Here is a 54,294-nt window from a genome sequence, read left to right on the forward strand (position 1 = left end):
CCGAGACTGCCTTGGTCGATCCGCACACCGCCGCGCCGGCCGTCGAGGGTGTGGCGCGGTCGGCGCTGCCGGCGCCCCGGCCGGCCGACGGCCCCGGCCAGGTGACCGGCACCCGTACCCCGGCCCCGGACGATGCGCCGGCCCCCGCAGCCGACGGTGGCCGGGGGACGCCGAACTACTTCTTCTCGGACGACGACGAACCGGTCGCGGGCGACCACCTCACCCCCGTCGAGGCGCCGGAGTCACCACGCCCGCGCTTCCCGATCTTCGAGGATGTCGCGGACCGGCCGAACGACCCCCTGCCGGCGTGGCCAGGCCCGCCCCCACCGGGTCGACCGGCGACAACCGCGCGGAACGAACCGGCCGTACCCGCGCCGAGCCAACCGCGTTCCCCGTTCGGCAACAACGGATCGGCCGGCGGCGTCACGAGCGACCCGACGGGCATCTCGGACCGGAACGGCGCACCGACGGCGGAGGCTCGGATCGAGCCGGCACCGCATCCCCGGCACCGTTCCCTGCCCGACCTGGGCCGGGAAGCCCGCTGGGACGCCTTCGCCAACGCCCGGCGCGTGACACCGGTCATCCCGAACGGCCCGCTTGCGGGCGGCCAGCACGCCGCCGCCGGCGAGCCGGTCGTGGCCGGCTCCACGGCGAAGGCGGAGCCGGGCGGCGGGAAGCCCAAGGTCCGGCGTGGCCTGTTCCGGCGTAACCGGGCCAGGGACGGCGGGCTGGACGACACCGGCCGGTCCGACCACGAGTCGGAGCAGCTGGCGACGCAGGACGAGGAGTACGTCGACTGGGTCGCCGGGCTCGCCTCGGACGCCGACGGGGAAGGGCCCCGTACGCCGCGCACCGGTCGCCACCACCGCGACTGATCCGTCGGCCGGGCCGACCAGCTGGCCGGCCCGGCCCGGTGCGGCTCAGGCCAGCGGCAGGTAGACCCGGGCACCGGCGGACCGGAACTCGTCGGACTTCTCCGCCATGCCGCGCGCCGCGTAGTCCTTCAGGTCCTGAGTGATCTTCATGGAGCAGAACTTCGGCCCGCACATCGAGCAGAAGTGCGCGGTCTTCGCCGGCTCGGCCGGGAGCGTGGCGTCGTGGTACGACCGCGCGGTCTCCGGGTCGAGCGCGAGGTTGAACTGGTCCTCCCAGCGGAACTCGAACCGGGCCTTGGACAGCGCGTCGTCCCAGGCCTGCGCCCCGGGGTGCCCCTTGGCCAGGTCCGCCGCGTGCGCCGCGATCTTGTACGCGATGACACCCGCCTTGACGTCGTCCCGGTCCGGCAGCCCGAGGTGTTCCTTCGGCGTGACGTAGCAGAGCATCGCGGTGCCGAACATACCGATCATCGCGGCGCCGATCGCCGAGGTGATGTGGTCGTACGCGGGCGCGATGTCCGTGGTCAGCGGCCCGAGCGTGTAAAAGGGCGCCTCGTGGCACCACTCCTGCTGGCGGTCCACGTTCTCCTTGATCTTGTGCATCGGCACGTGCCCGGGGCCCTCGATCATCACCTGGACGTCGTACTCCCAGGCGATCCTCGTCAGCTCGCCGAGGGTACGCAGCTCGGCGAACTGCGCCTCGTCGTTGGCGTCCGCGATCGACCCGGGGCGCAACCCGTCGCCGAGCGAGAACGTCACGTCGTACTTCGCCATCAGGGCGCACAGCTCGCGGAAGTGGGTGTAGAGGAAGTTCTCCTGGTGGTGCGCCAGGCACCAGGCCGCCATGATCGAGCCGCCCCGGGAGACGATGCCGGTCACCCGGTCCACCGCGAGGGGCACGTACGGCAGCCGCACCCCGGCGTGCACGGTCATGTAGTCGACGCCCTGCTCGGCCTGCTCGACGACCGTCTCCCGGAACACCTCCCAGCTCAGCTTCACCGGGTCGCCGCCAACCTTCTCCAGCGCCTGGTAGATCGGCACGGTGCCGATCGGCACCGGCGAGTTCCGCACGATCGCCTCGCGGGTCTCGTGGATCCGTTTCCCCGTCGACAGGTCCATCACGGTGTCCGCACCCCAGCGGGTCGCCCAGGTCAGCTTCTCCACCTCCTCGGCGACGGAGGAGCTGACCGCCGAGGTGCCGATGTTGGCGTTGACCTTCACCAGGAACGCCCGGCCGATGATCGCCGGCTCGCACTCCGGGTGGTTGACGTTGAGCGGCAGCACCGCCCGCCCGGCGGCGATCTCGTCCCGGACGAACTCCGGCGGCACGCCCTCCCGGATCGCCACGAACTCCATCTCCGGCGTGACCCGTCCGGCCCGCGCGTAGGCGAGTTGGGTCGGGCGCTTCCCGTCCGCGCCGGCAAGCGGGGTGCCCGCGCCCCGCACGGGGGCGACATCACCCCGGTCGGCGATCCACGGTCCGCGCAGCGGCGGCAGCCCCACCGCCGGGTCGGAGCCGGGGCCGGAGGTGTCGTAGAGCCGTACCGGCGGGTTGTCTCCGGTCAGCGCCACCTCGGCGAACGGCACCCGGATGTCCGGCCGCGACCCCTCGACGTAGACCTTGCGTCGTGTTTGCATGACAGCCTCCTGTCGCCTCACGCGGACCATCCGAAGTGGTCCAGCGGGCCGGGTCCCGCGCCCAGCTCCCAGTCCCGCGCGCCGGCCAGCGCGCGGGTGACGTACTCCTTGGCGGCGGTGACCGCGACCGGTGCCGGATCGCCGGCCGCCAGCCGGACGGCGATCGCCGCCGAGAACGAACAGCCGGTGCCGTGGTTGTGCCGGGTCGGCACCCGGGGCGCGCGCAGCAGCGTGGTCGCCCCACCGCCGACCAGCACGTCCACCGACTCACCCGTTGCGTCCGCATCGCCGCCGGTCACCACCACGTGCGCCGGGCCGGCGGCCGCCAGGGCCTCAGCCGCCGCGACCGTCTCCTCCACCGTGGCCACCGGGCGTCCGGTGAGGGCCGCGGCCTCCGCGCGGTTCGGCGTCGCCACCTCGGCGTACGGCAGCAGCCGCCGCACCGCCTCCACCCCGCCGAGCCGGTACCCACTGGTGGCGACCAGCACCGGGTCGACGACGAGCCGGGGCAGTCGCCCCGCCTCCGCCGCCGCGGCGATCACGTCGGCGACCGCCGGGGTGCCGAGCATGCCGGTCTTAACCGCGCGTACGGCGAAGTCGCCGAGCACGCTGTCGAGCTGCTCGCGGACGGTCCGCGGGGGCAGCGGCAGGACGGCGTCGACGCCCCGGGTGTTCTGCGCGGTGATCGCGGTGAGCACGCTGGTCCCGTACGCGCCGAGGGCGGCGAAGACCTTGAGGTCGGCCTGGATGCCCGCCCCGCCGCCGGAGTCCGATCCGGCGATGGTGAGGACGGTTCGCGGCGTCACCTCCCCTCCCCGGTGGTTTCGGTTGCGGGCTCTTCGAAGGCGCTGCCCAGCGTGGCGGCGACCTCGCCGGGGTCGTCGGCGCGCATGATGGCACCGAGCACCGCCACACCGACGGCACCGGCCCGTACGCACGCCTGCACCTGTGCCACGGTCTCGATGCCGCCGAGGGCGAGGGCCGGCGCCGGGCTGAGCCGGATCAGGTCGGCCAGCCCGCCCGGGTGCAGGGGTGGGCCGTAACCGGGCTTGGTCCTCGTGGGGAAGACGGGTGACAGGGTGGCGTAGTCCTCTGTGGTGAGCCGGGCCAGCTCGGCAGCGTTGTGGCAGGAGCGGCCGACCAGCCCGACGCGCGGCGGCGGGTACGGGCCGGCGGCGGGCAGGTGGACGGCGTCGCCGTCGAGCGGGTCCGGCCCGGCGACGACCAGGGTGCCGCCCGCCTCGGCCAGGATCGCCCGCAGGTCGGCGGCGAGCGCGGCCCGCTCGGCGCGCGGCAGGTCCTTCTCCCGCAACACCACCCACCGCGCTCCGCCACCCACAGCGGCCGCGATCACCTCGGGCAGCGGATTCCGCGCCACCCACCGATCCGTCAGCACCACCACTCCGGACGGCGCGGCGCCCGACCAGATCCTGGAGGAATCCGGCCCCGCCAGGGGCCATCTCCCCCCAAGGTCCACGGCAGGAACCGCGGTCACAGGTCGGGCCTGCCCTCGTGCGGAGTGGAGGGGAGGGCGTGGAGGCGGCGGGGGATGCGGCCCGCCCGGTACGCGAGTCGCCCAGCCTGCACCGCGTGGCGCATGGCGGTGGCCATCGCCTCCGGGTCGGCAGCCCGGGTGACCGCGCTGGCCAGCAGTACCGCGTCGCAACCCAACTCCATGGCGAGCGCGGCGTCCGAAGCGGTGCCGATGCCGGCGTCGAGGATCACCGGCACGTCCACGGCCTGCCGGATCAACCGGATGTGGTGCGGGTTGCTCACCCCCAGGCCGGAGCCGATCGGGGCGCCGGCCGGCATCACCGCCGCGCAGCCCACGTCGGCCAGCCGCCGGGCCAGGACCGGATCGTCCGAGGTGTACGGCAGCACGGTGAACCCGTCGGCCACCAACTCCTCGGCGGCGCGCAGCAGCTCCACCCCGTCGGGCAGCAGCGTGCGCTCGTCACCGATCACCTCCAGCTTCACCCACTCGGTGTCGAACGCCTCGCGGGCCAGGTGGGCCACCTTCACCGCCTCGGACGCGGTGTGGCAGCCGGCCGTGTTCGGCAGCACCCGTACGCCGCACCGGTCGAGCAGGTCGAGCAGGCCACCGGCGCTGCCCGGCGCGGTGTCCACCCGGCGCAGCGCAAGCGTGACCAGCTCGGTGCCGGAGGCGCGGATCGCCTGCTCCAGCACGTGCAGGTTGGCGGCGCCGCCGGTGCCGAGGATGAGCCGGGAGCCGAACGCGGTCCCGCCGATCTCGAAGGTCACGCCGCTCACCCACCCTGCGCGGCGCTGAGCACCTCGACCCGGTCACCGTCGCGCAGCCTGGTCGCCGCCCAGCCGCCGCGCGGCACGACCTCGCCGTTGACCGCGACCGCGAGGCCGCGCCGCTGGTCGGTGACCTCCCGGACCAGGTCGGCCACGGTCGCTCCGCCGGGCACGGTCCGCCCGGCGCCGTTGACGATCAGTTCCATCTGCGCTCCTCCTCGATGCCGGATGCGGTCTGTTCCCGGGCCGGGGCGGGCGACGCGCCGGCGCCGACGAACCGGTCCGGGCTGAACGGGGCGAGCAGCGGGTCCGGCTCACCGGTGACGATCAGTTCGGTGACCAGGTCGGCGGTGACCGGGGTGAGCACGATGCCGTGCCGGTGATGGCCGGTGGCGGCGAGCACGCCCGGCCGGCCGGGCAGCGGCCCGATGACCGGCGCGTTGTCCGGCGTACCGGGGCGCAGCCCGGCGGACGCCTCCACCAGGTCGTACTCGGCCAGCTCGGGGACCAGGTCGACGGCGGCGCGCAGCAGCCGGAGCACCGCGCCGGCGGTCACCTCGGTGTCGGCGCGCTCCTCGACGGTCGCCCCGACCACCACCTCGCCGCTGTCCCGGGGCACCAGGTAGACCGACTCGCCGTCGGCGTACCCCCGGATCACGTGCCGGAAGCCCGGCGTGCCGCGATCGGGCGCGCGGAGCCGGAGCACCTGGCCCTTCACCGGCCGGACCGGCAGCCCGGTGAGCGCCGCCGCGCCGCAGCCGGCGGCGACGACGGTGACCCGGGCGGCCACGTCGGAGAGCCGGGCGACCGGGGCGGGGCGCAGCGTGACGCCGGCCCGCTCGGCCGCCGTCCGCAGCGCGGGCAGCAGCCGGCGCGGGTCGACCTGGTGGTCGCCGGGGGCGACCGCGCCGCCGCGCACCCGGGTGGCCAGCGCCGGCTCGTGCTCCCGCAGCGCCGACGGGCGCAGCGGCGTGATCGGCAACCCCAACCCCTGCTGGTACGCCCAGAGCCGGCGCGCCTCGGCCAGGTCGTCGGCGGTCAGCCCGACCACCAGCGTGCCGTCGGTGCGGTACCCGACGTCGGTGCCGGCGGCCTCGGACAGCTCGGCGGCGAAGGCCGGCCAGCGGGCGGCGGACTCGGCGAGCAGTCCGGTCAGCTCCCGCTCCCCGAAGTACGCCTCGGCCACCGGCGCGAGCATCCCGGCCGCCACGTGGGACGCCCCGGAGCCCGGTGCCGGGTCGTGGACGACCACCCGCAGCCCGCGCTGCGCGCACCGCCACGCGATCGCCAGCCCGACCGGTCCCGCCCCCACAACCCCGACATCCGGAAGGAAGGGCCCCCTGTTAACGCCTCCGGTATAGGAGGGGTCCCCTCCTAACACGTCAGCGCCCCGAGCAGCTCGGCGGTGGCCCGGGCCGGGTCGGCGGCCTGGGAGAGCGCCCCGACCACCGCCACCCCGTACGCCCCGGCGGCCCGCAGCGCCGGCACGCGCGCGGCGGTCACCCCGCCGATCGCGATCACCGGCACGTCCACCGCCTCGACGACGGCGCGTACCCCGTCGGGGCCGATCGGGTCGGGCAGCCCGGCCTTGGTGGCGGTGGCGTGGCAGGGTCCCACGCCCAGGTAACTGGCCCCGGCGGCGACCGCCTCGGCGGCGCTTCGCGGCTCCCGGGCGGTGACACCGAGCACGGCGGCGGAGCCGAGCACCCGGCGGGCCGCCGGCACCGGCAGGTCCTCGGCGCCCACGTGGCCACCGGCCGCGGCCACCGCGAGCGCCACGTGCAGCCGGTCGTTGACCAGGCAGGCCGCCCCGTACGGCCGGCACAGCGCGACCACCTGGCCGGCCAGCTCGTACGCCTCGCGGTCGGTGGCGTCGTCGGCGACCCGGACCTGGACGACCAGTTCGGCGCGGGCGACCGGCAGGGCGGCACGCAGCACGGCGAGCGGGTCGCATCCCGGCCGGGTGTCGGTGATCAGATGCAGTCGTCCCAGGGACGGCACGGCAACACTCCTCCCTGCGCCGGCATTACCCGGATCAGGTTCGACGGTCGGGGGCTGCAGCCCCCCTCTCAGCCCGGTACACCGGGCTCCCGTGGGTCACTTGCGGCCTACCGTACGACGCCCGCGGCGGATCCGCAAAGGACGGGTGACACATTTCCCAGCCACCGTCACCTGTGGTCGCCCGGCTCGGCCGTTCACCGGACGCAGCGTGGCCCTGGCTGTGGGGAGCCGATCGGCGGGGGCTACGCCGCGCGGTGGACACGCCCCCGGCACGGGCGGCAGCACGGACAGCACACTGCCCCGGCACCGCTGGGCGCCGGGGCAGTGGGTGTCGACGGGGTCAGAGGAGGGCGTCGAGGGCGTCGAGGTCCTCGTCGGTGGGCTGCCAGGCGCCCGCCTCGGCGTTGGCGCGTACCTGGTCGGGCGTGGTGGCACCGGCGATCACCGAGGTCACCGCCGGCCGGGCGGCGAGCCCGCCGATGGCCACCTGGAGCATGGTGAGCCCCCGCTCGGCCGCGTACGCCTCGATCTTCTCGATGGTGTCCCAGTCCGCGGCGGCGAACCGCTCCGCGTACCGGCCGCCGCCGGAGAGCCGGCTGCCGGCTGGCGGTGCCTCGCCCCGGTGGTACTTGCCGGTGAGCAGGCCGTTGGCCAGCGGGAAGAACGGCAGCATGCCCAGGCCGAACCGCTCGCAGGCGGGGATGACCTCGGCCTCCACGCTCCGCTCCAGGAGGGAGTAGTGGTTCTGCGCGGAGATGAACCGGGTACGGCCCTGGGAGGAGGCGGTCCAGTCGGCGTCGGCGATCTGCCAGCCGGCGAAGTTCGAGTTGCCGAGGTAGCGGACCTTGCCGGCGGTCACCAAGCTGTCCAGCGCGGCGAGCGTCTCGTCGATCGGGGTGCCCGGGTCGGGCTCGTGTATCTGGTACAGGTCGATGTGGTCGGTCCCGAGCCGGCGCAACGAGGCCTCTACCGCGCGGGCGATGTAGCGGCGGGCACCCCGGGCGCCGTGGTCCGGTCCGTTCAGGCCGTGCATGTCCATGCCGAACTTGGTGGCGACCACCACGTCGTCCCGGCGGCCCTTGAGCGCCTGCCCGAGCAGTTCCTCGGAGCTGCCCTGCGGTTCACCGTAGATGTCCGCGGTGTCGAAGAAGTTGATCCCGGCGTCGAGCGCGGCGTCGACCACCGCGCGGGTGCCGTCGAGGTCGAGCTTCCGGCCGAAGTTGTTGCAGCCGATGCCGACCACGGACACCACGAGCCCGGAGTCGCCCAACCGGCGGTACGTCATCTCACTCACGAAAGCCAGCCTATGCGGCAGGGAGGACCGCCACCGGCCGGGCCGGAACGTCGACGGACCGACGCGGTGAATCGTTCACGACATCAGCTCCACAACGTCGGCTGACCCCTGCCGCCCGCCGACCGCGACGCGCCGAGAACGTCGATGATCATCCGACGTCCCACACCGGCTCCGGGGTCTCGACCACCTCGCCGTCGCCCCGGAACAACACGAACCGGTCGAAGGAACGGGTGAACCAGCGGTCGTGGGTCACCGCGATCACCGTCCCCTCGAACGCGGCCAGACCCGCTTCGAGCGCCTCGGCGGAGGCCAGGTCGAGGTTGTCGGTCGGCTCGTCCAGCAGCAGCAGGGTCGCGCCGGAGAGCTCCAGCAGCAGCACCAGGAAACGCGCCTGCTGCCCGCCGGAGAGGGTGCCGAAGCGCTGGTCGCCCTGCCCGGCCAGCTCGTACCGGGACAGCGCCGCCATCGCCGCGTGCCGGTCCATGCCGGCGCGGTGCTCGTCACCCCGCCACAGGACGTCGACCAGCGTCTTCTCCATCAGCTCCGGCCGGTCGTGGGTCTGTGAGAAGTGCCCGGGCCGCACCCGCGCGCCGAGGCGTACCACCCCGTCGTGGGCGACCGGCGCGAGGGCCGCCGCGCCGTCGACCGGCGTGTTGGCCGGGTCCGGGTCGGTGCCGCCGCGGGCCAGCAGGCGGAGGAAGTGCGACTTCCCGGTGCCGTTCGCGCCGAGCACGGCGACCCGGTCGCCGTACCAGAGTTCCAGGTCGAACGGGTAGGTCAGGCCGTCGAGCTCGAGCTGCTCGGCGATCACCGCGCGCTTGCCGGTCCGCCCGCCGGTCAGCCGCATCCGGATGTCCTGGTCCTTCGGGGGTACGGGCGGCGGCCCGGCCTCCTCGAACTTGCGCAACCGGGTCTGCGCCGACTGGTAGCGCGAGGCCATGTCGGAGTTGTACGCGGCCTTCTGCTTGTACATCAGCATCAGCTCGCGCAGCTTCTGGTGTTCCTCGTCCCAGCGCTTGCGCAGCTCGTCGAGGCGGGCGTGCCGGGCCACCCGCGCCTCGTGCCAGCTGGCGAAGCCGGCCGGGTGCACCCAGGCGCTGCCGCCCTCGACGGCGACCACCCGGTTGGCGGTCTGCGCCAGCAACTCCCGGTCGTGCGAGACGTAGAGCACCGACTTGCCGGACTCGCGCAGCCGGCCCTCCAGCCACCGTTTGCCGGGTACGTCGAGAAAGTTGTCCGGCTCGTCGAGCAGGAGCACCTCGTCGGGCCCGCGCAGCAGCAGTTCGAGGGCGAAGCGCTTCTGCTGGCCGCCGGAGAGGGTCCGCACCGGACGCTCCCGGGCGGCGTCCCACGGCAGGTCGAGGACGATGGTGCTGACGGTGTCGAAGAGCACCTCGGCGTCGTACCCGCCGACCTCGCCCCAGGCCGCCAGGGCGTCCGCGTACTCGAGCTGGGCCTTACCCGCGGCGGTGCTGTACTTGCTGCGGACCTCGGCCGCCCGCATGGCCGCCTCGGTCTCGGCGAGGCGGCGGCCGGCGTCGCGAAGCGCCGGCGGGGCGAGCGCGAGCGCCAGGTCGGCGAGCGTGGAGTCGTCCCCGATCATGCCGATGAACTGCCGCATCACGCCGAGGCCGCCGGAGCGGGCGATCGTCCCGGTCTTCACCGCCAGGTCACCGGCGACCATCCGGAGCAGCGTCGTCTTGCCGGCGCCGTTCGGCCCGACCAGCGCCACCTTGGCGCCCTCGCCGACCCGGAACGACACCTCGGCGAAGAGTTCCCGGCCGTCCGGGAGGATGTGCCCGACCCCTGCCACGTCCACGTAACCCACGCGGGCATCCTGCCCGAGGGACCGGGACGGGCGACACTCGATTACCGGGTGACCCGCAGCACTCGGTACCCCTTCTGGCTGGCGTGCCGGTCCACCTGCCAGCCCTGCTCGACCAGCCAGCGGTGCAGCGAGTCGCCGCCGAGGTGCCGGGCCACGACCAGCCAGGCCACCCCGTCCGGGGCGAGCCGGGGCAGCCAGCGCAGCAGAAGCTCGTGCAGCTCCGCCTTGCCGATCCGGATCGGCGGGTTCGACCAGATCTGCGCAAAGCGGAGATCGGCCGGTACGTCGTCCGGCGCGGCCACCCGTACCCGTTCGGCGGCGCCGACCCGGGCGGCGTTGGCGGCGGTGAACTCGCGGGCGCGCTCGTTGACGTCGACCGCCCAGACGGGGGCGGACGGCGCGGCGGTGGCCAGTACGCAGGTGATCGGCCCGAAGCCGCAGCCGACATCGAGCAGCGGGCCGGTGGCATCGGCCGCCGGCAGCTCGCCCTTGCGCAGCAGTACCGCCGTCCCGGGATCGAGGCGGTCGGCGGAGAAGACGCCGGCGGCCGAGACGAGGGTGTAGTCCCGCCCGGCGACAGAAAACTCGATCTCGCGCGGCTGGGCGGCGCTGGTGGGTTCAGCGGTGAAGTAGTGGTCGCCGGTCACGCCGGGCATTGTCGCACCGGCCCGGAGGTCGGGCGAACTCGCGACGCCACCCCGCTAGAATTTCCCGATATTACCCCCTAAAGGGATAATCAGTCCTACTGTACCCACATGGTGTATCGGTACGAGTCCGATGAGGACGCCTTCCTGGATTACCCGAAGCCCGGGTCGCCCCCGGCCGGGCCCGGAGCACCGGTGCCTCCGCCCGCGGGCCCCTCGCCGTCCCGCTTCCCCACACCGTCGCTGCCGCCACGGGTCCGGCCTACCCGGCCGGCCGTCGACGCCACCCCGCCGCCGCGTCGACAGGCAGCCGCGGCACCACCCCGGTCGGCCGCCGCCCCGGCCGCGCCCCGGACGGACGTTCCGCCGCCGCATCCGGTGACCGCGCCGCCCCCCACGGTCGCCGCGCCGCCCCCGTCCGCCGCCCCGCCGCCTCCGGTTTCGGCCCCCCCGATGTCCGCGCCCCCCGAGTCGGCACCCGCGATGTCGCCACCCCCCGAGTCGGCGCCCCCGGGTCCGCTCCAGCGCACGACCGACCCGCTGGACCTCTCCGAACCCAGCCGCCGTGCCGGTCGGAAGCACGGCGGTCGAGCCTGGCAGGTGCTGATCGGCGGCGCCGCCGTGCTGGTGCTGCTCGCGCTCTGCGGGTTGGCCGTCGCCACCCTGCTCCAGAACCAGACCAACACCCCGCCGGCCGCCCTGCCGAGCGACCAGCCCGTGGTCGACCAGTCCGCCGCGGCCGACCGGAGCGACCTCGACTCCCGGGACACCGACCAGTCGGCGCTCACCGTCAAGGAGGTCTTCCCCGGCAAGCAACTGGTGCCCAGCGACGGCGGACAGACCTACCAGGTGCTCAAGACCCAGGCCGGCACCGACTGCACGGTCGCGGCGACCGGGGAGATCGGTGACCTGCTTGTCCGGCTCGGCTGCAACCAGGTGGTCCGGGCCACCCTCCGTTCCCCGAACGGCGATTACCTGGTCACCGCCGGGCTGTTGAACCTCACCGACGCGGCCAGCGCCCAGCGGGCCCGGGACCGGATCCGGCAGCTGCTCGACGAGCGGCAGGGCCGGTTCCAGGGCATGGTGGCCGGCGACGGCACCGAGGCGGTGGCCAAGGCCGCCGCCCGGGTCGGCTGGCAGGTACGCGGCCACTACATCGCCTACTGCCTGGTCACCCGCGCCGACGGGGAACAGATCAACTCCGCCGACGCCAAGACGCGCGACATCCTGTACGACATGATCGAGGTCTACCTGAACCGTGGCGTGCTGGAGCGCCGGGCGAACGGCGGGGTGGCCAACCAGCCCACCGTGAGCCCGACCGACGGCACCGCCAGCCAGTCCGCCACCCGCGACCGGAACCCGTCCGGAAACTGACGACGACCGGCGCGGTCAGCCCTCGGCGACGGGGACGCGCAACCGACGGGTGAGCGCCGAGCGGCGGGCGTACTCGGCGGGGTCCACCGGGTAGCCGACCTCGACCAGGGCCAACCCGTGCGCCGGCGCCACGGTGACCTCGCTGGACCGTTCCCGCCGGGTCAGCAGGCCGGCCGGCCAGGTGGCGGCTCGACGGCCGTCCCCGGCGGCCAGCATCGCGCCGACCAGGCTGCGCACCATGTTCTGACAGAACGCGTCGGCCTGCACGGTGGCGACCAGGATGCCGTCCGGGTCCCGCCGCCAGTCCAGCCGGGTCACCTCGCGCAGCGTGGTGGCGTTCTCCTTGCGCCGGCAGTACGCGGCGAAGTCGTGCTCCCCCACCAGGCCGGCCGCCGCGGCGTTCAGCGCCGCCAGGTCGAGCGGCCTCGGCCAGGCCAGGGTGTCCTTCCGGCGCAGCGGCTCGGCACCCCACGGAGCGTCGGTCACCCGGTATTCGTAGCGGCGGAAGGTGGCCGAGAAGCGGGCGTCGAAGTCGGCGGGCACCTCGGTCATCGCGCGTACCCGCACGTCGGTTGGGAGCAGCCGGGCCAGGCGGCGCAGCAGCTTCCCGTCGTGCTGCCGCCAGACCTCGGTCGGCAGGTCGAGGTGACAGACCTGGCCGGTGGCGTGCACGCCGGCGTCGGTCCGGCCGGCCACGGTCAGCCCGCTCGCCGTGCCCACGCCGAGGACCAGGTCCAGCGCCTCCATCAGCACCCCGGCGACCGTACGCCGGGTGGGCTGGGCCGCCCAGCCGGAGAAGTCGGTGCCGTCGTACGAGACGTCCAGCCGCAGCCGGGTCCGCTCGTCCACCTCGTACCTCCCGTTCACGCCGTCGGGCCCGGCACCCCAGGAAGGGGTGCCGGGCCCGACGATCTGCCTCAGCTCAGGCCTTGTTCTCGTTGGCCTCGTCGCTGTCCTCGCGGGCGGCGGCGGTGTCACCGGAGACGTGCACCGGCGGCTCGGAGTCCTGGTCGGCCGGGGCCGACACCGGGGTCTCCTCGGCCGGGGCCAGGGCCTCGACCTTGTCCTGCTGCGCGGCCTTGCGGGCGGCGGTCTTCTTGTTCGCCTTCGGCTCGGCGACCTGAAGCTCCTCCACCAGCTCGATGATCGCCATCGGAGCGGCGTCACCCTTGCGCGGGCCGGTCTTCACGATCCGGGTGTAGCCACCGTTGCGGTTGGCGTACCGGGGCGCGATCTGGTCGAACAGGTTGTAGACCACGTCCTTGTCCTTGACGACGGCCAGCACCCGCCGACGCGAGGCGAGGTCGCCCCGCTTGGCCTTGGTGATCAGCTGCTCGGCCAGCGGACGCAGCCGCCGGGCCTTCGTCTCGGTGGTCTGGATCTTGCCGTGCTGGAACAGCGAGGTGGCCAGGTTGGCCAGCATCAGCCGCTCGTGCGCGGGGCTGCCGCCGAGGCGGGGGCCCTTGGTGGGCGTGGGCATTGTTGGTGCTCCTCAGATGTGGCGGCAGCCGGACTTAGAGCTGCTCGGTCTCGCGGTAGTCGTCGGTGTCGTAGTCGGCCTCGCCGAAGGCGTCCACGACGTGCGCCGGGTCGAAGTTCGGAGCCGAGTCCTTCAGCCCCAGGCCCATCCCGGCGAGCTTCATCTTGACCTCGTCGATTGACTTCTGACCGAAGTTCCGGATGTCGAGGAGGTCCGCCTCGGTACGCCCGATCAGCTCACCAACGGAGTTGATGCCCTCGCGCTTGAGGCAGTTGTAGGAGCGGACGGTGAGGTCCAGCTCCTCGATCGGCAGAGCCAGGTCGGCCGCCAGCTGGGCGTCCTGCGGGGACGGCCCGATGTCGATGCCCTCGGCGGTCTCGTCCAGCTCCCGGGCCAGCCCGAACAGCTCCACCAGCGTCGAACCGGCCGAGGCCAGCGCGGTACGCGGGCCCATCGACGGCTTGGTCTCGACGTCGATGATCAGCCGGTCGAAGTCGGTCCGCTGCTCGACGCGGGTCGCCTCGACGCGGTACGTCACCTTGAGCACCGGTGAGTAGATCGAGTCGACCGGGATCCGGCCGATCTCCGCGCCCGCCTGCTTGTTCTGCGCCGCCGTGACGTAGCCGCGGCCCCGCTCGACGGTCAGCTCCATGTCGAGCCGGCCCTTGCCGTTCAGGGTGGCGAGCTTCAGGTCCGGGTTGTGCACCGAGACACCGGCCGGGGGCTGGATGTCACCGGCGGTCACGTCGCCCGGGCCCTGCTTGCGCAGGTACATGCTGACCGGCTCGTCGTGCTCGGAGCTGACGCACAGCTCCTTGATGTTCATGACGAGCTCGACCACGTCCTCCTTGACCCCGGGGATCGTGGTGAACTCGTGCAGCACGCCGTCGATCTTGATCGAGGTGACGGCCGCGCCCGGGATGGACGACAGCAGCGTACGCCGCAGCGAGTTGCCCAGGGTGTAGCCGAAGCCCGGCTCCAGCGGCTCGATGGTGAACCGGGACCGGGTCTCGTTGATCGACTCCTCGGAGAGGGTCGGTCGCTGGCTGATGAGCATCTTTTCTCTTTTCTTCCGGGGCGCCCGCCATATGACGCCCACGACACAAACTGTTCCGGTGGCCCGCCCCCGGGAGGGCGGGCCACCGCAACGAGCCCTTACTTCGAGTAGAGCTCGACGATCAGCTGCTCCTGGACCTGGGTGTCGATCACCTGGCGGGCCGGGAGCGAGTGCACGAGGATCTTCAGCTGGCTCGGGATGGCCTCCAGCCACGCCGGGACGGTCCGCGAGCCGGCCTCACCCTGCGCCACCAGGAACGGGGTGAGCTCCTTGCTCTTCGCACGCACCTCGATGATGTCGTGCTCCTTGACCCGGAACGACGGGATGTCGACCTTCTTGCCGTTCACCGTGAAGTGACCGTGCTTGACCAGCTGACGGGCCATGTCCCGGGACTTGGCGTAGCCGGCCCGGTAGACCACGTTGTCCAGCCGCGACTCGAGGATCTGCAGAAGGACCTCACCGGTCTTGGCCTGCTTGGCCACGGCCTCCTCGTAGTAACCGCGGAACTGCTTCTCCAGCACGCCGTAGACCCGGCGAGCCTTCTGCTTCTCACGGAGCTGGAGCAGGTACTCCGTCTCCTTGGTGCGGCCGCGGCCGTGCTGTCCGGGCGGGAACGGCCGGGACTCGAACGGGCACTTCGGGCCATCGCACTTGCTGCCCTTGAGGAACAGCTTCATCTTCTCCCGCCGGCAACGGCGGCAGTCAGCACCGGTGTAACGAGCCATCTCTCTCTAACCTCTCAGACCCGGCGACGCTTCGGCGGACGGCATCCGTTGTGCGGCTGCGGGGTGACGTCGGAGATCTGACCGACCTCGAGGCCCACGGCCTGCAGCGAACGGATGGCGGTCTCCCGGCCGGAGCCGGGACCCTTGACGAACACGTCGACCTTGCGCATGCCGTGCTCCATGGCCCGGCGCGCGGCGGCCTCGGCGGCCAGCTGCGCGGCGAACGGAGTCGACTTGCGGGAGCCCTTGAAGCCCACCTGGCCCGCGGAGGCCCAGGAGATGACCGCACCGGTCGGGTCCGTGATGGACACGATGGTGTTGTTGAAGGTGCTCTTGATGTGCGCCTGCCCGTGGGCGACGTTCTTGCGTTCCTTGCGCCGGACCTTCTTGACAGCGGCTCCGGCACGAGCCTTCGGTGGCATAAGTCTGTGCGCTCCTAATTACTTCTTGCCGGGCTTCTTCTTGCCGGCCACGGTCCGCTTCGGGCCCTTGCGGGTGCGGGCGTTGGTCCGCGTCCGCTGGCCGCGCACGGGGAGACCACGGCGGTGCCGGATGCCGGCGTAGCAGCCGATCTCGACCTTGCGGCGGATGTCAGCGGCGACCTCGCGGCGCAGGTCACCTTCAACCTTGTAGTTGGCCTCGATGTGGTCGCGGAGCTGCACGAGCTCCTCGTCCGTGAGGTCGCGAGCGCGCTTGTCCGGCGAGATGCCGGTGGCGGCGAGGGTCTCCAGGGCGCGGGTGCGACCGACCCCGAAGATGTAGGTGAGCGCGATCTCCATCCGCTTGTCGCGGGGGAGATCCACGCCGACTAGACGTGCCATGTGCGGGCGTACTCCTCGTGATGTTGTGGCGGAGGTGTGGACCCGCCCCACCCCGCTACCGACCGTCCCGTCCTTCCGACGCGTTCCGCGCCGGCGACCGGGATCGGTCGCTGCCCGAGCGGGCCCCGGCCTCCGACCGGGGGTCAACCACGAGGGAGTACGCGCTGCGTACCGTTCGCGGCTGGGGCGAGCTGATGATGTGGTGTCGGAATCTGCGACCCGGGCCGATCCGACCGGCCGTCACGACCGGTGGGACTGGCTCAGCCCTGGCGCTGCTTGTGGCGCGGGTCCTGGCAGATGACCATGACCCGGCCGTGCCGGCGGATCACCCGGCACTTGTTGCAGATCCTCTTGACGCTCGGCTTGACCTTCACGGTTGCCTTACTTTCCCATCTGGGCCCGGAGACACGACGATGCGCGACACCGGACGTCGAAGACGGACACGGGATGCCCCGGCCGTCGTCAGGCTTACTTGTAGCGGTAGACGATGCGCCCGCGGGTCAGGTCGTACGGCGAGAGTTCGACGACGACCCTGTCCTCCGGCAGGATGCGGATGTAGTGCTGCCGCATCTTGCCGCTGATGTGAGCCAGCACCTTGTGGCCGTTCGCGAGCTCCACCCGGAACATGGCGTTCGGCAGAGGCTCGATGACCCGACCCTCGATCTCGATGGCTCCGTCTTTTTTCGGCATGTCCTCCGCTGTCCTGACGTCGGTTGCTCCGGACGGCCCACAACGTCTTACACGGGTGAACTGACCATGATCAGGAAACCCGCGCCAGCCGCGGCTCCCGCTCCCACCGAAGCGCTGGGTGGGCATGCAGGAGTGGACGCTGTGCGCCGATCAGAAAGTGTACGCCCGCCTGCATGCCGTCGCCAAACCGACCACCCACGCATTCCCCCGGCCGGACGAAATCCGTACGCCCGGCAGGCAACCCTGTGACACTGGCCACAGCGCGGCGGTCAGCGACCCCGCCGCCGGTCCCGCCGCTCCCGCCTGTCCCGCCGCTCCCGGCGGTGAGGTTGCGCGCCCTCGTGCACGCCCACCGTCCGCAGCAGCAGGAACACCGCCCACGGCCCGATCGCCCAGGCCGGCCAGTAGTGGACGACGTGCCCGGAGCCGAGCGACGAGATCAGCCAGATCGCGGTGAGGATCCCGGCGACCCGCAACCACGGCGACCAGATCCCGAGCAGCGAGGCGGAACGACGTACGGGCTCGGCGGCCGCCTCGTCGTCCGACACCGGGCTGGGCGTCGCCGGCGCCGGCGCGGGCACCACAGCGGAGCGCTCCGCCGGCCGCACCCCGGGCAGGTCCGCCACGACCTCGTCCAACTCGGCGTACGTCTTCGCGCCGTACGCCCGGCCCAGCCGCTCGTCGTACTCGTGCAGGTCGAGTCGGCCCTCCTCCAGAGCCACCCGGAGCCGATCCGCCGTCGCCTGCCGGTCGACGTCGCCCGCCCGCATCCTGTCCCGCCCTTCCATGGGGGCCAGCATGCCACCGACGCGCCACCGGCCGCCAAGGGGCCGGTCCCCCGCCGTCAGACCGCCGGGGAGTCCGCCGGCTGCCGGGAGGTGACCAGGCCGCCGAGGCGCGCCCGGCCGCCGTCCTCGGCGGTCAGCACCCACACGCCGTCGTCCAGCAGGGCCATCGAGTGCTCGACGTGCACGGCCATCGACCCGTCCCGGGTCACCACCGTCCAGCCGTCGGCCAGCTCGACGGTGCGCGGGGAACCCATCGTGATCATCGGCTCGATGGCCAGCGCCATACCCGGCACCAGCCGGGGCCCCTTGCCCGGACGACCGTGGTTGAGCACGTGCGGGTCCTGGTGCATCTCGGTGCCGATGCCGTGCCCGCCGTACCCGTCGACGATGCCGTAGCGGCCCCCCTTGCGGACCGCATGCTCCACCGCGTGCGAGATGTCGGTGAGCCGACCCTTCCCGCTGGCCGCCCCGCGGGCCGCGGCGGCGATCCCGGCCCACATCGCGTCCTCCGCGACCGCGGCCATCTTGAGCAGGGCGGGATCGGCCTCGCCGACGCCGACGGTGATGGCGGCGTCGCCGTGCCACCCGTTCAGCACCGCGCCGCAGTCGATCGAGATCAGGTCGCCCTCCTGGAGCACCTGCTTCGACGACGGGATGGCGTGCACCACCTGCTCGTTCACTGAGGAACAGATGGACGCCGGGTAGCCGTGGTAGCCCTTGAACGACGGGACCGCGCCCGCCTCGCGGATGGTGGCCTCGGCGATCGCGTCCAGGTCGGCGGTGCTCACGCCGGGAGCGACCGCCTCCCGCATCAGCCGCAGCGCGCGGGCGACCACCAGACCGGCCGCACGCATCAGCTCGATCTGGTCGGGGGTCTTCAGCTGGATGTCCAGCTGGGGACGACGCATGGAGGCATTACCTTTCGTCGCACGGACCAGCGGGGTACGTCGGACGTACCCCGCTGTTCGCACTCTATCCGCCGGAGGGCCGGCGCGACGTCAGCCGCCGTACGACCGCAGAGCGTCGATGGCGCGGACGGTGACATCCTCCACCGGCCCGGTCGCGTCGATGCCGACCAGCTTGCCCTGGGCGCCGTAGTAGTCGACCAGCGGCGCGGTCTTCTCGGCGTACTCGCGGAGCCGGGCCGCGATGGTCTCCGGCTTGTCGTCGTCCCGCTGGAACAGCTCGCCGCCGCAGCGGTCGCAGATGCCGTCCCGCGTGGTGGCGTCGAACTCGACGTGCCAGATCTTGCCGCAGCCACGGCACGTCCGCCGGCCGGAGAGCCGCCGGATCACCTCGTCGTCGTCGACGACCAGCTCCAGCACCAGGTCCAGCGAGGTGCCGAGGTCAGCGAGGAGCTTGTCCAGCGCGGCGGCCTGCGGCGTGGTACGCGGGAAGCCGTCGAGGAGGAAGCCCTCGCTGGCGTCCGGCTCGGCGAGCCGGTCCCGAACCATGTTGATGGTGACCTCGTCCGGAACCAGCTTGCCGGCGTCCATGTACCGCTTCGCCTCGACCCCCAGCGGCGTGCCCTGGGAGACGTTCGCCCGGAAGATGTCCCCGGTCGAGATCTTCGGCACCGACAGGTGGGCCGCGATGAACTCGGCCTGTGTGCCCTTGCCCGCACCCGGCGGGCCAACCAGAACGAGTCGCATCTACCGCAGGAACCCTTCGTAGTTCCGCTGCATGAGTTGGCTCTCGATCTGCTTAACGGTCTCCAGACCGACGCCGACCATGATGAGCACGGCGGTGCCACCGAACGGGAAGTTCTGGAACTGCTGGTTGTCGAGCCAGATGAAGAAGAAGTTCGGCAGGATCGCGATGATGCCCAGGTAGAGCGCGCCCGGCAGGGTGATCCGGCTGAGGATGAAGTCGAGGTACTCGGCGGTCGGCTTGCCGGGGCGGATGCCCGGCACGAAGCCGCCGTACTTCTTCATGTTGTCCGCGACCTCGGTCGGGTTGAACGTGATCGACACGTAGAAGTACGTGAAGAAGATGATCAGCAGGAAGTAGATCGCGATGTGCTCCGGCGCGCTCGCCTTCACGATGTGGTTCTGGATCCAGGCCTGGGTCTTACCCGGGTTGTTCTGGTCGAAGAACTGGAGCGCGAGCTGCGGCAGGTAGAGCAGCGACGAGGCGAAGATGACCGGGATAACACCGGCCTGGTTCACCTTGAGCGGGATGTAGGTGGAGGTGCCGCCGTACATCCGCCGGCCGATCATGCGCTTGGCGTACTGCACCGGGATCCGGCGCTGGGCCTGCTCGATGAAGGTGACCGCGGTGATGACCAGCAGAACCAGGGCGATGACGAGGAGGAACATCCCCCAGCCCTTGGTGGTCTTGATCTTCCAGCCCTCGCTGGGAAGCCGGGCGGCGATCGAGGTGAAGATCAGGACGGACATGCCGTTGCCGACGCCGCGGTCGGTGATCAGCTCACCGAGCCACATCACCACGCCGGTGCCGGCGGTCATGGTCATGACCAGGATGCCCAGGGTCAGCCAGTCCGGGATGCCGGTGTCCCGGGGGACGATCGGCCACTGGTCGCACCGGTTCTGGAAGAGCTGCCCGGAGCGGGCCAGCGCCACGAACGCGGACGACTGCAGGATGCCCAGACCCAGCGTCAGGTACCGGGTGTACTGGGTGATCTTCGCCTGGCCGGCCTGGCCCTCCTTGCGAAGCTGCTCCAGCCGCGGGATGACCACCGTCAGCAGCTGCAGGATGATCGACGCGGTGATGTAGGGCATGATGCCCAGCGCGAAGACCGAGAGCTGCAGGAGCGCACCGCCGGAGAAGAGATCCAGCAGGTTCAGCACGCCGGTGCCGCCGCCCTGGATGGCGTCGAGGCACTTCTGCACGTTCCCGTACGAGACACCCGGGCTGGGCAGCGTGGCGCCGAGCCGGTAGACCGCGATGATGCCTACTGTGAACAGCAGCTTCTTGCGCAGGTCAGGCGTTCGGAACGCACTGAGAAAGGCGGACAGCAACTTCTTCCTCCTGCGCGAGGCGGCCGCCGGTGATGATCCCTGGCGGGGTGGGGTGGGTGCCGGGCCGGATGCCCGATATCCATAGCTGGGAAGGGACTCTAACAGCCCGATCCCCGTCCGGGCAGATGTGCCCGGCTACATAAAACGAATCCGATGTTACCCGGCGCACATCCGCCAGGGATACCATGGCGCCCGCCCAGCCTTGGACGACTGAGCGGGCGCCACGGATCGTGCCTTACAGCTCGGTGATCGAGCCGCCGGCAGCGGTGATCTTCTCCTTGGCCGACGCGCTGAACGCGTGCGCCGACACCTGGAGAGCCACGCCGCCGAGGTCGCCGGTGCCGAGCACCTTGATCGGCTGGCCCTTGCGGACCGCGCCGGCCTCGACCATCTCGATCGGGCCGACCTGGCCGCCGTTCGGGAAGAGCTCGGCAAGCCGGTCCAGGTTGACAACCTGGAAGACGACCTTGAACTTGTTCCGGAAGCCCTTCATCTTCGGCAGGCGCATGTGGATGGGCATCTGCCCACCCTCGAACGCCGGCGAGATGTTCTTCCGGGCCTTGGAACCCTTGGTACCGCGACCGGCGGTCTTGCCCTTGGAGCCCTCACCGCGACCCACACGGGTCTTGTCGGTCTTGGCCCCCGGCGCCGGGCGCAGGTGGTGGACCTTGATCGTCATTACTCGACCTCCTCGACCTTCACGAGGTGGTTGACCGTGAAGATCATGCCGCGGATCTCCGGCCGGTCCTCCTTGACCACCACGTCGTTGATCCGCTTGAGACCGAGCGAACGCAGCGAGTCACGCTGGTTCTTCTTGGTCCCGATCTCGGACCGGACCTGGGTGACCTTCAGGCGTGCCATCAGGACGCCACCCCCGCCCGGGACGCCAGCATCGCGGCCGGCGCCACGTCCTCGACCGGCAGACCACGACGGGCCGCGACCGCCTCCGGCGACTCCAGCGCCTTCAGGGCCGCCACCGTGGCGTGCACGATGTTGATCGGGTTGGACGAACCGAGGCTCTTGGAGAGCACGTCGTGGATGCCCGCGCACTCCAGGACGGCACGCACCGGACCACCGGCGATGACACCCGTACCGGCCGAGGCCGGCTTGAGCAGCACCACGCCGGCCGCGTCCTCGCCCTGCACCGGGTGCGGGATCGAGGCGCCGATCCGCGGCACCTTGAAGAAGTGCTTCTTGGCCTCCTCGACACCCTTGGCGATCGCCGCGGGCACCTCCTTGGCCTTTCCGTAGCCCACGCCGACGGTGCCGTCGCCGTCGCCCACGATCACCAGGGCGGTGAAGCTGAAGCGACGACCACCCTTCACGACCTTGGCGACGCGGTTGATCGCGACGACCCGCTCAAGGTGCGGGGTCTTCTCGACGGGCGCGTTTCCGCGGCCGCCCTCACGGCGGTTGTCGCGGCGACCACCCTCGTTGCCACCGGACCCGCCGCCACGGCGCTGTTGACCTGGCATCAGCAGCCTTCCTTCTCTCTCGTGACGGGGTTTCTAGAACTCGAGCCCGGCTTCGCGGGCGGCGTCGGCAAGCGCGGCGACCCGCCCCGCGTACCGGTTGCCACCGCGGTCGAAGACGACCTTCGAGACGCCGACGGCCTTGGCCCGCTCGGCGAGCAGGGCGCCGACCTTGCCGGCCAGGGCGCTCTTGTCGCCCTCGGCGCCGCGCAGCGAGGCGTCCATGGTCGAGGCCGACGCCAGGGTGTGCCCCTTGGTGTCGTCCACGATCTGGGCGACGATGTGCCGCAGCGAGCGGGTGACGACCAGGCGAGGACGCTCGGTGGTGCCGCTGATGTTCTTGCGGACCCGGAAGTGCCGACGCGCACGCCCGACGGCGCGCTTGGCGGCGACGCCGCGGCGGCGCTTGAGCAGCGTGGCGCTCACTTCTTACCTGCCTTTCCAGCCTTGCGGCGGATGACCTCGCCCTGGTACTTCACACCCTTGCCCTTGTAGGGCTCCGGCGGGCGGATCTTCCGGATGTTCGCGGCGATCTCACCGACCTGCTGCTTGTCGATGCCGGCGATGTGGAACAGCGTCGGCTTCTCGACCGTGAAGGTGATGCCCTCCGGCGCCGTCACGACCACCGGGTGCGAGAACCCGAGCGCGAACTCCAGGTCCTTGCCCTTGGCGGTCACGCGGTAACCGGTACCGGCGATCTCCAGGCTCTTGCGGTAGCCCTCGGTCACCCCGACGATCATGTTGGCAACCAGCGTACGGCTCAGGCCGTGCAGCTCCTTGGCCTTGCGCTCGTCGTTCGGCCGGTTGACGTGCAGCGCGCCGTCCTCGCCCCGCTCCGCCGTGATCGGCTCGGCCAGCACGTGGCTCAACTCGCCCTTGGGGCCCTTGACCTTGACGGTCTGGCCGTCGATCGTGACATCGACACCGGCTGGCACCGGGATCGACTTACGTCCAATACGCGACATTTCTACCTGTCTCCCGTTACCAGACGAAGGCGAGGACTTCCCCGCCAACGCTCCGCTTGCGGGCCTGCCGGTCGGTGAGCAGCCCCTGGGACGTCGAAATGATCGCCACGCCCAGCCCGCCGAGCACCCGCGGGAGCCCGTCCGACTTGGCGTAAACCCGGAGACCGGGCTTGGACACGCGCTTGATGCCGGCCAGGCTCCGCTCCCGGTTCTGGCCGTACTTCAGCTCGACGACCAGTCGCTTGCCGACGGCGCCCTCCTCGGGCTCCTCGACCGACCAGGTGGCGATGTAACCCTCGGCCTTGAGGACCTCGGCGATGTTCGCCTTGATCTTCGAGTAGGGCATCGTCACCCGGTCGTGGTACGCCTGGTTGGCGTTACGCAGACGCGTGAGCATGTCTGCGATCGGGTCGGTCATCGTCATGAAATTCGTCAACCTTTCTCGCCGTGGTTCCCCGGGCCAGGCCCGGGGCCTACGGCGAAGAGACAGTTCAGCTAACGCGCGAAGCGCGCCGGGCTATTACCAGGAAGCCTTGGACACGCCGGGCAGCTCACCGCGGTGGGCCATCTCCCGGATGCACACCCGGCAGAGACCGAACTTGCGGTAGACCGCCTTCGGACGCCCGCACCGCTGGCAGCGGGTGTACGCGCGAACCGAGAACTTCGGCTTCGCGGCCGCCTTGAGGATCAGCGCCTTCTTGGCCATCTCAGTTCTCCTTGAACGGGAAGCCCAGGAGCTTGAGCAGCGCCCGGCCCTCGTCGTCGGTCGTGGCGGTCGTGACCACCGTGATGTCCATGCCCCGCTGGCGATCGATCTTGTCCTGGTCGATCTCGTGGAACACCGACTGCTCGGTCAGACCGAACGTGTAGTTGCCGTGCCCGTCGAGCTTGCGCCCGTCCAGGCCGCGGAAGTCGCGGATACGCGGCAGCGCGATGGACAGCAGCCGGTCCAGGAACTCCCACATCCGGTCGCCGCGCAGAGTGACCTTCGCGCCGATCGGCATGCCCTCGCGGAGCTTGAACTGCGCGATGGACTTGGTCGCCCGCCGCACCTGCGGCTTCTGGCCGGTGATGGTGGCCAGGTCGCGGACCGCGCCGTCGATCAGCTTGGCGTCCCGAGCGGCCTCGCCGACACCCATGTTGACGACGATCTTGACCAGCCGCGGCACCTGCATGGGGTTGCCGTAGTTGTGCTGCTTCTGCAGCTCGGCCACGATCTCGCTGCGGTACCGCTCCTTGAGGCGCGGCATGGTCTTCGTTTCGGTAGCCGTGGTCATCACAGGTCCTTACCGGTGCTACGCGCGATGCGGACCTTCTGGCCGTTGTCGTCGATCCGGTAACCGACGCGGGTCGGCTTGCCGTCGGAGTCCAGGACCATCACGTTCGAGACGTGGATCGGGGCCTCCTGGGTGACGATGCCACCGGTCTTGGCGCCACGCTGAGTGGTGCTGATGCGGGTGTGCTTCTTGACCCGGTTCACGCCCTCGACCAGGACCTTGTCCTGCCGCGGGTAGGCCGCGATGACCTTACCCTTGGCACCCTTGTCCTTGCCGGCGATGACGACGACCGTGTCGCCCTTCTTGACCTTCACGGTCACAACACCTCCGGCGCGAGAGAGATGATCTTCATGAACCGCTTGTCCCGCAGCTCGCGGCCCACCGGGCCGAAGATACGGGTGCCGCGCGGGTCCCCGCCGTCCTTGATGATGACGGCGGCGTTCTCGTCGAAGCGGATGTACGAGCCGTCCGGCCGCCGCCTCTCCTTGGCGGTGCGAACGACGACGGCCTTGACGACGTCGCCCTTCTTCACACCGGCACCGGGGATCGCGTCCTTGACCGTGGCCACGATGACGTCGCCGATGCTCGCGTAGCGCCGACCGGAGCCACCGAGAACGCGAATGCACAGGATCTCCCGGGCACCCGTGTTGTCGGCGACGCGCAGTCGCGACTCCTGCTGAATCACGTCTATCTCCTATGTCTGCCGGTTCTCCGGCCGCCTTCACGGGGCGGCCGGAGCCTGGCGGAACCTGCGCCCGACCGAAGCCGGCCGAGCTCGAGCCTTCGCTACTTGGCCTTCTCGAGGATCTCCACGAGCCGCCACCGCTTGGTGGCGGACAGCGGCCGGGTCTCCATGATCAGGACCCGGTCGCCGATGCCGGCCGAGTTCTGCTCGTCGTGCACCTTCAGCTTGCTGGTCCGGCGCATGATCTTGCCGTACAGCGCGTGCTTGACCCGGTCCTCGACCTCGACCACGACGGTCTTGTCCATCTTGTCGCTGACCACGAGGCCCTCACGCACCTTGCGGCGGGCCCGCGCGGTGGCGGTGGTGTTCTCACTCATGATGCAGTCACCTCAGTCGGCGCGGCCGAGAGACCCAGCTCACGCTCACGCATGATCGTGTAGATCCGGGCGATCTCCCGACGGATGACCTGCAGCCGCCGGTTGTTGTCCAGCTGCCCGGTTGCGGCCTGCACGCGGAGGTTGAACAGCTCCGCCTTCGCCTCACGCAGCTTCGTGACCAGCTCCTCCTCGGAGAGCTCACGCAGCTCGGAGGCCTTGACGCCCGCTGCCATCAGGATTCACCCACTTCGCGCGTAACAATGCGGCACTTCATCGGGAGCTTGTGGATCGCGCGACGCATCGCCTCTCGCGCGATCTGCTCGTTCGGGAAGGACATCTCGAAGAGAACCCGCCCCGGCTTGACGTTGGCGACCCACCACTCGGGCGAGCCCTTACCGGAACCCATCCGGGTTTCCGCCGGCTTCTTGGTGAGGGCCTGGTCCGGGAAAATCGTGATCCAGACCTTGCCGCCACGCTTGATGTGGCGGGTCATCGCGATACGCGCCGACTCGATCTGGCGGTTCGTCACGTACGCCGGCTCGAGAGCCTGGATCCCGAACTCGCCGAACACCACCCGGTTACCGCCCTTGGACGCGCCGTGGCGGTCCGGGTGGTGCGGCTTGCGGAAGCCCTTCGGGGGCTTGCGCGGCATCAGCATCTGTCAGCCCTCCTGCTGCGTTTCTGCCGGAGCGACGGCGGTGCCGGCGACAGCCGCGCTGTCGATCGGCTCGCCGCTCGGCGTCTCGGCCTGCTGCGCGACGGTGGTCGCGGCAGCCCGGCCGGCCTCGGTGCCACCGGCGGTCGTGCCGGACGAACCCGACCGGCCACGGCGCGGCCGCTCGGGGCGGTCGCCACGGTCACGGCGCGGGCGGGACGGGCCGGCCTCGGCCGGAGCCTCCCGGCCCGGGACGGCGTCGCCCTTGTAGATCCAGACCTTCACGCCGATCCGGCCGAAGGTGGTACGGGCCTCGAAGAAGCCGTACTCGATGTTGGCCCGCAGCGTGTGCAGCGGAACCCGGCCCTCGCGGTAGAACTCGGTCCGGCTCATCTCGGCGCCGCCGAGACGGCCCGAGACCTGCACCCGGATGCCCTTGCAGACCGGGTTCTTCATCGCCGACTGCATCGCCTTGCGCATGGCCCGACGGAAGCTGACCCGGCTGGACAGCTGCTCGGCAACGCCCTGGGCGACCAGCTGCGCGTCCGACTCGGGGCTCTTCACCTCGATGATGTTCAGCTGGACCTGCTTGCCGGTGAGCTTCTCCAGCTCGCCCCGGATCCGGTCGGCCTCCGCACCCTTACGGCCGATGACAATGCCCGGCCGGGCGGTGTGGATGTCGACGCGGACCCGGTCCCGGGTGCGCTCGATGTCGACCTTGGAGATGCCGGCGCGCTCCAGGCCCTTGGACATCATCCGGCGGATCTTGACATCCTCGCCGATGTAGTCCTTGTAGAGCTTGTCCGCAAACCAGCGGGACTTCCAGTCGGTCGAGATGCCGAGCCGGAACCCGGTGGGGTGAACCTTCTGACCCATTACTCGGCACCCTCCGTCTTGCTCTGCCCCTCAGCCGCCTCGGCCTTCTTCGCCGGCTCGGCCTTCTTCGCCGACTTCTTCGGCGCGGCCGGCGCAACCGCCTCGACCGCCACCGTGATGTGGCAGGTGCGCTTGCGGATCCGGTACGCCCGACCCTGTGCCCGCGGCTGGAACCGCTTCATCGTCGGGCCCTCGTCGACGAACGCCTCGCTGACGAGCAGCGCATCGGGGTCCAGCCGCTCGTTGTTCTCCGCGTTGGCGATCGCGCTCGCGAGCACCTTGTAAACCTGCTCGCTCGCAGCCTGCGGCGCGAACTGCAGCACCGTGAGCGCCTCCTTCGCGGGCAGGCCGCGGACGAGGTTGACCACCCGGCGCGCCTTCATCGGCGAGATGCGCACGTGCCGCGCAACCGCCCGCGCGCCCGGAAGCACCGGAGCGTCGCCCTTTCCTGGCATCGCTGTAACCCCTTGTTCCTCTATCCGTATGCCCGCGGCGTCAGCGCCGGCGGCTCTTCCGGTCGTCCTTCTCGTGACCCTTGAACGTGCGGGTCAGCGCGAACTCGCCGAGCTTGTGCCCGACCATGGCCTCGGTCACGAACACGGGGACGTGCTTGCGTCCGTCGTGCACGGCGATCGTGTGCCCGAGCATCTCGGGAATGATCGTCGAGCGCCGCGACCAGGTCTTGATGACGTTCTTCGTGCCCTTGTCGTTCTGCGTCTCCACCTTCTTGATCAGGTGGTCGTCGACGAACGGGCCCTTCTTCAGGCTGCGAGGCATCTGTCAGCTCTCCTGTTAGCCGCGCTTGCGGGTGGCGTAGCGGCGGCGGACGATCAGCCGGTCGCTCGGCTGGCCCTTACGACGGGTGCGGCCCTCGGGCTTACCCTGCGGGTTGACCGGGTGGCGACCGCCGGAGGTCTTACCCTCACCACCACCGTGCGGGTGGTCGACCGGGTTCATCGCGACACCGCGGACGGTCGGGCGCTTGCCCTTCCACCGCATCCGGCCGGCCTTACCCCAGTTGATGTTCGACTGGTCGGCGTTGCCGATCTCGCCGATGCTGGCGCGGCAGCGCACGTCGACCCGCCGGATCTCACCGGACGGCATGCGGAGGGTCGCGTACGCGCCCTCACGGCCGAGCAGCTGGATGCCGACGCCGGCCGAACGGGCCAGCTTGGCGCCGCCGCCCGGACGCAGCTCCACGTTGTGGATCGTGGTACCGACCGGAATGTTGCGCAGCGGCAGGTTGTTGCCCGGCTTGATGTCGGCGCCCGGGCCCGACTCCACCGTGTCGCCCTGCTTCAGGTCCTTCGGCGCGATGATGTAGCGCTTCTCGCCGTCGGCGTAGTGCAGCAGCGCGATACGCGCGGTGCGGTTCGGGTCGTACTCGATGTGGGCGACCTTCGCCGGCACGCCGTCCTTGTCGACCCGCTTGAAGTCGATCAGACGGTACTGGCGCTTGTGACCGCCGCCGTGGTGCCGCGTGGTGATCCGACCGTGGGCGTTGCGACCGCCCTTCTTCGGCAGCGGAGCCAGCAGCGACTTCTCGGGCGTCGACCGGGTGATCTCGGCGAAGTCGGCGACGCTCGAGCCACGCCGGCCCGGCGTCGTCGGCTTGTACTTACGGATAGCCATTGTCTACACCCCTCAGCTGACCGGGCCGCCGAAGGCCTCGATACGGTCACCGTCAGCCAGCTTCACCATCGCCCGCTTGGTGTCCTTGCGCTTACCGAACCCGGTGCGGGTCCGCTTGCGCTTGCCCTCGCGGTTGAGCGTGTTCACCGTCAGGACGCGGACGTTGAAGATCTGCTCGATGGCGATCTTGATCGCGGTCTTGTTCGCGTCCGGGTGCACCAGGAAGGTGTACCAGTTGCGGTTCAGCTCGCTGTAGCTCTTCTCCGAGACGACCGGCGCGACGATGATGTCGCGCGGATCGGCGATCGTGCTCACTTGCCACCCTCCTCGGTGGTCTCGGCGGGAACGCCCAGGAACTCGTCCAGGGCCTCCTTGGTGAAGACCACGTCGTCGGCCACCAGCACGTCGTACGTGTTGAGCTGGCCGGCCTCGATCAGGTGCACCCGCGGCTCGTTGCGCAGCGACACCCAGTTCAGCTCGTCGGTGCTGCTCAGCACGACCAGGACGCGACGGGCCTCGGTCAGCTTCGCCAGCGTGGCCAGCGCGGCCTTGGTCGACGGCTTGTCGCCGGAGACGAACCCCTCGACGACGTGCACCTGGCCGGCGCGGGCCCGGTCGGAGAGGGCGCCACGCAGGGCGGCGGCCTTCATCTTCTTCGGGGTGCGCTGGCTGTAGTCGCGCGGCACCGGGCCGTGGACCACGCCACCGCCGGCGAACTGCGGCGCACGGGTCGAGCCCTGGCGGGCACGACCGGTGCCCTTCTGCTTGTACGGCTTCTTGCCTCCACCGGAGACCTCGCCGCGGGTCTTGGTCTTGTGCGTGCCCTGCCGAGCCGCCGCGAGCTGAGCCACCACGACCTGGTGCATCAGCGCGATGTTGGCCTGGGCGTCGAAGATGTCGGCCGGCAGCTCGACGGAGCCGCTCTTGGTGCCTTCGACGCTGAGGACGTCAACGGTGGTCACTTGGCCACACCGCCCTTCTTCGCCTTGGTCTTGGCCGCGGTGCGGACCAGAACCAGCGCGCCCTTGGGGCCCGGAATGGCACCACGGACGAGCAGGAGGTTGTTCTCGGTGTCGACCGCCTGGACGGTCAGGTTCTGGACGGTGTAGCGCACGCCACCCATCCGACCCGCCATCCGGGTGCCCTTGAAGACGCGGCCCGGGGTCGCGCAGGCGCCGATGGAGCCCGGCGAGCGGTGCTTGCGCTCGACACCGTGGCTGGCGCGCAGACCGTGGAAGCCGTGCCGCTTCATCGCACCGGCGAAGCCCTTGCCCTTGGTCTTGCCGGTGACGTCGATCACGATGCCGGCGGGGAACTCCTCGACCGTGACCTCCTGGCCCGGCGAGTAGTCCGCGGCGTCGCTGGTGCGCAGCTCGACGATGTGCCGGCGCGGCGCGACCTCCGCCTTGGCGTAGTGCCCGGCCATCGGCTTCTTGACCTTGCGCGGGTCGATGGCCCCGTACGCCAGCTGGACCGCGGAGTAACCGTCCTTGTCGGCGCTACGAACCTGGCTCACGACGCACGGGCCGGCCTGAACCACGGTCACCGGGACAACGCGGTTGTTGTCCCAGACCTGGGTCATGCCGAGCTTTGCGCCCAGGATCCCCTTGACTTGCCTGTCCATTTGTCCGGTCCCTACAGCTTGATCTCGATGTCGACGCCAGCCGGCAGGTCGAGGCGCATGAGCGAGTCGACCGTCTTCGGGGTCGGGTCGATGATGTCGATCAGACGCTTGTGCGTGCGCATCTCGAAGTGCTCGCGCGAGTCCTTGTACTTGTGCGGCGAGCGGATAACGCAGAAACGGTTGATCTCCGTGGGCAGCGGCACCGGGCCAGCGACCTGCGCCCCGGTACGCGTCACCGTCTCGACGATCTTCCGAGCCGAGGAGTCGACGACCTCGTGGTCATAGGCCTTGAGCCGGATGCGGATCTTCTGTCCCGCCATGGTGGCTTCTGTTCCTTCTCTCGATGCCGCTGTGTTGCGGGCGCCTGTACCGGCTGGCACAGGCCCACTTCCGCCGACCCCCGCGGTCGGGCGTGTCGCGCCCTAGGGTCAGGCTCCGCCCCGGGACTCCGGAGCGGTTCTCTGACCACGCGGTGGGTCATGGCGCCGATCGCGTCACCGCGACCTGGACGCCGCGCGAGGGTGGTTGACCGCCAGGGGCAGCCAACCACCCTACGCGAGACCGTCGGTCACCCGGAGGTCCAGCATTCACCGGACGCAGGCGACTGACCGTCGTTACGCAACCTGACTAGTATGCCGCACGACCGGCGGCGACGCTAATCGGGGTTACCCAGCTCACTTGATGATCTTGGTGACGCGACCCGCGCCGACCGTACGGCCACCCTCCCGGATCGCGAACTTGAGGTTCTCCTCCATCGCGATGGGCTGGATCAGCTTGACGGTCATCGAGGTGTTGTCGCCCGGCATGACCATCTCGGTGCCCTCGGGCAGCGTGACGACGCCGGTGACGTCCGTGGTCCGGAAGTAGAACTGCGGACGGTAGTTCTGGAAGAACGGGGTGTGGCGGCCACCCTCCTCCTTGGAGAGGATGTAGACCGTCGCCTCGAACTCCGTGTGCGGGGTCGTGGTGCCCGGCTTGATGACGACCATGCCGCGCTCGACGTCCTCGCGCTTGATGCCGCGGAGGAGCAGACCGACGTTCTCACCGGCCCGGGCCTCGTCCAGCAGCTTGCGGAACATCTCGATGCCGGTGCAGGTGGTCTTCATCGACTTCTCGCGGATGCCGACGATCTCCACCTCCTCGTTCGGCTTGAGCACGCCACGCTCGGCGCGGCCGGTGACCACGGTGCCACGACCGGTGATCGTGAAGACGTCCTCGATCGGCATGAGGAACGGCTTCTCGGTCTCGCGCTCCGGCTGCGGGATCGCGGTGTCGACAGCGTTCATCAGGTCGAGCAGACGCTGGGTCCACTCCGGGTCGCCCTCGAGGGCCTTCAGCGCCGAGACCCGGACGACCGGCAGGTCGTCACCCGGGTACTCCTGCGAGGAGAGCAGCTCGCGGACCTCGAGCTCGACGAGCTCCAGGAGCTCCTCGTCGTCGACCATGTCGCTCTTGTTGAGCGCCACGACGATGTACGGCACGCCGACCTGACGGGCCAGCAGCACGTGCTCGCGGGTCTGCGGCATCGGGCCGTCGGTCGCCGCCACCACCAGGATCGCGCCGTCCATCTGGGCGGCACCGGTGATCATGTTCTTGATGTAGTCGGCGTGACCGGGGCAGTCGACGTGCGCGTAGTGCCGGTTCTCGGTCTGGTACTCGACGTGCGAGATCGAGATCGTGATACCACGCGCCTTCTCCTCCGGCGCGTTGTCGATCTGGTCGAACGGCGTGTACGGGTTCAGTTCCGGGTACTGGTCGTGCAGGACCTTGGTGATGGCCGCCGTCAGCGTCGTCTTACCGTGGTCGATGTGACCAATGGTGCCGATGTTGACGTGCGGCTTAGTCCGCTCGAACTTCGCCTTCGCCACTGGTGTCCTCCTGTGGACTTTCTTGGTTCGTTCGCCCCGGTGCGCCGGGTCGGCGCTTAGGACTCTGTCGACAGCCTTTCCGACCTGACGGCCGGAGAGCCTTTGTGGGTTCTGCGGCGATGAAGCCTACAGGCCCGGATTCACACAACCCGACCGAGGTGGCCGCGGGCGGGAGATTCCTCCCGCGGCCGGCCCCGGCTCATCGGATCAGCTCAGGCGAGCGTCACTCACCAGTCGCCTTGGCGATGATCTCCTTGGCCACCGAGGCCGGAACCTCGGCGTAGGAGTCGAACTGCATGCTGTAGCTAGCCCGGCCCTGGGTCTTCGACCGCAGGTCGCCGACGTAGCCGAACATCTCCGACAGCGGCACCAGGGCGCGGACGACGCGGGCACCGCCGCGCTCCTCCATCGCCTGGATGATGCCACGACGGGAGTTGAGGTCGCCGATGACGTCACCCATGTTCTCCTCAGGAGTGGTGACCTCAACGGCCATCATCGGCTCGAGCAGCGCGGGATCGGCCTTGCGGGCCGCCTCCTTCATCGCCATCGAGCCGGCGATCTTGAACGCCATCTCGGACGAGTCGACCTCGTGGTACTGACCGTCCACCAGCGTCAGCTTGACACCCACCAGCGGGAAGCCGGCGAGCACGCCGTACTGCATGGCGTCCTGGGCACCCGCGTCCACCGAGGGGATGAACTCCCGGGGGATACGGCCACCGGTGACGGCGTTCGCGAACTCGTACGTCGGCGAGTCGTTGTCCAGCGGCAGCGGCTCCAGGCTGATGATGACCCGGGCGTACTGGCCGGAACCACCGGTCTGCTTCTTGTGGGTGTACTCGACCTTCTCCACCGCACGGCGGATGGTCTCGCGGTACGCCACCTGCGGCTTACCGATGTTCGCCTCGACGTTGAACTCGCGGCGCATCCGGTCGACCAGGATGTCCAGGTGGAGCTCGCCCATGCCGGAGATGACCGTCTGGCCGGTCTCCTCGTCCAGCTTGACGCGGAAGGTCGGGTCCTCCTCGGCCAGCCGCTGGATGGCGGTGCTGAGCTTCTCCTGGTCGGCCTTGGTCTTCGGCTCGATGGCCACCTCGATGACGGGCTCCGGGAAGGTCATCGACTCCAGGATGACCGGGTTCGCCATGTCACACAGGGTGTCACCGGTGGTGGTCTGCTTCAGACCCTGGACCGCAATGATGTCGCCAGCCTTGGCGGAGCCGCGCTCCTCCCGCTTGTTGGCGTGCATCTGGTAGATCTTGCCGATCCGTTCCTTGCGGTCCTTGGTGGAGTTGACCACCTGCATGCCGGACTCGATCGTGCCCGAGTAGACCCGCACGTAGGTGAGCTTGCCCAGGTGCTTGTCGGTCTGGATCTTGAAGGCCAGCGCCGAGAACGGCTCCGAGACGGACGGCTTCCGCTGCATCGGGGTCTCGCCGTCGGTCGCGGTGCCCTCGATCGCCGGGATGTCCAGCGGCGAGGGCAGGTACGCGACGACCGCGTCGAGCATGGGCTGGATGCCCTTGTTCTTGAACGCGGTGCCGCAGAACACCGGGTTGGCCTTGCCCGCGATGGTCGCGCGACGGATGGCAGCGTGGATCTCCTCGGCGGCGAGCTCCTCGCCCTCGAGGTACTTCTCCATGATCGCGTCATCCACGTCGGCCAGGGTCTCGAGCAGCTTCTCCCGCCACTCGGCGGCGGTGTCCGCCAGGTCGGCCGGGATCTCCTCGACCGCGTAGTCCTCACCCTTCTGGGTCTCCCCGCGCCAGGTGAGGGCCCGCATACCGATCAGGTCGACGACGCCGACGAAGTCGGCCTCGACACCGATCGGCACCTGGAGGACCAGCGGAGTGGCGTTGAGCCGGTCGATCATCATCTGCACGGCGCGGAAGAAGTCGGCCCCGGTCCGGTCCATCTTGTTGACGAAGCACATCCGGGGGACGTTGTACTTGTCCGCCTGACGCCACACGTTCTCCGTCTGCGGCTCCACGCCGGCAACGCCGTCGTACACCGCGACCGCACCGTCCAGCACCCGCAGCGACCGCTCGACCTCGACCGTGAAGTCGACGTGGCCGGGCGTGTCGATGATCTGGATCGTGTGGCCCTTCCACTCGCACTTCGTGGCGGCGGAAGTGATGGTGATACCGCGCTCCTGCTCCTGTTCCATCCAGTCCATGACGGCGGCACCCTCGTGGGTTTCGCCAATCTTGTACGTGATACCGGTGTAGAACAGGATCCGCTCGGTGGTAGTGGTCTTACCGGCATCGATGTGCGCCATGATGCCGATGTTGCGTACGTTGGCGAGCGCGTCTGCGGCGGCCACTTCAATCCCTACTTATCGTCGTATCGACACAACTGGTGGGGTTCCGGCACCTTGTGGGTGCCGGAACCAGGGTGTTACCAGCGGTAGTGCGCGAAGGCCTTGTTGGACTCGGCCATCTTGTGGGTGTCCTCGCGCCGCTTGACGGCGGCCCCGAGGCCGTTGCTCGCGTCCAGCAGCTCGTTCATCAGCCGCTCGACCATGGTCTTCTCGCGCCGAGCGCGGGAGTAGGTGACCAGCCAGCGCAGGCCCAGGGTGGTCGCCCGGGCCGGACGGACCTCGACCGGGACCTGGTAGGTGGCGCCACCGACGCGGCGGCTGCGCACCTCGAGGGTCGGCTTGACGTTGTCCATCGCCCGCTTCAGGGTGACGACCGGGTCGGTGCCGGACTTCTCGCGGCAGCCCTCAAGGGCCGCGTACACGATGCGCTCGGCGAGCTGACGCTTGCCGCGCAGCAGGATCTTGTTCACCAGCTGGGTGACCAGCGGCGAGTTGTACACCGGGTCAGCGACCAGCGGCTTCCGCGGAGCGGGTCCCTTACGCGGCATGTCAGCTCTTCTCCTTCTTGGCGCCGTAGCGGCTGCGCGCCTGCTTGCGGTTGCGGACACCCTGGGTGTCCAGCGAACCGCGGACGATCTTGTACCGCACGCCGGGGAGGTCCTTCACCCGGCCGCCACGGACGAGCACGATCGAGTGCTCCTGCAGGTTGTGGCCGACACCCGGGATGTACGCGGTCACCTCGATCTGGCTGCTGAGCTTGACACGAGCGACCTTGCGCAGCGCCGAGTTCGGCTTCTTCGGGGTGGTGGTGTACACGCGGGTGCACACGCCGCGCCGCTGAGGGGAACCCTTCAGCGCCGGGGTCTTGGTCTTGCTCGTCTTTGCCTGTCGGCCCTTGCGGACCAGCTGCTGGATCGTGGGCACCGGGTTTCTCCGCTCCCTTCGGCCGCCGCTGAGCGACCGCGCCTTCTGTCTAGCCGGCCTGATGGACGGCTCTCCTACATTCCAACCGGCACCACCTGACGGAGGTCCCAGCACCCGCGGTCGGGCGTGTCGCCCGGATCACGGTCCCGGTGCGCCGCTGGCACGTCGTACCGGGTCTTTTCACCAGCACGCGACGCTCCGGGTGCCGGATCTTTGGCTTTGGTCGTGCCGCCGCGCGATCACCGGCGAACCGGCTCCAGCGCACGCACGCATTGCCCGGGCTCGCCCGGGCACAAGGGGAAAGGGTACCTACCACAGCCGCGCAGGTCAAAACAGAGCGGCCCGGGAAAACCGCCTCGCGGTCCATCGGCCGATCGCGTCCTGATCCACCCGCCCGTGATGGGCACCTACGGCGACCAGTGTACCGGCTTCCCCACCAGCCGGCCCGGCGGCCCCGGTTCCGCCCGGCCCACGGGACCCGGGTGCCAAGGTCGCGCCGTACCACCCGCTGGGGTGATCTCGGTCACCCGAGTTGGAGCACCAGCGCCAGGACGAGCCCGACCAGGCTGAGCAGCAGCCCGGCTCCCCCGCAACCGAGGCCCGCGACGGCCAGGCCGTTTCCGGTGAACCGGACCGCCGGCGGCGGCGCCACCCGCCGGATCTGCCGGCGGGCCAGCAGGCCGGCCACGATCGCAGCGCCGCCGGCGAGCGCCCCGAGCACGGTGAACGCCCCGGCCGCCCAGGCGCCGCCGAGCCTCGGCCCGGACAGGCCGAAGCAGAAGACCAGCACCGACACCAGGATCGAGGCGATCCCGCTGACCAGCGACCCGACGGCGAGCCCCGAGGTCACCGGGGGCACGTCGAGGTGCACCACACCGAACGGGGTGCCCGGCACCGGGTCGACCCGCCTCGGCGGGCGTAGCGCCTCGCGTGGGGGCGGCGGTACCGGCCCCGGTCGGGCGCCGGCCGCCGGCGGCCAGCCGCCGCCCGCCGGCGCGCTCCCCGGAGCCGCCCACCCGGTGCCGGCCGCGAACGGACCTCCCGGGTACGCCCCGGACGCCGGGTGCGGCCCGGGGTACGGCCCCTGCTGGGCGGGACCGGAGTGACCCGGGTAACCGGCCGGGACGCCCGGCGGCGGGAACTGCCCCGGCGATACGCCCGGAAACCCTGGCGCCACGGGCGGGTACGGGCCGGCCGGCGGCCACGGCTGCCCGGACGACACGGGCTGCCCGGTGACCGGCGGCGGGGCGTACCCCGCGCCGGCGACCTCCGACGGCACGCCCGCCCCCTGGTCCGGCCCGGCCCCCGGTGCCGCCCAGGGGCTGGCGGGATCGCTGCCCGACGGATGTTCCGGGTGCTCGCCGCCCGGCGTCGCCCACGGGCCGGCGGGATCGCTGCCCGGCGCTGCCCCGGCGGGGTCCGGACCGGTGACGGACCGGGTCGGGTCGCCTCCCGGCGGCGGGGCCGGTTCCGTCACGAGCGCCTCCTGTCGACGTGGCTCGCCCGCCGCGCGGCGGACACCGGCCAGGCTACCGTCGCGAGTCCCGGCGGCGAGGCCGGGCGCGGGCGGCTCCCCCGCGCGGTCAGTCGACGTTCGGAGCGTAGTCGTGTCCGAAGGGGGCGTCGGCGAGCCGGACCACCCCGATCACCACGGCCGCGACCACCGCGACCGCGACCAGGACCAGGCCGGCCCAGGCCAGTTGCTCCCCGCGCCGCAGCCAGTCCCCGCCGGTCAGGAACCCGCCCGAGGCGTACGCCTCCCGGCGGGCCTGCCGGGCGAGCCACAGGGCGACGGTCGCCGGCACCACCCCGCCGACGAAGAGCCCGGTGAACGCCCCGATCAGCCCCAGGGCGAAAACCGCGCGGGCCTTCGTCGAGCGGACCGGCTCGGGGTCGAGCGGATGGCGCGGCCCCTGCTGGGCGACGGGCACCTGCCCGGGCGCGGTCGTCATGCCCCCATCATGCCCCGACGGCCCGCACCCGGCCTGGCGCTACGCGGTGGTGGCCACCGTGGACCGCGCCCGCGCGTCCTCGCCGGACGGAGCGAAGCGCCCGGCACGGAGCAGCAGCAGTGCGGCGAGGGCCACGACCGCCGCCTGGGTGAGCAGCAGCACCCGGTAGTCGAGGGCCCCGATCAGGTACGCCCCGAGCCCGATCGAAGCGGTCTGCGGAACGGTGCTGGTCACCTCGAAACCGGCGTACACCCGGCCCTGGAGCCGGCCGGGCGCGCTGCGTTGCAGCAGGGTGAGCAGGGCGATGGCCATGGCGGTCAGCCCGATGCCGGAGCAGACCCGGCCGGCCAGGATCACGCCGAGCAGCGGAGTGCCGGCCAGGGCGGCGCCGGTGGCCCAGGCCAGGAACGCGCCCGCCGCGACGCGCACCTCGCCGAACCGACGGATCAGGGCGGCGCTGCCCAGCCCGCCGACGACCGCGCCGAGCCCCTGCGCGGCCTGGAGCACGCCGAGGAACTCCGGGCGTCGATGCAGTCCCTGGTCGACGACGGCGTACCCGGTCGACTCGCTGAAGCCCAGCACCAGGGCAAGCACCGCGGTCGCGAGGACCACCCGGCGCAGCAGCGGATGCCCGGCGAGATGCCGGAACCCGGCGCTCGCCTCCGCCGCCCAGTGCCGGAGCACGCCACCGGTGCGCTCGGGCCGCGCCGGGGCCGGGTCCGGGACCCGGAGGGCCAGCAGCAGCCCGGCCGCGGCGGCGAAGGTCGCCATGTCCAGTACGGCCACCGCCGCCCCGCCGAGCAGTGCGTACAGACCGGCGCCGGCGAGCGGGGCGAGCAGGCGCAGGCTCTCCCGGGCCGTACGCAGCAGCCCGTTCGCGCTGGCCAGCAGGTCGGTGGGGAGCAGGCTGACGAGCAGTGCCGACTGGGCCGGCTCGATGACCAGGTGGAGGCAGCCGTAGAGGAGCATGACCGCATAGATCAGTGGCACCTGGTGGGGGCCGTGGACCGCCAGCAGCGGCAACAGGAGCGCCACGCCGGCCAGGTTCGCCCCGACCAGCAGCCGGCGGCGCGGTAGCCGGTCGGCGAGCAGCCCGGCCAGCGGCGCGAGCAGCGCCGGGGCGGTGAAGAAGAGGAAGGTCAGCCCGGCCGCGCCGTTGCTCCCGGTCAGGTCCTTCACCCAGATGCCGCAGGCCAGCCACATCGCGCTGTCGCCGACGAGGGACAGCGTCTGCCCGGTCAGGTAGCGGCGGGCGCGCGGGTCAGCGAGCAGTCGTCGGGTCGACATCCGACACCTCCGGGGCCCGCACGGGGTAGCCGAAGAAGAGCAGCTCGACCGGGAGCGCCCCGGCCGGGCGGGCCGCGGTCTCGGTGCGCCGCCGGTCGAAGCGGGTGGCGAAATCGGCGACCAACTCGCGGTAGGCGGCGGCGAACTCGGCCAGCTCGGCGGGGGTCAGGTGGAAGAGATGCTGCTGCCCGACGGCCGCCTCGTACCACTCACGGGGATAGGTGGGAGCGTCGTCGACGACGGTGCGCAGGCGCTGGACGTACCGGTCGAGCAGCACCCGGTCGAGTGCCTGGGACGCAAGGGTCCACTCGGCGTCGTCGGGGCGGGCCGGCGCCGACCAGCCCTGTCGGGTCAGCCGCCACGGCCGGGCCCGACCGCGCCCGCCGCCGGCCTCCTCCACGAAGCCGTAGCGGGCCAACTGCCGCAGGTGGAACGAGCAGGTGGTCGGGCTCTCCCCGATCAGCTCGCCGGCCTGGGTGGCGGTCAGTGGGCCGCCGCCGAGCGCCTCCAGCAGGGCCAGCCGTACGGGATGACTGAGCGCCCGCAGTTCCCGGGCGTCGGTGAGGGTGCGTGGTCCGTCGCCTTCCATGACATCGAGAGTATTCTCTCGACAGCTTTCTCTCGATAGATATCTCTTCAGATAGTGCACCCCACATACGACGAGGCCCCCGGCGGATGCCGGGGGCCTCGTCGTTGCTGGTGCTTAGCGGTACGACCCGAAGTCGAAGTCGTCCAGCGGCACCGCCTGGCCGCTGGCCGGCCCGAAGCCGTAGTCGGTCTCCGGGTAGCCGGTCATCGAGTAGACCTTGGCCTTCGCCTCCTCGGTCGGCTCGACCCGGATGTTGCGGTACTTGCTGATGCCCGTACCGGCCGGGATGAGCTTACCGATGATCACGTTCTCCTTGAGGCCGATCAGCGAGTCGCTGCGGGCGTGGATCGCCGCGTCCGTCAGCACCCGGGTGGTCTCCTGGAAGGAGGCCGCCGACAGCCAGGAGTCCGTGGCCAGCGAGGCCTTGGTGATACCCATCAGCACCGGGCGACCCGCGGCGGGTTCGCCGCCCTCGGAGACGAGTCGGCGGTTCTCCGACTCGAAGAGCGCCCGGTCGACCAGCACGCCCGGCAGGAACTCGGTCGAGCCGGAGTCGATGACCGTCACCCGCTTCAGCATCTGGCGGATGATGATCTCGATGTGCTTGTCGTGGATGAGCACACCCTGCGAGCGGTAGACCTCCTGGACCTCCTGGGTCAGGTGGACCTGGACCGCGCGCGGGCCGAGGATGCGCAGCAGCTCGTGCGGGTCGATGGTGCCCTCGGTGAGCTTCTCGCCGACCTCGACGTGGTCGCCGTCCTGGGCCCGCAGCCGGACCCGCTTGGAGATCTTGTCGTAGACGATCTCGTCGCTGCCGTCGTCAGGCACCACGATGATCTTCCGCGACCGCTCGCCGTCCTCGATCCGGATCCGGCCCGGGGTGTCGGCGATGGGCGCCTTACCCTTCGGGATCCGGGCCTCGAAGATCTCCTGGACACGGGGCAGACCCTGGGTGATGTCCTCACCGGCGACACCACCGGTGTGGAACGTACGCATCGTCAGCTGCGTACCCGGCTCACCGATCGACTGGGCGGCGATGATGCCGACCGCCTCGCCGACGTCCACGGTCTTGCCGGTCGGCAGCGAGCGGCCGTAGCACGCACCGCAGACGCCCAGCTTCGACTCGCAGGTGAGCACGCTGCGCACCCGGACGCTCTCCACCCCGGCCGCGACGATCTTGTCGACCAGGATCGAGTTGATGTCCTGACCCCGCTCGGCCACCAGGGTGCCGTCCGGCCCCTTGATGTCGTCGGCCAGGGTACGGGCGTGCACGCTGGTCTCGGCGTGCTCGTGCACGACGAGCTTGCCGTCGAGCCGCTCGCCGATCTGCATCGGGATGGCCCGGTCGGTGCCGCAGTCCTCCTCGCGGATGATGACGTCCTGCGAGACGTCCACCAGACGCCGGGTCAGGTAACCCGAGTCGGCGGTACGCAGGGCGGTGTCCGCCAGACCCTTGCGGGCACCGTGCGTGGAGATGAAGTACTCCAGCACGGACAGACCCTCCCGGTACGAGGCCTTGATGGGCCGCGGGATGATCTCACCCTTCGGGTTGGCCACCAGACCACGGATCGCCGCGATCTGCCGGAGCTGGAGCAGGTTACCGCGGGCACCCGAGTTGATCATCTTCCACAGCGGGTTCTCCTGCGGCAGCGCGGTGTCCATCTCCTTGGCGACCTCGTTGGTCGCCTTGGTCCAGATCTCGATGAGCTCGCCGCGGCGCTCCTCGGCGGTCATCAGACCACGCTGGTACTGCTTGTCGATCCGGTCGGCTTCCTTCTCGTACCGCTCCAGGATCTCCCGCTTACGCGGCGGAGCGATGACGTCCTCCATGCCGATGGTGACGCCGGACCAGGTGGCCCAGTGGAAACCGGCCTCCTTGAGCCCGTCCAGGGTGGCCGCGAGGGCCACCTTCGGGAAGCGCTCGGCGAGGTCGTTGACGATCGCGGAGAGCTGCCCCTTACGGATCTCGTAATTCACGAAGCGGTAGCCCGGCGGCAGCGTCTCGTTGAACAGGACCCGGCCCAGGGTGGTCTCCACCGTCACCGGCTCGCCCTCGACCCAGCCCTCGGGCGCGACCCACGGCTCGGCGCCGGCGCCGTTGTCGACCCCGACGATGCCGCGCAGCCGGATCTTGACCGGGGCCTGCAGGTGCAGCTCGCCGTTGTCGTACGCCATCCGCGCCTCGGCGTCCGAGCTGAACGCCCGGCCCTCGCCCGCCCCACCCGGGGTGCGGTGGGTGAGGTGGTAGAGGCCGATGACCATGTCCTGGGTGGGCATGGTGACCGGCTTGCCGTCGGCCGGCTTGAGGATGTTGTTCGACGACAGCATCAGGATCCGCGCCTCGGCCTGAGCCTCGGCGGACAGCGGCACGTGGACCGCCATCTGGTCACCGTCGAAGTCGGCGTTGAACGCGGTGCAGACCAGCGGGTGGATCTGGATGGCCTTGCCCTCGACCAGCTGCGGCTCGAAGGCCTGGATGCCCAGCCGGTGCAGGGTCGGCGCCCGGTTCAGCAGGACCGGGTGCTCGCCGATGACCTCTTCCAGCACGTCCCACACGACCGGCCGCTGCCGCTCGACCATCCGCTTGGCGGACTTGATGTTCTGCGCGTGGTTGAGGTCGACCAGCCGCTTCATCACGAACGGCTTAAACAGCTCCAGCGCCATCTGCTTGGGCAGGCCGCACTGGTGCAGCTTGAGCTTCGGGCCGACCACGATGACCGAACGGCCGGAGTAGTCGACGCGCTTGCCCAGCAGGTTCTGGCGGAACCGGCCCTGCTTGCCCTTGAGCATGTCGGAGAGCGACTTCAGCGGGCGGTTACCCGGACCGGTGACCGGCCGGCCACGACGGCCGTTGTCGAACAGCGCGTCGACGGCCTCCTGGAGCATCCGCTTCTCGTTGTTGACGATGATCTCGGGCGCGCCGAGGTCGATCAGTCGCTTGAGGCGGTTGTTCCGGTTGATCACCCGGCGGTACAGGTCGTTCAGGTCGGAGGTCGCGAAGCGGCCACCGTCCAGCTGCACCATCGGACGCAGGTCCGGCGGGATGACCGGGACGCAGTCCAGCACCATGCCGAGCGGCGAGTTGCGGGTGTTCTGGAACGCCGCGACGACCTTCAGCCGCTTGAGCGCCCGGATCTTCCGCTGGCCCTTGCCGGACCGGATGGTCTCGCGCAGGCTCTCGGCCTCGGCTTCGAGGTCCATGTTCTGCACCAGCGCCTTGATGGCCTCGGCGCCCATGCCACCGGTGAAGTACTCACCGAAGCGGTCCCGCAGCTCGCGGTAGAGCAGCTCGTCGGTGACCAGCTGCTTCGGCTCCAGCTTGCGGAAGGTGTCGAGGACCTCGTCGAGGCGGTCGATCTCGCGCTGGGCCCGGTCGCGGATCTGGCGCATCTCGCGCTCTCCGCCCTCCTTGACCTTGCGCCGGACGTCCGCCTTCGCGCCCTCGGCCTCCAGCTCGGCCAGGTCGGCCTCGAGCTTGGCGGCCCGCTTCTCGATCTCCGAGTCGCGGCTGTTCTCGGCCTGCCGCTTCTCGGCCAGGATCTCGTTCTCGATGGTCGAGAGGTCGCGGTGACGCGCTTCGGCGTCCACGCTCGTCACGACGTACGAGGCGAAGTAGATGATCTTTTCGAGGTCCTTCGGGGCGAGGTCCAGCAGGTAGCCCAGCCGGCTCGGCACGCCCTTGAAGTACCAGATGTGGGTCACCGGAGCAGCCAGCTCGATGTGGCCCATCCGCTCCCGGCGAACCTTGGAGCGGGTCACCTCGACGCCGCAGCGCTCGCAGATGATGCCCTTGAAGCGGACCCGCTTGTACTTACCGCAGTAGCACTCCCAGTCCCGCTGCGGACCGAAGATCTTCTCGCAGAAGAGCCCGTCCTTCTCCGGCTTCAGGGTGCGGTAGTTGATGGTCTCGGGCTTCTTGACCTCGCCGTGGGACCACTGACGGATGTCGTCAGCGGTGGCGAGGCCGATGCGCAGCTCGTCGAAGAAGTTGACGTCGAGCACTATGTCCCCTATGTCGTCGTCTGTACTGCTTAGCTAACCGGTGGGGTCGGGAGCCGGCGAACCGGCCCCCGACCGCCCACCTCAGACCTCTTCGACCGAGCTCGGCTCGCGCCGGGACAGGTCGATGCCCAGCTCCTCCGCGGCCCGGAACACCTCGTCGTCGGTCTCGCGCATCTCCAGGGCCACGCCGTCGCTGGAGAGCACCTCGACGTTGAGGCACAGCGACTGCAGCTCCTTGAGCAGCACCTTGAACGACTCCGGGATGCCCGGCTCGGGGATGTTCTCGCCCTTGACGATCGCCTCGTAGACCTTCACCCGGCCCAGGACGTCGTCGGACTTGATGGTCAGCAGCTCCTGCAGGGCGTACGCGGCGCCGTACGCCTGCATCGCCCAGCACTCCATCTCACCGAAGCGCTGGCCACCGAACTGCGCCTTACCACCCAGCGGCTGCTGCGTGATCATCGAGTACGGGCCGGTCGACCGAGCGTGGATCTTGTCGTCGACCAGGTGGTTGAGCTTCAGGATGTAGATGTAGCCGACCGCGATCGGGTCGGGCAGCGGCTCGCCCGAGCGCCCGTCGAACAGCCGCGCCTTGCCCGAGGAGCCGATCAGCTGCTTGCCGTCCCGGTTGGGCAGGGTCGACGCGAGCAGACCGGAGATCTCCTCCTCCCGGGCACCGTCGAAGACCGGGGTGGCCACGTTGGTGTCCGGCTCGGACTCGTGCGCCTCGATCGAGCGGAGCTGGCGCTTCCACTCGGCGTCGTCGCCGTCGACACTCCAACCGGTCTTGGCCACCCACCCGAGGTGGGTCTCCAGGACCTGGCCGATGTTCATCCGGGACGGCACACCGAGCGGGTTCAGCACGATGTCGACCGGGGTGCCGTCCTCCAGGAACGGCATGTCCTCGATCGGCAGGATCTTGGAGATGACGCCCTTGTTGCCGTGGCGGCCCGCGAGCTTGTCACCGTCCTGGATCTTGCGCTTCTGGGCCACGTAGACCCGGACCAGCTCGTTCACACCCGGGGGCAGCTCGTCGCCGTCCTCCCGGGAGAAGGTACGCACGCCGATGACCGTGCCGGTCTCACCGTGCGGCACCTTCAGCGAGGTGTCCCGGACCTCGCGCGCCTTCTCGCCGAAGATCGCGCGGAGCAGCCGCTCCTCCGGGGTCAGCTCGGTCTCACCCTTCGGGGTGACCTTGCCGACCAGGATGTCGCCGGGGACGACCTCGGCGCCGATCCGGATGATGCCGCGCTCGTCGAGGTCGGCGAGCATCTCCTCGCTGACGTTCGGGATGTCGCGGGTGATCTCCTCCGGGCCGAGCTTGGTGTCCCGGGCGTCGACCTCGTGCTCCTCGATGTGGATCGAGGTGAGCACGTCCTGCTGCACGAGGCGCTGCGACAGGATGATCGCGTCCTCGTAGTTGTGGCCCTCCCAGGTCATGAACGCCACGAGCAGGTTGCGCCCGAGCGCCATCTCGCCCTCGTCGGTGCACGGACCGTCGGCGATGACCTGGCCGGCCTCGACGCGGTCGCCCTCGAAGACGACCGGCTTCTGGTTGACGCAGGAGCCGGCGTTGGAGCGGCGGAACTTGTGCAGCAGGTACGTACGGCGGTGGCCGTCGTCCTGGTGGACGGTGATGTAGTCGGCGCAGAGGTCCTCGACCACGCCACCGACCTCGGCGACGACGACGTCACCGGCGTCCACCGCCGCGCGGTACTCCATGCCCGTACCGACCAGCGGGGACTCGGCCTTGACCAGCGGCACCGCCTGGCGCTGCATGTTGGCGCCCATGAGCGCGCGGTTGGCGTCGTCGTGCTCGAGGAACGGGATCATCGCGGTCGCGACGGAGGTCATCTGCCGCGGCGAGACGTCCATGTAGTCCACGGCCTCCGGCGGCACGTCCTCGGTCTCACCGCCCTTACGGCGGACCAGGACGCGATCCTCGGCGAACGACCCGTCGGAGCGCAGCGGGGCGTTGGCCTGCGCCTTGACGAACCGGTCCTCCTCGTCCGCGGTCAGGTAGTCGATCTGGTCGGTGACCCGGCCGTTGACGACCTTCCGGTACGGCGTCTCGATGAAGCCGAACGGGTTGACCCGGGCGAAGGTGGAGAGCGCGCCGATCAGACCGATGTTCGGGCCTTCCGGCGTCTCGATCGGGCACATCCGGCCGTAGTGGGACGGGTGCACGTCGCGGACCTCGAAGCCGGCCCGTTCCCGGGACAGACCACCCGGGCCGAGCGCGCTCAGCCGCCGCCGGTGGGTCAGGCCCGCCAGCGGGTTGGTCTGGTCCATGAACTGGGACAGCTGCGAGGTGCCGAAGAACTCCTTGATCGCCGCCACCACCGGACGGATGTTGATCAGGGTCTGCGGCGTGATCGCCTCGACGTCCTGGGTGGTCATCCGCTCGCGGACGACGCGCTCCATCCGGGACAGGCCGACCCGAACCTGGTTCTGGATCAGCTCGCCCACGGTACGCAGGCGACGGTTGCCGAAGTGGTCGATGTCGTCGGCCTCGTAGCCCTCCTCACCGGCGTGCAGCCGGCAGAGGTACTCCACGGTGGCGACGATGTCGTCCTCGGTCAGCGTCCCGGTGGTGATCGGGACGTCGATCTCGAGCTTCTTGTTGAACTTGTACCGCCCGACCTTGGCCAGGTCATACCGCTTCGGGTTGAAGAAGAGGTTGTCCAGCAGGGTCTGGGCGTTCTCGCGGGTCGGCGGCTCGCCCGGACGGAGCTTGCGGTAGATGTCCAGCAGCGCCTCGTCCTGCCCGGCGATGTGGTCCTTCTCCAGCGTGGTCATCATCAGTTCGGACCAGCCGAACTTCTCGCGGATCTGCTCCGCCGACCACCCGATGGCCTTGAGCAGGACGGTGACGGCCTGCCGACGCTTGCGGTCGATACGGACGCCGACCGTGTCGCGCTTGTCGATGTCGAACTCCAGCCAGGCACCCCGGCTCGGGATGACCTTGACGCTGGAGAGGTCGCGGTCGGAGGTCTTGTCCGGCTGCTTGTCGAAGTAGACGCCCGGCGAGCGGACGAGCTGGCTGACCACGACGCGCTCGGTGCCGTTGATGATGAAGGTGCCCTTCGGCGTCATCATCGGGAAGTCACCCATGAACACCGTCTGGCTCTTGATCTCGCCGGTGGTGTTGTTGGTGAACTCCGCCGTCACGAACAGCGGGGCGCAGTAGGTCAGGTCCTTCTCCTTGCACTCCTCGATCGAGGCCTTGACCTCGTCGAAGCGCGGAGCCGAGAAGGAGAGCGACATGGTGCCGGAGAAGTCCTCAATGGGACTGATCTCGTCGAGGATCTCCGCGAGACCCGAGCGTGCGTGCGGGTCGTCGGCCGACCGGCCCTGCCAAGCCTCGTTGCCGACGAGCCAGTCGAAGGACTCGTTCTGGATGGCAAGGAGGTTGGGGACCTCGAGGTGTTCGGTGATCCTGCCGAAAGAAACTCGGCGGGGCGCGAAAGCGCTCGACGTACGACTGGTCTTCGCAGGGCGGGAAGCTGCCAAGATGCGTCCTTCCGAGGACCGGTGCTGCATAACGGCTGATACGCGTGCACTCCAATGACCCCACCAGAAATAGCCGTAATCGGACATTTCCGAGCAGGGGTCAAGTCGGAAGGCAGCGCAAACTAGCAGTGTAGCCGAGAGGCTAACCGCTGTCCAGCCCACCCCGCAGGTCGTCGCGGAACTTGCCTCGGGACCCAGGGAATCCGGGTCTACCGGGCCGCTCGGAACGCGACGTTCCTGCCGGGCCGCTCGGGCGCGACGGCCATGGTGCTGCCGCTGCCATTACCCGAGAGGTGGCCGTTGCAAGCGCGGAAGGTCTTGCTGGTGCCAGCGTGCCTGTCAGCCCGGTGTCGCGTCAAGGGCCGGTTACCGGTCGAGGTGGCTTTCCCCCCGACGGACTACCGACAGACGTCACTCCCAGACCCTACGCCGGACGCTGAACGCCCTGCTCACGCCACTTCCACCGGGCACCCCGCCATGCACGGCGGGCGGCGATCCTCATCTCGGATCACCGCCCGCCGCGACGCGGTGTGCCCCGGCTCACGCGAGCCGGAGACGCGTCAGATCGACCTCAAGGTCACTTGAGGGTGACCTTGGCGCCCTCGCCCTCGAGCTTGGCCTTGGCCTTCTCGGCGGTCTCCTTGTTGGCCTTCTCCAGGACCGCCTTCGGCGCGGCCTCGACCAGGTCCTTGGCCTCCTTCAGGCCCAGGCCGGTCAGCTCGCGCACGACCTTGATGACCTGGATCTTCTTGCCACCGTCGGCGTCGAGGATGACGTCGAACTCGTCCTTCTCCTCCTCGACCGGGGCAGCGGCACCCGCGGCACCCGGGGCGGCGGCGACGGCCACCGGGGCGGCCGCGGTGACCTCGAAGGTCTCCTCGAACTGCTTCACGAACTCAGAGAGCTCGATCAGCGTCATCTCCTTGAACGCGTCGAGCAGCTCGTCGGTGCTGAGCTTCGCCATGTCTGGCGTCCTTTCCTGAATGGTTTAACTAAGAACGTGGGTGCGCCGCGGGGCCTCAGGCCGCCTCGGCGCCCTCCTTCTCGCGCTTGTCCTGCAGGGCGGCCGCCAGACGCGCGGTCTTGGCGAGCGGAGCCTGGAACAGGGCCGCGGCCTTGCTCAGGTTGCCCTTCATGGCGCCGGCCAGCTTCGCCAGCAGCACCTCGCGGGACTCCAGGTCGGCGAGCTTCGTGACCTCGGCCGCGGAAATGGCCTTGCCCTCGAAGACACCGCCCTTGATGACGAGCTTCGGGTTGGCCTTCGCGAAGTCGCGAAGCCCCTTCGCCGCCTCGACGACGTCGCCCGAAACGAAAGTCAGCGCGGTAGGACCGGTGAACAGCTCGTCGAGGCCGGAGATGCCCGCGTCGGCCGCGGCACGCTTCGCCAGCGTGTTCTTCGCGACCGTGTAGCTGGTCTCCTTGCCGAGCGAGCGCCGCAGCTGGGTGAGCTGGGAAACCGTGAGCCCGCGGTACTCGGTCAGCACGGTGGCCCCCGCGTTGCGGAAGCTGTCGGTCAGCTCGGCGACGGCCGTGGCCTTGTCGGCCCGGATCGGCTTGTCCGCCATGTCCCTCCTCTCTCGTTACTCGGAGCTGGTACGCCGGCGACGAGCGGACGCTCGCGACGGCGCGGAGGCATCACGACAACGAGAAAAGCCCCGGCGCAGGGCGCACGGGGCGAGGGCCGGCACGATGAACGCGGTCGGCGGACCACGCACAGCACCGATTTTCGCTTGCCGCCCTGCGCGGGTCGCCCGTCATCGCGGGACCTTCGACCGTGCCGAGGCACGGTGACCAGCGGTCTCTGGGTGGAACTACGCGGCAAGAGTACGCGACGGGACCGGGCAGCACCAAATCGGCACCGGGTGCCCCGGGTCACGCTCACCCGATTCGGTGATCGACTCAAGATGCGGCACATCGCCCCGTCGCCGCAGCGGGAAAGGGCGGTGCGCGGCACACCGAGTCGATCGAGCGCGAGCGCCCACGGCGGTCAGGCGCGGGTACGACGCCCGCGTACGTAGCCGGCGAGCACCACCGCCGCCCAGGTGAGCGCCCAGCCGGTCAGCAGCAGGACGGTCGGGACCGCCAGCTCGCCGGCCAGCGCCCGCGCGACCGGCATCACCGGCGGCGCCAGCCACGGGACCACCGAACCGCTCAACCCCAGGACCAGGGCACCGACCACGCCGACCGTCAGCACGGCGACGCCGTAGCCGGCGCTGCGGGTGATCACCCGGCTGGCCAACGCGCCAAGCGCCACCGCCGCCGGCAGGGCGAGCAGGTGCGCCCAGACGCCGAGGGCGATCCCGGCGGGCACCGACCGACCGCCGGGCGGGACCTGCCCGGTCACCCCGCCGACCAGCCACGGGAAAACCAGCGCCAGGGCCACCGTGCCGAGCCCGGCCACCGCCGCCGCGACCAGGCCGGCAACCTGCTCCCGGGCCGGACCGACCACCACCCGGGCCAGCCGGCGTTGCACGTCCGGCTCCACGTCCAGCAGGAGCTTCGTCTGCCAGGCCAGCACCGGGAACAGCACCACCGCCGAGACGCCGTACGCCTCCGCCGGCTGGGCCCGGCCACCGCCGTAGAGGACGCCGAGGGCCAGCAGGCCGGCCAGCACCGGCGCCAGCGCCCGTCCGGTACGCAGGAAGCCCGCCAGCCGCAGCCGGACCAGCGCGATCACCGGGTCACCTCCCGGGCCGGACCGGTCAGGTCCCGCCCGGCCACCACTTCGCCGGCCGGCGGGGCGGCGGCCGGCTCGGCCGGGATCGGGACGTCGACCGGGCCGCCCTCGGAGCCCGGGTCGGCCGCGTGCCCGGGACCGTCGCCGCGCCGTGGGCCGTTCGCACGGGGCGGTACGGCCTCGGTCGGTGGCGCCGCGACGGGCGGCGGGGCGGTGTCGGGCAACGGCCCGGAATCGGGCCGCGGGGCGGGAGGCGGGGTGGCATCGGGCGGCGAGCCGGAATCGGGCCGCGTGGTGGGCGGCGGGGCGGGGTCGTCGCGTACCCGCAGGACGTGGTGCCCGTCGGCGCGCAACCGGGCGACGGCGGCGGCGACCCGGGCGGCCGGGACCGCAAGCTCCACCACCGCCATGGCCGCGCCCTCCGACGGCGCCTGCTCGGTGACCGTGCCGTCGGCTACCGTCCACTGCCGGGCGCCGGGCAGCCGGACGGTCTCCCCCCGGTGGTCGCTGACCAGCACCGTGCCGCCCTCGGCCAGCACCTCGTTGATGAACACCGGCACCAACTCGCGGGCGGCGGCATCCAGCCCCTCCCAGGGCTCGTCGAGGACGAGCAGGCCGGGCCGTCGCAGCAGGGCCTGGGCCAGGCCGACCTTCTGGGCGGTGCCCTTCGACAACTGGGGCAGCCGGACCCCGTGGAACCGGGCCAGGCCGAGCCGGTCGACCCAGTGCCGCACCGCCCGGTCGGCCTGCGGCCCGGAGAGGCCGGCGACCCGGCCCATCGCGGTGAGGTAGTGCGCCACGGTGAACGGCTGGTCGGCGGGGAAACGCTCCGGCACCCAGCCGACGGCGGCGGGCCGGTCGATCACGCGGCCGCGGGTTGGCCGGAGCCCGCCCGCCGCGAGTTGGAGCAGCGTCGACTTGCCCGCGCCGTTGCGCCCGAGCACCACCGCCGCCTCGCCCGGGCCGATCCGCACCTCGGTCTCCCGCAACACCCACGGGCCGCGTCGGTGGTAGCCGAACCAGACGTCCTCCAGCCGCATGCGACGAGCCTGCCACAGCGGGCAGACGAACGGGGCCCCGCCACGTGGGTGGCGGGGCCCCGTTAGGGCAGTCGTGCTCAGGCGTCGGCCGAGGTCTCCTGCAGGTTCTTCACCGCGTTCGGGTCGACCGGGACGCCCGGGCCCATGGTGGTGGTGAGGGTGACCTTCTTCAGGTACTTGCCCTTCGCCGCGGAGGGCTTCGAGCGCAGCACCTCGTCCAGCACCGCCGCGTAGTTGTCGATCAGCTGGGCCTCGGAGAACGAGGCCTTGCCGATGATCAGGTGGAGGTTGGAGTGCTTGTCCACCCGGAAGGTGATCTTACCGCCCTTGATGTCCGAGACGGCCTTGGCGACATCCATGGTCACCGTGCCGGTCTTCGGGTTCGGCATCAGGCCGCGCGGGCCCAGGATCCGCGCGATCCGGCCGATCTTGGCCATCTGGTCAGGGGTGGCGATCGCCGCGTCGAAGTCGAGCCAACCGCCCTGGATACGGGCGACCAGCTCGTCGGTGCCCACCTCGTCCGCACCCGCGGCGGCGGCCTCCTCGGCCTTCGCGCCGGCGGCGAAGACGATCACGCGGGCGGTCTTGCCGGTGCCGTGCGGCAGGTTGACCGTGCCGCGGACCATCTGGTCCGCCTTGCGGGGGTCGACGCCGAGGCGCATGGCGACCTCGACCGTGGCGTCGAACTTGACGTTGGTGGTCTCCTTGGCCAGCTTGACGGCCTCGGCGGGGGTGTAGAGCTTCGACCGGTCGATGACCTCGGCGGCCTTGCGGTAGTTCTTGCTGCGCTGCATGGCTTGTTACTCCTGTGGTCTTTGGCGGGCCCGCGACGTCCGCGGCCCTCCCACGAACTGATCAGGTGGAGCGGTGAGGCGAGGTCAGTCGGCGACGTTCAGGCCCATCGACCGGGCGGTGCCGGCGATGATCCTCTCGGCCTGGTCGAGGTCGTTGGCGTTGAGGTCAGCCATCTTCTTCTCGGCGATCTCGCGTACCTGGGCGCGGCTCACCGTGCCGACCTTCTCCTTGTTCGGGACGCCCGAACCCTTCTGCACGCCAGCGGCCTTGATCAGCAGCCGGGCAGCGGGCGGGGTCTTCAGCACGAAGGTGAAGGTGCGGTCCTCGTAGACGCTGATCTCGGCGGGGACGATGTCGCCCCGCTGCGACTCGGTCTGCGCGTTGTAGGACTTGCAGAACTCCATGATGTTCACGCCGTGCTGGCCGAGCGCGGGGCCGACCGGCGGCGCCGGAGTGGCCTGGCCCGCCGGCAGCTGAAGCGTGAACGTCTTGACGAGCTTCTTCTTCGGAGGCATGTCTCTTCCTGGGGCTTGGAACTGGGATTTTCGCCGGTCCGCGGGCACGCACGGTCAGCGTGCTGCGGACAGCCGACGTTCTAGGGTAGCGCAGCCGTCGCGCCGCCCCCCGCCGAGGTCCGCCGGGCGGGGAGACGACACACCGGCGGCGGCCGGATGCCCACCGCCGGCGCGAAGGCGTACGTCAGATCTTGGCGACCTGGTTGAAGTTGAGCTCGACCGGAGTCTCCCGGCCGAAGATCGACACCAGCACCTTGAGCTTCTGCTGGTCAGCGTTGATCTCGCTGATCGTCGCCGGCAGCGAGGCGAAGGCTCCGTCGGTGACGGTGACCGAGTCACCGACCTCGAAGTCGAGGACCTTGACCTCGGGCTTGGCCTTCTTCTCCACGGCCTCGACCGCCGGGGCCAGCCACTTCAGCACCTCGTCGAGGCTCAGCGGCGCCGGCCGGTCGGCCCGGTCGGTCGCGCCGACGAAGCCGGTGACCCCCGGGGTGTTCCGGACGCAGGAGTAGGACTCCGCGGTCAGCTCCATCCGGACCAGGATGTAGCCCGGGAAGACCTTCGCCTGGATCTGCGACCGCTTGCCGTTCTTGACCTCGACCTCTTCCCGGGTCGGCACCTCGACCTGGTAGATGTAGTCCTCCATGTCGAGGGAGGTGATCCGGGTCTCGAGGTTGGTCTTGACCTTGTTCTCGTAGCCGGCGTACGAGTGCACCACGTACCAGTCGCCGGGGGCGTAGCGCAGCTTCTGGCGCAGCTCGGCAACCGGGTCGAAGTCCTCGTCCGGGGCGGGCTCAGTCGTCGGGAATTCCGGCTCGCTGGCGGCCTCGACCGACTCGTTGTTGGCCGCCGTCGCCACCGTGGACTGCTCGTCCGGGGTCTCGGCGGTCTCGTCGTACTCAGGCACGCTCGCTCACTTCCGTCACTATGGCTGGTCGCCGGTCAGCTGGGGTTGCCGAAGACCCACAGCACCGCCTTCGCGAAGCCGAAGTCCAGGCCGGCCACGATCGCCAGCATCACCGCGACGAAGGTGACCACCACGCCCGTGTAGGTCAGCAGTTCCTTGCGGGTCGGCCAGATGACCTTACGCAACTCGGCCACGACCTCGCGGAAGAACCGCGCGATACGGGCGAAGACCCCGATCCGCTCGGTGTCCTTGCGGGTCTTCCGTCCCTCGGTCGACTCGGCCCGGGCCCGCTTACGGGTGGCGGTGCCGCCCCGGGAGACCGGCTCGTCCTCGCTCGTGGCGTCGTCTTCGGCCGTGTCGTCGACGACCGCGTCCTCAGGCAGACGCTCGTCGCCGGCGTCCTCGCCGCGCCGCTTGTTCTCGGCCACTTCGCCCTCCGTGCGGGATCTCGGGTCGCACGCTGAAGGGCGTGCGCGGCGTGTGGTCACGCCGGCCGGACCAACCGTCCCGCGACGGGCCGCGGCCGGCGGACCGACCGGGAGGACCCGAATGCCTCGGAACCACCCCGCCGGTGCCACCACCACGGGCCGGACGCCGCCATACGGCGGCGCGACCCACGGGAACGGTCAGGCCTGAGGCGCAGGGGTGACAGGACTTGAACCTGCAGCCTGCGGTTTTGGAGACCGCTGCTCTGCCAATTGAGCTACACCCCTGTGCGGCAGCACACCCCAACCCGGAACACGCAGTGCCGGGTAGGGGTTACTTGCCCCACGGCGGACCAGTGTACGGGTAGTCGGGCGACTTTCCCAACCGGTCTACCCCTCGCGCGTCGACCAGCCGGTCAGCGGGGTGTCCGGACGGTCGCCCGGGCCTGCGCCAGGACCTTCTCCCCGTGGCAGGTCGCAGTGATGTCGAGCCTGGTCAGGCCGTCCTCGGTGACCTCCTTGACCACCGCGCCGACCACGACCTCGGTGCCCTCGTCGGTGTCCGGCACGACCACCGGGCGGGTGAACCGCACGCCGAAGTCGACCACCGCGTCGGGCGCGCCGGCCCAGGCGGCGACCGCCCGGCCGACCAGCGCCATGGTGAACATGCCGTGGGCGATGACCCCGGGCAGGCCCACCTTGGTGGCGGTGCGGTCGCTCCAGTGGATCGGGTTGAAGTCGCCCGAGGCGCCCGCGTAGCGGACCAGGTCCGCACGGGTCACCTGGAACGTCTGGGTGGGCAGCTCCACGGTCAGGCCTCCCCGCGTACGACGATCTTGGACCAGACGGCCACCACGGGCTCGCCGGCGACGGTGCTCACATCCGTGCGGGTGGTCAGGAAGCCGTGCCCGCCCCGGTTGGTGATCTCCTCGATGGTGTTGACGCAGACCAGCTCGTCACCGGCCACCACCGGCCGGGTGTACGCGAACCGCTGGTCGCCGTGCACGACCCGGCTGTAGTCGACGCCGAGCGCCGGATCCTCGACGATCTGCCGACTGGCAGCCATGGTCACGATCACCGGGAAGGTCGGCGGGGCGACCACGTCGGAGTGACCGAGAGCGCGGGCCGCCTCAGGGTCGTGGTGGGCCGGGTCGGTGGCGCCGATGGCGGTGGCGAACTCGCGGATCTTTTCTCGGCCCACCTGATAGGGGGCGGTCGGCGGATAGGTCCGGCCGACGAAGGACGGGTCCAGGGACATGCCGCGAACCTACACGGAAAGCACAAACGCCGATCCGTACGGGCTGGCGGCTCGGAGCCACCGTCCGTGCGGATCGGCGTTCGAAGGTGTGCGGGACCGGGCCGGCAGGGCCGGCCGAGGGTCAGCGGGTCTCGCGGTGGACCGTGTGCCGGCCGTCGCGCGGGCAGAACTTCTTCAGCTCGATGCGGTCCGGGTCGTTACGGC

The 54,294-nt window shown here is 70.6% G+C and carries 66 protein-coding genes, 1 tRNA gene and 1 riboswitch (2 of these 68 only partly in view); of the genes, 2 read left to right on the forward strand and 65 right to left on the reverse strand.

Annotation, left to right across the window (positions count from 1 at the left end; translation table 11 throughout):
• A protein-coding gene (locus tag GA0070604_RS34035; protein ID WP_091125081.1) for a hypothetical protein crosses the window boundary here: on the forward strand, positions 1-875 show its 3' end. Its footprint begins 2,128 nt before the window's first position; only the last 875 of its 3,003 coding nucleotides appear in the window; its start codon lies beyond the left edge, outside the window; it ends in the stop codon at positions 873-875.
• 45 nt (positions 876-920) lie between these two features.
• Here the strand turns inward: GA0070604_RS34035 and thiC are convergent, their stop codons facing one another.
• The 10 genes from thiC to GA0070604_RS27845 form a co-directional block, all read right to left on the reverse strand.
• Positions 921-2,513: a phosphomethylpyrimidine synthase ThiC gene (gene thiC / locus GA0070604_RS27800; protein ID WP_091125084.1), complete on the reverse strand. Its 1,593-nt coding sequence runs from the start codon at positions 2,511-2,513 to the stop codon at positions 921-923.
• Positions 2,514-2,530: 17 nt separating this feature from the next.
• A complete protein-coding gene (gene thiD / locus GA0070604_RS27805) occupies positions 2,531-3,319 on the reverse strand; it encodes a bifunctional hydroxymethylpyrimidine kinase/phosphomethylpyrimidine kinase (protein ID WP_091125087.1) in 789 nt (262 codons plus the stop codon).
• Positions 3,316-3,942 carry a thiamine phosphate synthase gene (locus tag GA0070604_RS27810; protein WP_091127464.1) on the reverse strand — a complete coding sequence of 209 codons (627 nt, stop codon included), beginning with the start codon at positions 3,940-3,942 and terminating at the stop codon, positions 3,316-3,318. Before GA0070604_RS27810 ends, thiD begins: the two co-directional genes overlap by 4 nt.
• Positions 3,943-4,004: 62 nt before the next feature.
• A complete protein-coding gene (locus tag GA0070604_RS27815; RefSeq protein ID WP_091125089.1) occupies positions 4,005-4,784 on the reverse strand; it encodes a thiazole synthase in 780 nt (259 codons plus the stop codon).
• Positions 4,781-4,981 (reverse strand): sulfur carrier protein ThiS, encoded by a 201-nt coding sequence (gene thiS, locus GA0070604_RS27820; RefSeq protein ID WP_091125091.1) that lies wholly within the window; start codon positions 4,979-4,981, stop codon positions 4,781-4,783. Before thiS ends, GA0070604_RS27815 begins: the two co-directional genes overlap by 4 nt.
• The gene (gene thiO / locus GA0070604_RS27825; RefSeq protein WP_091125094.1) at positions 4,972-6,156 is read right to left on the reverse strand and encodes a glycine oxidase ThiO; all 1,185 of its coding nucleotides are present in this window, start codon (positions 6,154-6,156) and stop codon (positions 4,972-4,974) included. The genes thiS and thiO overlap by 10 nt, the downstream gene beginning before the upstream one ends.
• On the reverse strand, positions 6,150-6,776 hold the full coding sequence (gene thiE, locus GA0070604_RS27830) for a thiamine phosphate synthase (protein WP_091125097.1): 627 nt from the start codon (positions 6,774-6,776) through the stop codon (positions 6,150-6,152). The genes thiO and thiE overlap by 7 nt, the downstream gene beginning before the upstream one ends.
• Positions 6,771-6,878, reverse strand: a riboswitch (TPP riboswitch). It overlaps the preceding gene by 6 nt.
• Before the next feature lie 238 nt (positions 6,879-7,116).
• Positions 7,117-8,079, reverse strand: a complete 963-nt coding sequence (locus GA0070604_RS27835) for an aldo/keto reductase (protein ID WP_208602360.1) — start codon at positions 8,077-8,079, stop codon at positions 7,117-7,119.
• A gap of 139 nt (positions 8,080-8,218) precedes the next feature.
• Positions 8,219-9,898, reverse strand: coding sequence for an ABC-F family ATP-binding cassette domain-containing protein (locus tag GA0070604_RS27840; RefSeq protein WP_091125102.1), 1,680 nt, complete (start codon positions 9,896-9,898; stop codon positions 8,219-8,221).
• 41 nt (positions 9,899-9,939) lie between these two features.
• Positions 9,940-10,545, reverse strand: coding sequence for a class I SAM-dependent methyltransferase (locus GA0070604_RS27845; protein ID WP_091127465.1), 606 nt, complete (start codon positions 10,543-10,545; stop codon positions 9,940-9,942).
• A gap of 480 nt (positions 10,546-11,025) precedes the next feature.
• Between GA0070604_RS27845 and GA0070604_RS27850 the strand changes: the two genes are divergently transcribed.
• Entirely contained in the window at positions 11,026-11,916 is an 891-nt protein-coding gene (locus GA0070604_RS27850; RefSeq protein ID WP_091125104.1) for a hypothetical protein, read from the forward strand.
• A gap of 15 nt (positions 11,917-11,931) precedes the next feature.
• Here GA0070604_RS27850 and truA read toward each other — a convergent pair whose 3' ends face one another.
• The 55 genes from truA to rpmG all read right to left on the reverse strand — a co-directional run.
• Positions 11,932-12,765 carry a tRNA pseudouridine(38-40) synthase TruA gene (gene truA / locus GA0070604_RS27855; RefSeq protein WP_091127466.1) on the reverse strand — a complete coding sequence of 278 codons (834 nt, stop codon included), beginning with the start codon at positions 12,763-12,765 and terminating at the stop codon, positions 11,932-11,934.
• Positions 12,766-12,838: 73 nt separating this feature from the next.
• Positions 12,839-13,396, reverse strand: a complete 558-nt coding sequence (gene rplQ / locus GA0070604_RS27860; protein ID WP_091125107.1) for a 50S ribosomal protein L17 — start codon at positions 13,394-13,396, stop codon at positions 12,839-12,841.
• 34 nt (positions 13,397-13,430) lie between these two features.
• Positions 13,431-14,453 (reverse strand): DNA-directed RNA polymerase subunit alpha, encoded by a 1,023-nt coding sequence (locus GA0070604_RS27865; protein WP_013735931.1) that lies wholly within the window; start codon positions 14,451-14,453, stop codon positions 13,431-13,433.
• 98 nt (positions 14,454-14,551) lie between these two features.
• Entirely contained in the window at positions 14,552-15,178 is a 627-nt protein-coding gene (rpsD, locus tag GA0070604_RS27870) for a 30S ribosomal protein S4 (protein WP_091125110.1), read from the reverse strand.
• Positions 15,179-15,192: 14 nt separating this feature from the next.
• On the reverse strand, positions 15,193-15,600 hold the full coding sequence (gene rpsK, locus GA0070604_RS27875) for a 30S ribosomal protein S11 (protein ID WP_007073011.1): 408 nt from the start codon (positions 15,598-15,600) through the stop codon (positions 15,193-15,195).
• Positions 15,601-15,618: 18 nt separating this feature from the next.
• The gene (gene rpsM / locus GA0070604_RS27880) at positions 15,619-15,999 is read right to left on the reverse strand and encodes a 30S ribosomal protein S13 (protein WP_089005226.1); all 381 of its coding nucleotides are present in this window, start codon (positions 15,997-15,999) and stop codon (positions 15,619-15,621) included.
• 260 nt (positions 16,000-16,259) lie between these two features.
• Positions 16,260-16,373, reverse strand: coding sequence for a 50S ribosomal protein L36 (rpmJ, locus tag GA0070604_RS27885; RefSeq protein WP_073834917.1), 114 nt, complete (start codon positions 16,371-16,373; stop codon positions 16,260-16,262).
• A gap of 94 nt (positions 16,374-16,467) precedes the next feature.
• The gene (gene infA, locus GA0070604_RS27890) at positions 16,468-16,689 is read right to left on the reverse strand and encodes a translation initiation factor IF-1 (protein ID WP_007073013.1); all 222 of its coding nucleotides are present in this window, start codon (positions 16,687-16,689) and stop codon (positions 16,468-16,470) included.
• 269 nt (positions 16,690-16,958) lie between these two features.
• Positions 16,959-17,477, reverse strand: coding sequence for a DUF1707 SHOCT-like domain-containing protein (locus GA0070604_RS27895; RefSeq protein WP_244162099.1), 519 nt, complete (start codon positions 17,475-17,477; stop codon positions 16,959-16,961).
• Positions 17,478-17,533: 56 nt separating this feature from the next.
• Positions 17,534-18,385 (reverse strand): type I methionyl aminopeptidase, encoded by an 852-nt coding sequence (map, locus tag GA0070604_RS27900; protein ID WP_091125117.1) that lies wholly within the window; start codon positions 18,383-18,385, stop codon positions 17,534-17,536.
• A 90-nt stretch (positions 18,386-18,475) separates the two neighbouring features.
• A complete protein-coding gene (locus tag GA0070604_RS27905; protein WP_091125120.1) occupies positions 18,476-19,129 on the reverse strand; it encodes an adenylate kinase in 654 nt (217 codons plus the stop codon).
• Positions 19,130-20,458: a preprotein translocase subunit SecY gene (secY, locus tag GA0070604_RS27910; RefSeq protein WP_091125122.1), complete on the reverse strand. Its 1,329-nt coding sequence runs from the start codon at positions 20,456-20,458 to the stop codon at positions 19,130-19,132. It abuts the gene before it with no gap.
• A 235-nt stretch (positions 20,459-20,693) separates the two neighbouring features.
• Positions 20,694-21,137 (reverse strand): 50S ribosomal protein L15, encoded by a 444-nt coding sequence (rplO, locus tag GA0070604_RS27915; RefSeq protein WP_091125127.1) that lies wholly within the window; start codon positions 21,135-21,137, stop codon positions 20,694-20,696.
• A complete protein-coding gene (gene rpmD / locus GA0070604_RS27920) occupies positions 21,137-21,319 on the reverse strand; it encodes a 50S ribosomal protein L30 (RefSeq protein ID WP_013473693.1) in 183 nt (60 codons plus the stop codon). Before rpmD ends, rplO begins: the two co-directional genes overlap by 1 nt.
• Positions 21,319-21,933 carry a 30S ribosomal protein S5 gene (gene rpsE / locus GA0070604_RS27925; RefSeq protein ID WP_073834922.1) on the reverse strand — a complete coding sequence of 205 codons (615 nt, stop codon included), beginning with the start codon at positions 21,931-21,933 and terminating at the stop codon, positions 21,319-21,321. Before rpsE ends, rpmD begins: the two co-directional genes overlap by 1 nt.
• Positions 21,934-21,966: 33 nt before the next feature.
• Positions 21,967-22,356, reverse strand: coding sequence for a 50S ribosomal protein L18 (rplR, locus tag GA0070604_RS27930; RefSeq protein ID WP_091125130.1), 390 nt, complete (start codon positions 22,354-22,356; stop codon positions 21,967-21,969).
• Positions 22,353-22,895, reverse strand: a complete 543-nt coding sequence (gene rplF / locus GA0070604_RS27935; protein ID WP_091125133.1) for a 50S ribosomal protein L6 — start codon at positions 22,893-22,895, stop codon at positions 22,353-22,355. Before rplF ends, rplR begins: the two co-directional genes overlap by 4 nt.
• 16 nt (positions 22,896-22,911) lie before the next feature.
• Positions 22,912-23,319 (reverse strand): 30S ribosomal protein S8, encoded by a 408-nt coding sequence (gene rpsH / locus GA0070604_RS27940; protein ID WP_013288624.1) that lies wholly within the window; start codon positions 23,317-23,319, stop codon positions 22,912-22,914.
• Between the two features lie 96 nt (positions 23,320-23,415).
• The gene (locus GA0070604_RS27945) at positions 23,416-23,601 is read right to left on the reverse strand and encodes a type Z 30S ribosomal protein S14 (protein WP_007073023.1); all 186 of its coding nucleotides are present in this window, start codon (positions 23,599-23,601) and stop codon (positions 23,416-23,418) included.
• Between the two features lies 1 nt (position 23,602).
• On the reverse strand, positions 23,603-24,172 hold the full coding sequence (rplE, locus tag GA0070604_RS27950) for a 50S ribosomal protein L5 (protein WP_091125137.1): 570 nt from the start codon (positions 24,170-24,172) through the stop codon (positions 23,603-23,605).
• Positions 24,172-24,492 (reverse strand): 50S ribosomal protein L24, encoded by a 321-nt coding sequence (gene rplX / locus GA0070604_RS27955; protein WP_013288626.1) that lies wholly within the window; start codon positions 24,490-24,492, stop codon positions 24,172-24,174. The genes rplE and rplX overlap by 1 nt, the downstream gene beginning before the upstream one ends.
• Positions 24,489-24,857: a 50S ribosomal protein L14 gene (rplN, locus tag GA0070604_RS27960; RefSeq protein WP_007465279.1), complete on the reverse strand. Its 369-nt coding sequence runs from the start codon at positions 24,855-24,857 to the stop codon at positions 24,489-24,491. Before rplN ends, rplX begins: the two co-directional genes overlap by 4 nt.
• Before the next feature lie 101 nt (positions 24,858-24,958).
• On the reverse strand, positions 24,959-25,234 hold the full coding sequence (rpsQ, locus tag GA0070604_RS27965) for a 30S ribosomal protein S17 (protein WP_091125141.1): 276 nt from the start codon (positions 25,232-25,234) through the stop codon (positions 24,959-24,961).
• Positions 25,231-25,467, reverse strand: a complete 237-nt coding sequence (rpmC, locus tag GA0070604_RS27970; protein ID WP_007073028.1) for a 50S ribosomal protein L29 — start codon at positions 25,465-25,467, stop codon at positions 25,231-25,233. The genes rpsQ and rpmC overlap by 4 nt, the downstream gene beginning before the upstream one ends.
• Positions 25,467-25,892, reverse strand: coding sequence for a 50S ribosomal protein L16 (rplP, locus tag GA0070604_RS27975; RefSeq protein ID WP_073834927.1), 426 nt, complete (start codon positions 25,890-25,892; stop codon positions 25,467-25,469). Before rplP ends, rpmC begins: the two co-directional genes overlap by 1 nt.
• Positions 25,893-25,895: 3 nt before the next feature.
• Positions 25,896-26,765 carry a 30S ribosomal protein S3 gene (rpsC, locus tag GA0070604_RS27980; protein ID WP_091125144.1) on the reverse strand — a complete coding sequence of 290 codons (870 nt, stop codon included), beginning with the start codon at positions 26,763-26,765 and terminating at the stop codon, positions 25,896-25,898.
• Positions 26,765-27,220: a 50S ribosomal protein L22 gene (rplV, locus tag GA0070604_RS27985; RefSeq protein WP_091125147.1), complete on the reverse strand. Its 456-nt coding sequence runs from the start codon at positions 27,218-27,220 to the stop codon at positions 26,765-26,767. Before rplV ends, rpsC begins: the two co-directional genes overlap by 1 nt.
• Positions 27,221-27,260: 40 nt before the next feature.
• On the reverse strand, positions 27,261-27,542 hold the full coding sequence (gene rpsS, locus GA0070604_RS27990) for a 30S ribosomal protein S19 (RefSeq protein WP_091125151.1): 282 nt from the start codon (positions 27,540-27,542) through the stop codon (positions 27,261-27,263).
• Positions 27,543-27,557: 15 nt separating this feature from the next.
• A complete protein-coding gene (gene rplB, locus GA0070604_RS27995; protein ID WP_091125155.1) occupies positions 27,558-28,397 on the reverse strand; it encodes a 50S ribosomal protein L2 in 840 nt (279 codons plus the stop codon).
• 12 nt (positions 28,398-28,409) lie between these two features.
• The gene (rplW, locus tag GA0070604_RS28000; protein ID WP_091125159.1) at positions 28,410-28,712 is read right to left on the reverse strand and encodes a 50S ribosomal protein L23; all 303 of its coding nucleotides are present in this window, start codon (positions 28,710-28,712) and stop codon (positions 28,410-28,412) included.
• Positions 28,709-29,359, reverse strand: a complete 651-nt coding sequence (rplD, locus tag GA0070604_RS28005; protein ID WP_091125163.1) for a 50S ribosomal protein L4 — start codon at positions 29,357-29,359, stop codon at positions 28,709-28,711. Before rplD ends, rplW begins: the two co-directional genes overlap by 4 nt.
• Positions 29,356-30,021: a 50S ribosomal protein L3 gene (rplC, locus tag GA0070604_RS28010; RefSeq protein WP_091125166.1), complete on the reverse strand. Its 666-nt coding sequence runs from the start codon at positions 30,019-30,021 to the stop codon at positions 29,356-29,358. The genes rplD and rplC overlap by 4 nt, the downstream gene beginning before the upstream one ends.
• Positions 30,022-30,032: 11 nt before the next feature.
• On the reverse strand, positions 30,033-30,341 hold the full coding sequence (gene rpsJ, locus GA0070604_RS28015; protein WP_007073037.1) for a 30S ribosomal protein S10: 309 nt from the start codon (positions 30,339-30,341) through the stop codon (positions 30,033-30,035).
• 354 nt (positions 30,342-30,695) lie between these two features.
• Positions 30,696-31,889, reverse strand: a complete 1,194-nt coding sequence (gene tuf, locus GA0070604_RS28020; protein WP_091125170.1) for an elongation factor Tu — start codon at positions 31,887-31,889, stop codon at positions 30,696-30,698.
• A gap of 223 nt (positions 31,890-32,112) precedes the next feature.
• Positions 32,113-34,209, reverse strand: a complete 2,097-nt coding sequence (fusA, locus tag GA0070604_RS28025) for an elongation factor G (protein ID WP_091125174.1) — start codon at positions 34,207-34,209, stop codon at positions 32,113-32,115.
• 74 nt (positions 34,210-34,283) lie between these two features.
• Positions 34,284-34,754, reverse strand: a complete 471-nt coding sequence (rpsG, locus tag GA0070604_RS28030) for a 30S ribosomal protein S7 (protein ID WP_013735957.1) — start codon at positions 34,752-34,754, stop codon at positions 34,284-34,286.
• 1 nt (position 34,755) lies between these two features.
• A complete protein-coding gene (gene rpsL, locus GA0070604_RS28035; protein ID WP_014440718.1) occupies positions 34,756-35,130 on the reverse strand; it encodes a 30S ribosomal protein S12 in 375 nt (124 codons plus the stop codon).
• 523 nt (positions 35,131-35,653) lie between these two features.
• Entirely contained in the window at positions 35,654-36,025 is a 372-nt protein-coding gene (locus GA0070604_RS28040) for a hypothetical protein (protein WP_091127467.1), read from the reverse strand.
• A gap of 688 nt (positions 36,026-36,713) precedes the next feature.
• A complete protein-coding gene (locus tag GA0070604_RS28045; protein WP_091125177.1) occupies positions 36,714-37,082 on the reverse strand; it encodes a hypothetical protein in 369 nt (122 codons plus the stop codon).
• Between the two features lie 39 nt (positions 37,083-37,121).
• Positions 37,122-38,369, reverse strand: a complete 1,248-nt coding sequence (locus GA0070604_RS28050; protein ID WP_091125180.1) for an MFS transporter — start codon at positions 38,367-38,369, stop codon at positions 37,122-37,124.
• Complete coding sequence (locus GA0070604_RS28055) at positions 38,344-38,958, reverse strand: ArsR/SmtB family transcription factor (RefSeq protein WP_091125185.1); 615 nt, start codon at positions 38,956-38,958, stop codon at positions 38,344-38,346. Before GA0070604_RS28055 ends, GA0070604_RS28050 begins: the two co-directional genes overlap by 26 nt.
• Positions 38,959-39,072: 114 nt before the next feature.
• The gene (locus tag GA0070604_RS28060; protein WP_091125188.1) at positions 39,073-42,960 is read right to left on the reverse strand and encodes a DNA-directed RNA polymerase subunit beta'; all 3,888 of its coding nucleotides are present in this window, start codon (positions 42,958-42,960) and stop codon (positions 39,073-39,075) included.
• Positions 42,961-43,041: 81 nt separating this feature from the next.
• Positions 43,042-46,473, reverse strand: a complete 3,432-nt coding sequence (gene rpoB, locus GA0070604_RS28065) for a DNA-directed RNA polymerase subunit beta (RefSeq protein ID WP_091125192.1) — start codon at positions 46,471-46,473, stop codon at positions 43,042-43,044.
• 577 nt (positions 46,474-47,050) lie between these two features.
• Positions 47,051-47,437 carry a 50S ribosomal protein L7/L12 gene (rplL, locus tag GA0070604_RS28070; RefSeq protein ID WP_091125196.1) on the reverse strand — a complete coding sequence of 129 codons (387 nt, stop codon included), beginning with the start codon at positions 47,435-47,437 and terminating at the stop codon, positions 47,051-47,053.
• A gap of 55 nt (positions 47,438-47,492) precedes the next feature.
• Entirely contained in the window at positions 47,493-48,038 is a 546-nt protein-coding gene (rplJ, locus tag GA0070604_RS28075; protein ID WP_091125200.1) for a 50S ribosomal protein L10, read from the reverse strand.
• 422 nt (positions 48,039-48,460) lie between these two features.
• Positions 48,461-49,150, reverse strand: a complete 690-nt coding sequence (locus GA0070604_RS28080; RefSeq protein WP_091125203.1) for a hypothetical protein — start codon at positions 49,148-49,150, stop codon at positions 48,461-48,463.
• Complete coding sequence (locus tag GA0070604_RS28085; protein WP_244162100.1) at positions 49,147-50,190, reverse strand: ATP-binding cassette domain-containing protein; 1,044 nt, start codon at positions 50,188-50,190, stop codon at positions 49,147-49,149. Before GA0070604_RS28085 ends, GA0070604_RS28080 begins: the two co-directional genes overlap by 4 nt.
• A gap of 77 nt (positions 50,191-50,267) precedes the next feature.
• Positions 50,268-50,984, reverse strand: a complete 717-nt coding sequence (gene rplA, locus GA0070604_RS28090) for a 50S ribosomal protein L1 (RefSeq protein WP_091125206.1) — start codon at positions 50,982-50,984, stop codon at positions 50,268-50,270.
• A gap of 84 nt (positions 50,985-51,068) precedes the next feature.
• Positions 51,069-51,500, reverse strand: coding sequence for a 50S ribosomal protein L11 (gene rplK, locus GA0070604_RS28095; protein WP_091125210.1), 432 nt, complete (start codon positions 51,498-51,500; stop codon positions 51,069-51,071).
• Positions 51,501-51,684: 184 nt separating this feature from the next.
• Positions 51,685-52,407: a transcription termination/antitermination protein NusG gene (gene nusG, locus GA0070604_RS28100; RefSeq protein WP_091125214.1), complete on the reverse strand. Its 723-nt coding sequence runs from the start codon at positions 52,405-52,407 to the stop codon at positions 51,685-51,687.
• A gap of 35 nt (positions 52,408-52,442) precedes the next feature.
• The gene (gene secE / locus GA0070604_RS28105) at positions 52,443-52,835 is read right to left on the reverse strand and encodes a preprotein translocase subunit SecE (RefSeq protein WP_091125219.1); all 393 of its coding nucleotides are present in this window, start codon (positions 52,833-52,835) and stop codon (positions 52,443-52,445) included.
• Between the two features lie 212 nt (positions 52,836-53,047).
• A tRNA-Trp gene (locus GA0070604_RS28110) sits at positions 53,048-53,120 on the reverse strand.
• A gap of 128 nt (positions 53,121-53,248) precedes the next feature.
• A complete protein-coding gene (locus GA0070604_RS28115; protein ID WP_091125221.1) occupies positions 53,249-53,641 on the reverse strand; it encodes a MaoC/PaaZ C-terminal domain-containing protein in 393 nt (130 codons plus the stop codon).
• A 2-nt stretch (positions 53,642-53,643) separates the two neighbouring features.
• Positions 53,644-54,090 carry a MaoC family dehydratase N-terminal domain-containing protein gene (locus GA0070604_RS28120; RefSeq protein ID WP_091125223.1) on the reverse strand — a complete coding sequence of 149 codons (447 nt, stop codon included), beginning with the start codon at positions 54,088-54,090 and terminating at the stop codon, positions 53,644-53,646.
• 121 nt (positions 54,091-54,211) lie between these two features.
• Positions 54,212-54,294 carry the 3' end of a 50S ribosomal protein L33 gene (gene rpmG, locus GA0070604_RS28125; protein ID WP_007073056.1) on the reverse strand. 85 nt of this gene lie beyond the right edge of the window, so only the last 83 of its 168 coding nucleotides appear in the window; the start codon falls outside the window, past its right edge; the stop codon is at positions 54,212-54,214.

This window comes from Micromonospora eburnea (genome assembly GCF_900090225.1).
Classification (GTDB): Bacteria; Actinomycetota; Actinomycetes; order Mycobacteriales; family Micromonosporaceae; genus Micromonospora; species Micromonospora eburnea.

What these genes read in the sequence shown, in the direction of transcription:
- GA0070604_RS27945 (WP_007073023.1), bottom strand. Translation starts at nt 23,601, where the DNA reads ATGGCCAAGAAGGCGCTGATCCTCAAGGCGGCCGCGAAGCCGAAGTTC.
- rpsM (WP_089005226.1), bottom strand. Translation starts at nt 15,999, where the DNA reads ATGGCACGTCTAGTCGGCGTGGATCTCCCCCGCGACAAGCGGATGGAG.
- rplC (WP_091125166.1), bottom strand. Translation starts at nt 30,021, where the DNA reads ATGGACAGGCAAGTCAAGGGGATCCTGGGCGCAAAGCTCGGCATGACC.
- rpmC (WP_007073028.1), bottom strand. Translation starts at nt 25,467, where the DNA reads ATGGCAGCGGGCGTCAAGGCCTCCGAGCTGCGTGAGCTCTCCGAGGAG.
- GA0070604_RS27865 (WP_013735931.1), bottom strand. Translation starts at nt 14,453, where the DNA reads ATGCTCATCAGCCAGCGACCGACCCTCTCCGAGGAGTCGATCAACGAG.
- infA (WP_007073013.1), bottom strand. Translation starts at nt 16,689, where the DNA reads ATGCCGAAAAAAGACGGAGCCATCGAGATCGAGGGTCGGGTCATCGAG.
- GA0070604_RS27905 (WP_091125120.1), bottom strand. Translation starts at nt 19,129, where the DNA reads ATGCGACTCGTTCTGGTTGGCCCGCCGGGTGCGGGCAAGGGCACACAG.
- rplJ (WP_091125200.1), bottom strand. Translation starts at nt 48,038, where the DNA reads ATGGCGGACAAGCCGATCCGGGCCGACAAGGCCACGGCCGTCGCCGAG.
- rplK (WP_091125210.1), bottom strand. Translation starts at nt 51,500, where the DNA reads ATGCCTCCGAAGAAGAAGCTCGTCAAGACGTTCACGCTTCAGCTGCCG.
- rplV (WP_091125147.1), bottom strand. Translation starts at nt 27,220, where the DNA reads ATGCCAGGAAAGGGCGACGCTCCGGTGCTTCCGGGCGCGCGGGCGGTT.
- rplF (WP_091125133.1), bottom strand. Translation starts at nt 22,895, where the DNA reads ATGTCGCGTATTGGACGTAAGTCGATCCCGGTGCCAGCCGGTGTCGAT.
- rpsQ (WP_091125141.1), bottom strand. Translation starts at nt 25,234, where the DNA reads ATGAGTGAGAACACCACCGCCACCGCGCGGGCCCGCCGCAAGGTGCGT.
- rpsH (WP_013288624.1), bottom strand. Translation starts at nt 23,319, where the DNA reads ATGACGATGACCGACCCGATCGCAGACATGCTCACGCGTCTGCGTAAC.
- thiC (WP_091125084.1), bottom strand. Translation starts at nt 2,513, where the DNA reads ATGCAAACACGACGCAAGGTCTACGTCGAGGGGTCGCGGCCGGACATC.
- rplQ (WP_091125107.1), bottom strand. Translation starts at nt 13,396, where the DNA reads ATGCCCACGCCCACCAAGGGCCCCCGCCTCGGCGGCAGCCCCGCGCAC.
- rpsC (WP_091125144.1), bottom strand. Translation starts at nt 26,765, where the DNA reads ATGGGTCAGAAGGTTCACCCCACCGGGTTCCGGCTCGGCATCTCGACC.
- GA0070604_RS27895 (WP_244162099.1), bottom strand. Translation starts at nt 17,477, where the DNA reads ATGGAAGGGCGGGACAGGATGCGGGCGGGCGACGTCGACCGGCAGGCG.
- rpsE (WP_073834922.1), bottom strand. Translation starts at nt 21,933, where the DNA reads ATGCCAGGTCAACAGCGCCGTGGCGGCGGGTCCGGTGGCAACGAGGGT.
- rpsK (WP_007073011.1), bottom strand. Translation starts at nt 15,600, where the DNA reads ATGCCACCGAAGGCTCGTGCCGGAGCCGCTGTCAAGAAGGTCCGGCGC.
- rplB (WP_091125155.1), bottom strand. Translation starts at nt 28,397, where the DNA reads ATGGCTATCCGTAAGTACAAGCCGACGACGCCGGGCCGGCGTGGCTCG.
- GA0070604_RS28055 (WP_091125185.1), bottom strand. Translation starts at nt 38,958, where the DNA reads ATGGAAGGCGACGGACCACGCACCCTCACCGACGCCCGGGAACTGCGG.
- rpsD (WP_091125110.1), bottom strand. Translation starts at nt 15,178, where the DNA reads ATGGCTCGTTACACCGGTGCTGACTGCCGCCGTTGCCGGCGGGAGAAG.
- rpsS (WP_091125151.1), bottom strand. Translation starts at nt 27,542, where the DNA reads ATGCCTCGCAGCCTGAAGAAGGGCCCGTTCGTCGACGACCACCTGATC.
- rplP (WP_073834927.1), bottom strand. Translation starts at nt 25,892, where the DNA reads ATGCTGATGCCGCGCAAGCCCCCGAAGGGCTTCCGCAAGCCGCACCAC.
- rpsJ (WP_007073037.1), bottom strand. Translation starts at nt 30,341, where the DNA reads ATGGCGGGACAGAAGATCCGCATCCGGCTCAAGGCCTATGACCACGAG.
- GA0070604_RS27850 (WP_091125104.1), top strand. Translation starts at nt 11,026, where the DNA reads ATGTCGCCACCCCCCGAGTCGGCGCCCCCGGGTCCGCTCCAGCGCACG.
- thiS (WP_091125091.1), bottom strand. Translation starts at nt 4,981, where the DNA reads ATGGAACTGATCGTCAACGGCGCCGGGCGGACCGTGCCCGGCGGAGCG.
- rpsG (WP_013735957.1), bottom strand. Translation starts at nt 34,754, where the DNA reads ATGCCGCGTAAGGGACCCGCTCCGCGGAAGCCGCTGGTCGCTGACCCG.
- rpmD (WP_013473693.1), bottom strand. Translation starts at nt 21,319, where the DNA reads ATGGCACGCCTGAAGGTCACCCAGGTCCGGTCCGAGATCGGGACCAAG.
- GA0070604_RS28045 (WP_091125177.1), bottom strand. Translation starts at nt 37,082, where the DNA reads ATGACGACCGCGCCCGGGCAGGTGCCCGTCGCCCAGCAGGGGCCGCGC.
- GA0070604_RS28120 (WP_091125223.1), bottom strand. Translation starts at nt 54,090, where the DNA reads ATGTCCCTGGACCCGTCCTTCGTCGGCCGGACCTATCCGCCGACCGCC.
- rplL (WP_091125196.1), bottom strand. Translation starts at nt 47,437, where the DNA reads ATGGCGAAGCTCAGCACCGACGAGCTGCTCGACGCGTTCAAGGAGATG.
- rplA (WP_091125206.1), bottom strand. Translation starts at nt 50,984, where the DNA reads ATGCAGCGCAGCAAGAACTACCGCAAGGCCGCCGAGGTCATCGACCGG.
- map (WP_091125117.1), bottom strand. Translation starts at nt 18,385, where the DNA reads ATGCGTCGTCCCCAGCTGGACATCCAGCTGAAGACCCCCGACCAGATC.
- rplO (WP_091125127.1), bottom strand. Translation starts at nt 21,137, where the DNA reads ATGACGATCAAGGTCCACCACCTGCGCCCGGCGCCGGGGGCCAAGACC.
- GA0070604_RS28050 (WP_091125180.1), bottom strand. Translation starts at nt 38,369, where the DNA reads ATGTCGACCCGACGACTGCTCGCTGACCCGCGCGCCCGCCGCTACCTG.
- GA0070604_RS28085 (WP_244162100.1), bottom strand. Translation starts at nt 50,190, where the DNA reads ATGCGGCTGGAGGACGTCTGGTTCGGCTACCACCGACGCGGCCCGTGG.
- rplE (WP_091125137.1), bottom strand. Translation starts at nt 24,172, where the DNA reads ATGACCACGGCTACCGAAACGAAGACCATGCCGCGCCTCAAGGAGCGG.